General features: G+C 73.8%; 58 protein-coding genes, 1 tRNA gene and 1 pseudogene (1 of these 60 cut by a window edge). 28 read left to right on the forward strand and 32 right to left on the reverse strand.

The features are described from left to right. From BN344_RS20710 to argS, 10 genes are all read right to left on the reverse strand, one after another. Window positions 1-875, reverse strand: an 875-nt coding sequence (locus BN344_RS20710; RefSeq protein WP_040338316.1) for a protein kinase domain-containing protein, incomplete at its 3' end; no start/stop codon positions are given. Further along, window positions 872-1,756: a peptide chain release factor N(5)-glutamine methyltransferase gene (gene prmC / locus BN344_RS09400; protein WP_040338317.1), complete on the reverse strand. Its 885-nt coding sequence runs from the start codon at window positions 1,754-1,756 to the stop codon at window positions 872-874. The genes BN344_RS20710 and prmC, both read right to left, overlap by 4 nt. Window positions 1,757-1,770: 14 nt before the next feature. Next, window positions 1,771-2,835 carry a peptide chain release factor 1 gene (gene prfA / locus BN344_RS09405; RefSeq protein ID WP_040338318.1) on the reverse strand — a complete coding sequence of 355 codons (1,065 nt, stop codon included), beginning with the start codon at window positions 2,833-2,835 and terminating at the stop codon, window positions 1,771-1,773. Between the two features lie 83 nt (window positions 2,836-2,918). After that, on the reverse strand, window positions 2,919-3,158 hold the full coding sequence (gene rpmE, locus BN344_RS09410; protein WP_040338319.1) for a 50S ribosomal protein L31: 240 nt from the start codon (window positions 3,156-3,158) through the stop codon (window positions 2,919-2,921). A gap of 137 nt (window positions 3,159-3,295) precedes the next feature. Beyond that, on the reverse strand, window positions 3,296-5,377 hold the full coding sequence (rho, locus tag BN344_RS09415; protein ID WP_040338320.1) for a transcription termination factor Rho: 2,082 nt from the start codon (window positions 5,375-5,377) through the stop codon (window positions 3,296-3,298). Window positions 5,378-5,619: 242 nt separating this feature from the next. Next, window positions 5,620-6,555 carry a homoserine kinase gene (gene thrB, locus BN344_RS09420; RefSeq protein ID WP_040338321.1) on the reverse strand — a complete coding sequence of 312 codons (936 nt, stop codon included), beginning with the start codon at window positions 6,553-6,555 and terminating at the stop codon, window positions 5,620-5,622. Further along, the gene (gene thrC / locus BN344_RS09425; protein ID WP_155858826.1) at window positions 6,552-7,628 is read right to left on the reverse strand and encodes a threonine synthase; all 1,077 of its coding nucleotides are present in this window, start codon (window positions 7,626-7,628) and stop codon (window positions 6,552-6,554) included. The genes thrB and thrC overlap by 4 nt, the downstream gene beginning before the upstream one ends. Next, on the reverse strand, window positions 7,625-8,917 hold the full coding sequence (locus BN344_RS09430) for a homoserine dehydrogenase (protein ID WP_040338322.1): 1,293 nt from the start codon (window positions 8,915-8,917) through the stop codon (window positions 7,625-7,627). The genes thrC and BN344_RS09430 overlap by 4 nt, the downstream gene beginning before the upstream one ends. Next, a complete protein-coding gene (gene lysA, locus BN344_RS09435) occupies window positions 8,914-10,419 on the reverse strand; it encodes a diaminopimelate decarboxylase (protein ID WP_040338323.1) in 1,506 nt (501 codons plus the stop codon). Before lysA ends, BN344_RS09430 begins: the two co-directional genes overlap by 4 nt. Beyond that, window positions 10,416-12,077, reverse strand: coding sequence for an arginine--tRNA ligase (gene argS / locus BN344_RS09440; RefSeq protein WP_040338324.1), 1,662 nt, complete (start codon window positions 12,075-12,077; stop codon window positions 10,416-10,418). The genes lysA and argS overlap by 4 nt, the downstream gene beginning before the upstream one ends. 121 nt (window positions 12,078-12,198) lie before the next feature. Here argS and BN344_RS09445 point away from each other — a divergent pair, with 121 nt between their 5' ends. From BN344_RS09445 to BN344_RS09460, 4 genes are all read left to right on the forward strand, one after another. Continuing rightward, window positions 12,199-12,975 (forward strand): DUF3105 domain-containing protein, encoded by a 777-nt coding sequence (locus BN344_RS09445; protein WP_040338325.1) that lies wholly within the window; start codon window positions 12,199-12,201, stop codon window positions 12,973-12,975. A gap of 28 nt (window positions 12,976-13,003) precedes the next feature. Next, the gene (locus BN344_RS09450; protein WP_040338326.1) at window positions 13,004-13,672 is read left to right on the forward strand and encodes a DUF305 domain-containing protein; all 669 of its coding nucleotides are present in this window, start codon (window positions 13,004-13,006) and stop codon (window positions 13,670-13,672) included. 55 nt (window positions 13,673-13,727) lie between these two features. Then, window positions 13,728-13,799, forward strand: a tRNA-Arg gene (locus BN344_RS09455). Window positions 13,800-13,876: 77 nt separating this feature from the next. Then, complete coding sequence (locus BN344_RS09460) at window positions 13,877-14,773, forward strand: alpha/beta fold hydrolase (RefSeq protein ID WP_051515757.1); 897 nt, start codon at window positions 13,877-13,879, stop codon at window positions 14,771-14,773. A 12-nt stretch (window positions 14,774-14,785) separates the two neighbouring features. Here the strand turns inward: BN344_RS09460 and BN344_RS09465 are convergent, their stop codons facing one another. Genes BN344_RS09465 through BN344_RS09480 form a run of 4 tightly spaced genes read right to left on the reverse strand, consistent with a single transcriptional unit; the run spans window position 14,786 to window position 18,791 of the window. Continuing rightward, window positions 14,786-15,556: an SDR family NAD(P)-dependent oxidoreductase gene (locus BN344_RS09465; RefSeq protein WP_197022295.1), complete on the reverse strand. Its 771-nt coding sequence runs from the start codon at window positions 15,554-15,556 to the stop codon at window positions 14,786-14,788. Between the two features lie 21 nt (window positions 15,557-15,577). After that, on the reverse strand, window positions 15,578-17,215 hold the full coding sequence (locus tag BN344_RS09470; RefSeq protein ID WP_040338327.1) for an ABC-F family ATP-binding cassette domain-containing protein: 1,638 nt from the start codon (window positions 17,213-17,215) through the stop codon (window positions 15,578-15,580). Window positions 17,216-17,250: 35 nt separating this feature from the next. Then, on the reverse strand, window positions 17,251-18,309 hold the full coding sequence (locus BN344_RS09475; RefSeq protein ID WP_040338328.1) for an adenylate/guanylate cyclase domain-containing protein: 1,059 nt from the start codon (window positions 18,307-18,309) through the stop codon (window positions 17,251-17,253). An 11-nt stretch (window positions 18,310-18,320) separates the two neighbouring features. Next, a complete protein-coding gene (locus BN344_RS09480) occupies window positions 18,321-18,791 on the reverse strand; it encodes a universal stress protein (protein WP_040339021.1) in 471 nt (156 codons plus the stop codon). Between the two features lie 289 nt (window positions 18,792-19,080). Between BN344_RS09480 and BN344_RS09485 the strand changes: the two genes are divergently transcribed. The 5 genes from BN344_RS09485 to BN344_RS09505 all read left to right on the forward strand — a co-directional run bounded on the left by BN344_RS09485 (window position 19,081) and on the right by BN344_RS09505 (window position 25,753). Beyond that, the gene (locus tag BN344_RS09485; protein ID WP_231486690.1) at window positions 19,081-19,974 is read left to right on the forward strand and encodes an ATP-binding cassette domain-containing protein; all 894 of its coding nucleotides are present in this window, start codon (window positions 19,081-19,083) and stop codon (window positions 19,972-19,974) included. Further along, window positions 19,971-20,726 (forward strand): ABC transporter permease, encoded by a 756-nt coding sequence (locus BN344_RS09490; RefSeq protein WP_040338330.1) that lies wholly within the window; start codon window positions 19,971-19,973, stop codon window positions 20,724-20,726. Before BN344_RS09485 ends, BN344_RS09490 begins: the two co-directional genes overlap by 4 nt. Before the next feature lie 194 nt (window positions 20,727-20,920). Then, window positions 20,921-24,703, forward strand: coding sequence for a multifunctional oxoglutarate decarboxylase/oxoglutarate dehydrogenase thiamine pyrophosphate-binding subunit/dihydrolipoyllysine-residue succinyltransferase subunit (locus BN344_RS09495; RefSeq protein WP_040338331.1), 3,783 nt, complete (start codon window positions 20,921-20,923; stop codon window positions 24,701-24,703). Between the two features lie 3 nt (window positions 24,704-24,706). After that, window positions 24,707-24,892: a DUF6104 family protein gene (locus tag BN344_RS09500; protein WP_040338332.1), complete on the forward strand. Its 186-nt coding sequence runs from the start codon at window positions 24,707-24,709 to the stop codon at window positions 24,890-24,892. Window positions 24,893-25,024: 132 nt separating this feature from the next. Next, window positions 25,025-25,753: a metal-dependent hydrolase gene (locus BN344_RS09505; protein WP_040338333.1), complete on the forward strand. Its 729-nt coding sequence runs from the start codon at window positions 25,025-25,027 to the stop codon at window positions 25,751-25,753. Between the two features lie 16 nt (window positions 25,754-25,769). Here BN344_RS09505 and BN344_RS09510 read toward each other — a convergent pair whose 3' ends face one another. Next, the gene (locus BN344_RS09510) at window positions 25,770-26,960 is read right to left on the reverse strand and encodes an NAD(P)-dependent malic enzyme (RefSeq protein ID WP_040338334.1); all 1,191 of its coding nucleotides are present in this window, start codon (window positions 26,958-26,960) and stop codon (window positions 25,770-25,772) included. A 59-nt stretch (window positions 26,961-27,019) separates the two neighbouring features. Between BN344_RS09510 and BN344_RS09515 the strand changes: the two genes are divergently transcribed. Then, window positions 27,020-27,613 (forward strand): dTDP-4-dehydrorhamnose 3,5-epimerase family protein, encoded by a 594-nt coding sequence (locus BN344_RS09515; RefSeq protein ID WP_231486835.1) that lies wholly within the window; start codon window positions 27,020-27,022, stop codon window positions 27,611-27,613. 4 nt (window positions 27,614-27,617) lie between these two features. Here the strand turns inward: BN344_RS09515 and sodX are convergent, their stop codons facing one another. Then, on the reverse strand, window positions 27,618-27,986 hold the full coding sequence (sodX, locus tag BN344_RS09520) for a nickel-type superoxide dismutase maturation protease (RefSeq protein WP_040338336.1): 369 nt from the start codon (window positions 27,984-27,986) through the stop codon (window positions 27,618-27,620). 50 nt (window positions 27,987-28,036) lie between these two features. Between sodX and sodN the strand changes: the two genes are divergently transcribed. From sodN to BN344_RS09545, 5 genes are all read left to right on the forward strand, one after another. After that, window positions 28,037-28,441, forward strand: coding sequence for a superoxide dismutase, Ni (gene sodN, locus BN344_RS09525; RefSeq protein ID WP_040338337.1), 405 nt, complete (start codon window positions 28,037-28,039; stop codon window positions 28,439-28,441). Window positions 28,442-28,599: 158 nt separating this feature from the next. Continuing rightward, window positions 28,600-29,850 (forward strand): PP2C family protein-serine/threonine phosphatase, encoded by a 1,251-nt coding sequence (locus BN344_RS09530; protein ID WP_051515758.1) that lies wholly within the window; start codon window positions 28,600-28,602, stop codon window positions 29,848-29,850. A gap of 50 nt (window positions 29,851-29,900) precedes the next feature. Continuing rightward, window positions 29,901-30,566: a phosphatidylserine decarboxylase gene (locus BN344_RS09535; RefSeq protein ID WP_040338338.1), complete on the forward strand. Its 666-nt coding sequence runs from the start codon at window positions 29,901-29,903 to the stop codon at window positions 30,564-30,566. 14 nt (window positions 30,567-30,580) lie between these two features. Continuing rightward, complete coding sequence (gene pssA / locus BN344_RS09540) at window positions 30,581-31,381, forward strand: CDP-diacylglycerol--serine O-phosphatidyltransferase (protein ID WP_040338339.1); 801 nt, start codon at window positions 30,581-30,583, stop codon at window positions 31,379-31,381. Then, window positions 31,378-31,857, forward strand: a complete 480-nt coding sequence (locus tag BN344_RS09545) for a GNAT family N-acetyltransferase (protein ID WP_040338340.1) — start codon at window positions 31,378-31,380, stop codon at window positions 31,855-31,857. The genes pssA and BN344_RS09545 overlap by 4 nt, the downstream gene beginning before the upstream one ends. Window positions 31,858-31,869: 12 nt before the next feature. Here the strand turns inward: BN344_RS09545 and BN344_RS09550 are convergent, their stop codons facing one another. Further along, entirely contained in the window at window positions 31,870-32,340 is a 471-nt protein-coding gene (locus BN344_RS09550; protein WP_040338341.1) for a hypothetical protein, read from the reverse strand. 94 nt (window positions 32,341-32,434) lie between these two features. Between BN344_RS09550 and BN344_RS09555 the strand changes: the two genes are divergently transcribed. Beyond that, window positions 32,435-33,460: a diacylglycerol/lipid kinase family protein gene (locus tag BN344_RS09555; protein ID WP_040338342.1), complete on the forward strand. Its 1,026-nt coding sequence runs from the start codon at window positions 32,435-32,437 to the stop codon at window positions 33,458-33,460. A 304-nt stretch (window positions 33,461-33,764) separates the two neighbouring features. Then, entirely contained in the window at window positions 33,765-34,016 is a 252-nt protein-coding gene (locus BN344_RS09560) for a WhiB family transcriptional regulator (RefSeq protein WP_040338343.1), read from the forward strand. A 127-nt stretch (window positions 34,017-34,143) separates the two neighbouring features. Here the strand turns inward: BN344_RS09560 and BN344_RS09565 are convergent, their stop codons facing one another. Further along, a complete protein-coding gene (locus tag BN344_RS09565) occupies window positions 34,144-35,625 on the reverse strand; it encodes a sensor histidine kinase (protein WP_040338344.1) in 1,482 nt (493 codons plus the stop codon). An 83-nt stretch (window positions 35,626-35,708) separates the two neighbouring features. On the opposite strand from BN344_RS09565, the gene BN344_RS09570 reads away from it, so the two are divergent. Further along, window positions 35,709-36,215 carry a GNAT family N-acetyltransferase gene (locus BN344_RS09570; protein WP_197022296.1) on the forward strand — a complete coding sequence of 169 codons (507 nt, stop codon included), beginning with the start codon at window positions 35,709-35,711 and terminating at the stop codon, window positions 36,213-36,215. Window positions 36,216-36,219: 4 nt separating this feature from the next. On the opposite strand, the gene BN344_RS09575 is transcribed toward BN344_RS09570, so the two are convergent. The 4 genes from BN344_RS09575 to BN344_RS09590 form a co-directional block, all read right to left on the reverse strand. Next, the gene (locus BN344_RS09575) at window positions 36,220-36,777 is read right to left on the reverse strand and encodes a hypothetical protein (protein ID WP_040338345.1); all 558 of its coding nucleotides are present in this window, start codon (window positions 36,775-36,777) and stop codon (window positions 36,220-36,222) included. After that, complete coding sequence (locus BN344_RS09580; RefSeq protein WP_040338346.1) at window positions 36,774-37,181, reverse strand: hypothetical protein; 408 nt, start codon at window positions 37,179-37,181, stop codon at window positions 36,774-36,776. Before BN344_RS09580 ends, BN344_RS09575 begins: the two co-directional genes overlap by 4 nt. 92 nt (window positions 37,182-37,273) lie before the next feature. Beyond that, on the reverse strand, window positions 37,274-37,498 hold the full coding sequence (locus BN344_RS09585) for a biotin/lipoyl-binding carrier protein (RefSeq protein ID WP_081788518.1): 225 nt from the start codon (window positions 37,496-37,498) through the stop codon (window positions 37,274-37,276). 85 nt (window positions 37,499-37,583) lie between these two features. After that, a complete protein-coding gene (locus tag BN344_RS09590) occupies window positions 37,584-38,633 on the reverse strand; it encodes a biotin carboxylase N-terminal domain-containing protein (protein WP_155858827.1) in 1,050 nt (349 codons plus the stop codon). Between the two features lie 167 nt (window positions 38,634-38,800). On the opposite strand from BN344_RS09590, the gene BN344_RS21180 reads away from it, so the two are divergent. Next, complete coding sequence (locus tag BN344_RS21180; protein WP_155858885.1) at window positions 38,801-38,875, forward strand: 50S ribosomal protein bL37; 75 nt, start codon at window positions 38,801-38,803, stop codon at window positions 38,873-38,875. Between the two features lie 119 nt (window positions 38,876-38,994). On the opposite strand, the gene rsrA is transcribed toward BN344_RS21180, so the two are convergent. Both rsrA and BN344_RS09600 read right to left on the reverse strand, forming a co-directional pair. Next, on the reverse strand, window positions 38,995-39,324 hold the full coding sequence (gene rsrA / locus BN344_RS09595; protein WP_040338347.1) for a mycothiol system anti-sigma-R factor: 330 nt from the start codon (window positions 39,322-39,324) through the stop codon (window positions 38,995-38,997). Continuing rightward, window positions 39,324-40,010 carry a sigma-70 family RNA polymerase sigma factor gene (locus BN344_RS09600; protein WP_081788519.1) on the reverse strand — a complete coding sequence of 229 codons (687 nt, stop codon included), beginning with the start codon at window positions 40,008-40,010 and terminating at the stop codon, window positions 39,324-39,326. The genes rsrA and BN344_RS09600 overlap by 1 nt, the downstream gene beginning before the upstream one ends. Window positions 40,011-40,215: 205 nt before the next feature. Between BN344_RS09600 and ybaK the strand changes: the two genes are divergently transcribed. After that, window positions 40,216-40,689: a Cys-tRNA(Pro) deacylase gene (gene ybaK, locus BN344_RS09605; RefSeq protein ID WP_040338348.1), complete on the forward strand. Its 474-nt coding sequence runs from the start codon at window positions 40,216-40,218 to the stop codon at window positions 40,687-40,689. Here the strand turns inward: ybaK and BN344_RS09610 are convergent. Then, complete coding sequence (locus BN344_RS09610) at window positions 40,655-41,077, reverse strand: hypothetical protein (RefSeq protein WP_051515759.1); 423 nt, start codon at window positions 41,075-41,077, stop codon at window positions 40,655-40,657. The two genes, ybaK and BN344_RS09610, sit on opposite strands and share 35 nt — an antisense overlap. A gap of 86 nt (window positions 41,078-41,163) precedes the next feature. Between BN344_RS09610 and BN344_RS09615 the strand changes: the two genes are divergently transcribed. Further along, entirely contained in the window at window positions 41,164-41,937 is a 774-nt protein-coding gene (locus BN344_RS09615; protein WP_040338349.1) for a helix-turn-helix transcriptional regulator, read from the forward strand. An 8-nt stretch (window positions 41,938-41,945) separates the two neighbouring features. On the opposite strand, the gene BN344_RS09620 is transcribed toward BN344_RS09615, so the two are convergent. Beyond that, entirely contained in the window at window positions 41,946-43,472 is a 1,527-nt protein-coding gene (locus BN344_RS09620; protein WP_231486691.1) for a fused MFS/spermidine synthase, read from the reverse strand. A gap of 2 nt (window positions 43,473-43,474) precedes the next feature. Further along, a complete protein-coding gene (locus BN344_RS09625; RefSeq protein ID WP_040338350.1) occupies window positions 43,475-44,221 on the reverse strand; it encodes an SOS response-associated peptidase in 747 nt (248 codons plus the stop codon). Window positions 44,222-44,358: 137 nt separating this feature from the next. Between BN344_RS09625 and BN344_RS09630 the strand changes: the two genes are divergently transcribed. The 3 genes from BN344_RS09630 to rsgA are packed head-to-tail and all read left to right on the forward strand — an operon-like array spanning window position 44,359 to window position 48,153. Then, complete coding sequence (locus BN344_RS09630; protein ID WP_040338351.1) at window positions 44,359-45,810, forward strand: NAD-dependent succinate-semialdehyde dehydrogenase; 1,452 nt, start codon at window positions 44,359-44,361, stop codon at window positions 45,808-45,810. Window positions 45,811-45,853: 43 nt separating this feature from the next. Next, window positions 45,854-47,137 (forward strand): 3-phosphoshikimate 1-carboxyvinyltransferase, encoded by a 1,284-nt coding sequence (aroA, locus tag BN344_RS09635; RefSeq protein ID WP_040338352.1) that lies wholly within the window; start codon window positions 45,854-45,856, stop codon window positions 47,135-47,137. Window positions 47,138-47,163: 26 nt separating this feature from the next. Then, on the forward strand, window positions 47,164-48,153 hold the full coding sequence (rsgA, locus tag BN344_RS09640; protein ID WP_040338353.1) for a ribosome small subunit-dependent GTPase A: 990 nt from the start codon (window positions 47,164-47,166) through the stop codon (window positions 48,151-48,153). A 13-nt stretch (window positions 48,154-48,166) separates the two neighbouring features. On the opposite strand, the gene BN344_RS09645 is transcribed toward rsgA, so the two are convergent. After that, entirely contained in the window at window positions 48,167-48,703 is a 537-nt protein-coding gene (locus BN344_RS09645; RefSeq protein WP_040338354.1) for a DUF2087 domain-containing protein, read from the reverse strand. Window positions 48,704-48,781: 78 nt separating this feature from the next. On the opposite strand from BN344_RS09645, the gene hisN reads away from it, so the two are divergent. Next, on the forward strand, window positions 48,782-49,582 hold the full coding sequence (gene hisN / locus BN344_RS09650; protein WP_040338355.1) for a histidinol-phosphatase: 801 nt from the start codon (window positions 48,782-48,784) through the stop codon (window positions 49,580-49,582). A gap of 5 nt (window positions 49,583-49,587) precedes the next feature. Here hisN and BN344_RS20250 read toward each other — a convergent pair whose 3' ends face one another. The 4 genes and pseudogenes from BN344_RS20250 to BN344_RS09665 form a co-directional block, all read right to left on the reverse strand. Next, the gene (locus BN344_RS20250; RefSeq protein WP_051515760.1) at window positions 49,588-49,794 is read right to left on the reverse strand and encodes an FGGY-family carbohydrate kinase; all 207 of its coding nucleotides are present in this window, start codon (window positions 49,792-49,794) and stop codon (window positions 49,588-49,590) included. 487 nt (window positions 49,795-50,281) lie between these two features. Then, window positions 50,282-50,944: pseudogene (locus BN344_RS21185) on the reverse strand (FGGY family carbohydrate kinase); the annotation flags it as partial. After that, the gene (locus tag BN344_RS09660; protein WP_081788620.1) at window positions 50,941-51,744 is read right to left on the reverse strand and encodes an alpha/beta fold hydrolase; all 804 of its coding nucleotides are present in this window, start codon (window positions 51,742-51,744) and stop codon (window positions 50,941-50,943) included. The gene BN344_RS09660 and the pseudogene BN344_RS21185, both read right to left, overlap by 4 nt. After that, entirely contained in the window at window positions 51,741-52,751 is a 1,011-nt protein-coding gene (locus BN344_RS09665; RefSeq protein ID WP_040338356.1) for an aldo/keto reductase, read from the reverse strand. The genes BN344_RS09660 and BN344_RS09665 overlap by 4 nt, the downstream gene beginning before the upstream one ends. 59 nt (window positions 52,752-52,810) lie before the next feature. Between BN344_RS09665 and BN344_RS09670 the strand changes: the two genes are divergently transcribed. From BN344_RS09670 to BN344_RS09680, 3 genes are all read left to right on the forward strand, one after another. Further along, the gene (locus tag BN344_RS09670) at window positions 52,811-54,016 is read left to right on the forward strand and encodes a GNAT family N-acetyltransferase (protein WP_040338357.1); all 1,206 of its coding nucleotides are present in this window, start codon (window positions 52,811-52,813) and stop codon (window positions 54,014-54,016) included. Window positions 54,017-54,085: 69 nt separating this feature from the next. Further along, window positions 54,086-55,468 (forward strand): cystathionine beta-synthase, encoded by a 1,383-nt coding sequence (locus BN344_RS09675; protein WP_040338358.1) that lies wholly within the window; start codon window positions 54,086-54,088, stop codon window positions 55,466-55,468. Continuing rightward, window positions 55,465-56,004, forward strand: partial view of a cystathionine gamma-synthase gene (locus BN344_RS09680; protein ID WP_040338359.1) — the beginning only. It continues 597 nt past the right edge of the window; the window shows 540 of its 1,137 coding nt (coding positions 1-540); it begins with the start codon at window positions 55,465-55,467; its stop codon lies beyond the right edge, outside the window. Before BN344_RS09675 ends, BN344_RS09680 begins: the two co-directional genes overlap by 4 nt.

The following is a 56,004-nucleotide window of genomic DNA, read 5'->3' on the forward strand; positions in this document are numbered from 1 at the left end:
AGAACGGCGGTGGGTGCCGGGCCCAGCCGCGTGGTCACCGCGCCGGCGAGCACCCCGTCGACCGCCTCGCGCAGGGCGGCCCCGTCGGGGAAGCGGACCGCCGGGTCCTTGGCCATGGCGCGTTCCACCAGCGCGCGGATGCCGGGCGGGACGTCGGCCGGAAGGGGGTCCGGGTCCTCCCGGATGTGCATGACGGCGACCTGGACGGCGCTCTCCCCCTCGAACGCCCGGCGGCCGGCCAGGCACTCGTAGGCCACCGCGCCGAGGGAGTAGACATCGCTGGCGGGGCTCGCGGGCTGGCCGGACGCCTGCTCCGGTGACAGGTAGTGCGCGGTCCCGATGACCTGGCCGGTGCCGGTGAGGGCGACGCTGGAAGCGGACCGGGAGATGCCGAAGTCGGTGAGCTTCACCCGGCCGTCACGGCCGACCAGCAGGTTGCCCGGCTTGACGTCGCGGTGCACCACCCCCGCGGCGTGCGCGGCGGCGAGCCCGTCGGCGGCCTGCCGCAGGACGTCCAGCGTGCGCGGGACGCCCGGCCGCGGCTCGCGGCGGAGCAGTTCGGCGAGGGACTCCCCCTCGACGAGTTCCATCACCAGGTAGGCCATGGGTGGCGCCCCGCGGTGCCCGGCGATCTCGCCGTAGTCGAACACCGCGGCGATGTGCGGGTGGGTGAGGAGCGCCGCGTGCTGCGCCTCGGCGCGGAACCGGGAGAGGAAGGTCGGGTCGCCGGCGAACTGGTCGCGGAGCACCTTCACCGCCACGGGCCGGTCGAGGAGGGTGTCCCGCCCCCGGAACACCTGACCCATGGCGCCCCCGGCGATCAGCGACGTGAGCTCGTACCGGTTCGCCAGCAGCTCGGACCTCGGTCCCGTCACGGCGCCTCCCCTCCGACCCGGTCCTCTCCCCCGCGCCGTGCGGTGGTGAAACGCGGACGGCCCGCGAGATCGAGGTGATCCTCCACCTGGGTGAACCCACCGTGCGCCCGCACGACCGCCGGCAGCGCCGTCCCCTGCTGGTCGGCGTGCTCGATGCCGAGCCAGCCTCCCGGACGCAGCAGCCGGGCCGCGACGGCCAGCATGCCGCGGACGACGTCCAGGCCGTCGGACCCGCCCCACAGCGCCAGGGGCGGGTCGTGGTCGGCGACCTCGCGCGGGACGCGGGCGCCGTCGGGCACGTACGGCGGGTTGGAGACGACGACGTCGACCCGCCCGTCGAGCTCGGACAGCAGCGCCGGATCGGTCATGTCGCCCGCCACGACCCCCACGGGCGTGTCCCCCGCACCGACCCGTACCAGCGCGTTGTGCCGGGTCCACTCGAGGGCGCCGGGGTCCCGCTCGACGGCGGTGACCCGCGCGCCGGGGTGCTCGTGCGCGACGGACAGCGCGATGGCACCGGACCCGCTCCCCAGGTCCACCACGATCGGGCCGTCCAGCCCGGCGAGGCGGACGAGTGCCCACTCGACGAGCAGCTCGGTCTCCGGCCGCGGCACGAAGACACCCGGGCCGACCGCGAGCTCCAGCCGGCGGAACGCCGCCCGCCCGGTCAGGTGCTGGAGGGGCACGCGGTCGGCCCGCTGTCCGAGCAGGGCCGCGAACCGCGCGGCGTCGTCGTCCCCGACGTCCGCGAGGGTCAGCAGGCCGGCGCGCGTGCAGCCCACCACGTGCGCCAGCAGCAGCTCGGCGTCCACGCGCGGGGACTCGACACCCGCCTGGGCGAGCGTCCGGGCGGCGTCCGCGAGCAGCGTTCCAGGTTTCATGAAGACACTCGGTCCTAGGACCCGGCCGCCAGCAGCTCGGCGGTGTGCGCGCTGCTCAGTGCGTCGATCACCGCGTCCAGGTCGCCGTCCAGCACCGCGTCGAGGTTGTGCGACTTGTAGCCGACCCGGTGGTCGGAGATCCGGTTCTCCGGGAAGTTGTACGTGCGGACCCGTTCGCTGCGGTCGACGGTGCGGACCTGGCTGCGCCGCTGGTCGCTGGCCGTGGCGGCTGCCTCCTCCCGGGCGGCGGCCAGCAGCCGGGAGCGCAGCACCCGCAGCGCCGACTCCCGGTTCTGCAGCTGGCTCTTCTCGTTCTGCGAGCTCACCACGATCCCGCTGGGCAGGTGGGTGATGCGCACGGCCGAGTCGGTGGTGTTCACGCTCTGCCCCCCGGGCCCCGACGAGCGGAAGACGTCGATGCGCAGGTCGTTCGGGTCCACGGTCACGTCGACCTCCTCGGCCTCGGGCAGCACGAGCACGCCGGCCGCGGAGGTGTGGATGCGGCCCTGGCTCTCGGTGGCCGGCACCCGCTGCACGCGGTGCACGCCGCCCTCGAACTTCAGCCGCGACCAGATCCCCTCGTCGGTCCGCGACTTGATGGCGACCGCCACGTCCTTGTAGCCGCCGAGCTCGGCCTCGACGGCGTCCAGGACCTCGGTGGACCAGCCTCGGCGCTCGGCGTAGCGGAGGTACATGCGCAGCAGGTCCCCGGCGAACAGCGCGGACTCCGCGCCGCCCTCCCCCGCCTTGATCTCGAGGATGACGTCCTTGTCGTCGTCGGGGTCCTTGGGCAGCAACTGCTCGCGCAGCCTGCCGGTGAGCTCCTCGATGCGGCTCTCGAGGCCGGTGGCCTCCGCGGCGAACGACGGGTCCTCGGCGGCCAGTTCCCGGGCGGTGCCGAGGTCCCCCCGGGCCTCGTCCAGGGCGCGGGCGGTCTCCACGAGCGGGGCGAGCTGGGCGTACCGGCGGCCCAGCCGGCGGGCGCGCGTCTGGTCGGCGTGCACCGCCGGGTCGGCGAGCTCGGCCTCGAGCGACGCGTGCTCGGCGAGCAGGCTCGCCAGCCGGTCGGGGCTGCTCACGGGTCGCTCCTCACTCGGGGTGGGTCCGGACACGACGACGGCGCCCGCCCCACCGCGTGGTGGGACGGGCGCCGTCGAAGGTGCTACTTGTCGTCTGCGCCGGCGCTCGCGCCGGTGGTGCGCTTGCCGAAGCGCTTCTCGAAGCGGGCCACGCGGCCACCGGTGTCGAGGATGCGCTGCTTGCCGGTGTAGAAGGGGTGGCAGGCGGAGCAGGTCTCGACCGTGAGCGTGCCGGTCGGCGAGGTGCTGCGGGTGGTGAAGGTGTTGCCGCAGCCGCAGGTCACGGTGGTGACGTTGTAGGCCGGGTGGATGTCGGGCTTCATGGCTGCGCCTCTTCTGCGGAGTCTGTGTCGTTCGGTGCTGTGAACGCCGGTGGCCGGACGGCTATTTCCGGCCGAGTCGGCGGGGCTCGGTCGTCCAGTCTCCCAGACGCTCGGGCCCCGCCGGTCGCTGGGCCTGATCAGTCGTTCGGCCCGAGGGTCGTCTTCTGGATCTGCATGAGGAACTCGACGTTGTTGCGCGTCTTCTTCAGCTTGTCGAGCAGCAGCTCCAGCGCCTGCTGCGGCTCGAGCGCGGCGAGCACCCGGCGCAGCTTGATGACGATGGCCAGCTCGTCGGGCGACATGAGGATCTCCTCCTTGCGCGTGCCCGACGCGTTGACGTCGACGGCCGGGAAGACCCGCTTGTCCGCCAGCCGGCGGTCGAGCTTGATCTCCGCGTTACCGGTGCCCTTGAACTCCTCGAAGATGACCGTGTCCATCGTGGAGCCGGTCTCGACCAGCGCCGAGGCGATGATCGTGAGCGAGCCACCGTTCTCGATGTTGCGGGCAGCACCCAGGAAGCGCTTGGGCGGGTAGAGCGCCGTGGAGTCGACACCACCGGAGAGGATGCGCCCGCTGGCGGGAGCCGCCAGGTTGTAGGCGCGACCCAGGCGGGTGATCGAGTCCAGCAGGACGACGACGTCGTGGCCCATCTCGACCAGGCGCTTGGCCCGCTCGATGGAGAGCTCGGCGACCGTGGTGTGGTCCGACGGCGGGCGGTCGAAGGTCGAGGCGATGACCTCGCCCTTCACCGAGCGCTGCATGTCGGTGACCTCTTCGGGACGCTCGTCGACGAGCACGACCATGAGGTGGCACTCGGGGTTGTTCGTCGTGATGGCGTTGGCCAGCGACTGCAGCACCATCGTCTTGCCGGCCTTGGGAGGCGACACGATCAGCGCGCGCTGCCCCTTGCCGATCGGCATGACCAGGTCGATGACCCGGGTGGTGAGCAGGTGCGGCTCGGTCTCCAGCCGCAGGCGGTCCTGCGGGTAGAGCGGGGTCAGCTTGGTGAACTCCGGCCGGTTCTTGGCCTGCTCGGGGTCCAGACCGTTGACCGAGTCGAGGCGGACGAGCGCGTTGTACTTGTCCTTGCGCTCGCCCTCACGGGGCTGGCGGACGGCGCCGGTGATCGCGTCACCGCGACGCAGGCCGTAGCGGCGCACCTGCGACAACGAGACGTAGACGTCGTTGGGGCCGGTCAGGTAGCCCGACGTCCGCACGAACGCGTAGTTGTCCAGCACGTCGAGGATGCCGGCGACGGGCAGCAGGACGTCGTCCTCGCTGATGGTCGGCTCACCCTGGTCGAAGCGGTCCCGGCCACCGACGGCGCCACCGCGCTTGTTCCGGTCGCGGTAGCGGCGACCGCGACGGCCGCGGCCGCCCTCGAAGTCGTCGTCGTCCTCGTCGGCCGAGGGGCGACCGTCGGCGCGGTTGTCGTTGCGGTTGTCCGGACGCCCGCCGCGGTCGTTGCGCTCGCGATCGGGACCGCGGTTGCCGTCCCGGTTGTCGCCGCGGTTGCTGTCGCGGTTGTTGTCCCGGTTGCTGTCGCGGTTGCGGTCGTTGCCGTCGCCGCCGTCGCGGTTGCGCTCGGTGCGGTCACCGCCGTCCCGCTTGCCGTCGCGCTCGCCGCGGTTGCGGTTGCGGTTGCGCTGCGGCCGGTCGCCGTCCCGCTGCTCGTCGTCGGGCTGACCGGTCTCGGCCGGGGCGTCCGCCGGGGCGGTGTCGGCGGTGGGCCGTCCGTCGCCCGCCTCGGCGGCCGGGGCGTCGGACGACGCGGCCGACGGGGAGCCGGCCGGACGGCTGGCGCCGCGGCGGGTCCGTGCGGGCGCAGTCTCGCCGGTGCCGGTCAGCGGGCCACCGTTCGCGCCACCACTGATCGGCGCCTCCAGCGGAGCCGCCGTGGCGGCCACGCCACGGGAGCTGTCGGCGGCGTCGCCACGGTTCTCGGTGCGGCCGTCCTCGGCGCTCGGCGCCGCGGCGGCCTCGCTCCCACCGCCGACCTGGCGGGCGGAGATCGCGGCGACGAGGTCGCCCTTGCGCATCCGGCCGGTGCCGGCGATGCCGAGTTCGGCCGCCAGGCGCTGCAGTTCGGGCAGCAGCATCCCGGACAGTCCGGTGCCGCGGCGGCGGGCACGGCCCGCCGGCTCCGATGCGGCAGGTGCCTCGTTCGTGCCGGCTGCGTCGGGCGCGCCGGTCATGACGAGGTCGGTGCTTTCGCTCACGTACAGGTCCTTCCCTGCGGTGAACCTGCGCGTTCCAGCGCAGGGGGTGCCCCGCTCCCCGTGGGCCCGGGCAGGAGGCGGGGGCGCAGAAGGGAGCAGGTCGAGAAATGCGGAGCGGATCAGCGGCGAAGAATTCGTCGGCTTCGGCCCCGCGCGAGGCTCGCCCGAGTGGGCGGCTACGCCGTGAGCCTAGACGCAGCCCACGGCAGGGACAACACCGGTGCTCACCGGCGTGTTCCTCGTTACCGAGACGATACCTCGGGGCGCTCGTCCAGCACTCGCGTCCCGCTGGTGTCCACCTCCAGGGCCAGCACCTCCCACCCGGCAGGAACCAGGGCGGTGAGCTCCTCCACCCCGCCCGACCAGCCTCCGGGCGCCTCGCCCCGGCGGGCCAGCACCAGCAGGCTCGGGCCGGCTCCGGACACGACGGCCGGGAACCCCGCCGCACGCAGCCGGTCCATCAGCGCCAGCGACTCCGGCATGGCCGCGGCGCGCTGCCGCTGGTGCAACCGGTCGTCGGTGGCCTCGAGCAGCAGCGCCGGTTCCCGGGTGAGCGCGTGCACGAGCATCGCGGCCCGGCCGGCGTTGTAGGCGGCGTCGGCGTGCGGGACGACCTCGGGGAGGAGCCCGCGCGCCACGTGGGTGGACAGCGTCGTCCCGGGCACGAGGACCACGGGGACGACGGCGGGATCGACCGGCAGCGTGTCCGCGATCGGGCCCCGCCCGGTCCCCCAGCTGAGGGTCACGCTGCCGAACAGGCACGCCGCCACGTTGTCGGGGTGGCCCTCGATCTCGGTCACCAGCCGCAGGACGGCGTCGGTGTCGATGGTGTCGACGTCGGGACACAGGGCCCAGGCGCCCACGACCCCGGCGACGACGGCGGCGGCCGACGAGCCCATCCCCCGGCCCTGGGGGATCGCGTTCCGCGCGACCACGCGCAGCCCGGGCGGCGACCAGTCCAGTTCGGCGCACGCGGCCCGGAAGGCGCGCACGACCAGGTGCGACTCGTCGATGGGCAGCTCCCCCGCACCGATGCCGGAGATCTCCACCGTCAGCCCGGCGGGCGCGACGGAGAACTCCAGGACGTCGTGGCAGGTCAGCGCCAGACCGGCGCAGTCGAAGGCCGGACCCAGGTTGGCGCTGGTCGCGGGCACGCGGACCCGCACCGGCGCGCTCACAGGCCGAGCTGGGCGGCGGCCACCGCGGCGTCGACCGGGACCGTCACCGGCGCCGGGGCGCCGGAGATGGCCCACTCCGGGTCCTTGAGGCCGTTGCCGGTCACGGTGCACACGATCCGCTGCCCGGGCTCGAGCTCCCCGGCGGCCGCCACCTGCAGCAGCCCGGCGACCGAGGCCGCCGACGCGGGCTCGACGAAGACGGCCTCGCTGCGGGCGAGCAGCCGGTACGCGGCCAGGATCGCCCGGTCGGTGACGGCGTCGATGCGGCCGCCCGACTCGTCGCGGGCGGACAGCGCCTTGGTCCAGGAGGCCGGGTTCCCGATCCGGATCGCCGTGGCGATGGTCTCCGGGTGCTCGACCACCTGCCCGCTCACGATCGGCGCGGAGCCGGCGGCCTGGAAGCCCCACATCCGCGGGGTCCGGGAGGCCGTGCCGTCGGCCGCATACTCCCGGTACCCCTGCCAGTAGGCGGTGATGTTGCCGGCGTTGCCGACCGGCAGGCAGTGGATGTCGGGGGCGTCGCCGAGCACGTCGACGATCTCGAACGACGCGGTCTTCTGCCCCTCGATGCGGTACTGGTTGACGCTGTTGACCAGGCTCACCGGGTAGTCGATGGCGAGCTTGCTGGCCAGCGCCAGGCAGTCGTCGAAGTTGCCGTCGACCTGCAGCAGCGTGGCCCCGTGCACCAGGGCCTGCGCGAGCTTGCCCATCGCGATCTTGCCCTGCGGCACGAGCACGGCGCAGGTGATCCCGGCCCGCGCGGCGTACGCGGCGGCGCTGGCGCTGGTGTTGCCGGTCGAGGCGCAGATGACCGCCTTCGCGCCCTCCTCGACGGCCTTGGTGATGGCCATCGTCATGCCGCGGTCCTTGAACGAGCCCGTCGGGTTCGCGCCCTCGACCTTGAGGTACACCTCGCAGCCGGTGCGGCTCGACAGCTCGCGGGCGGGCACCAAGGGGGTGGCGCCCTCGTGCAGGGTGACGACGGGCGTCGATTCGGTGACCGGCAGCCGCGACCGGTAGGCCTCGATGAGCCCGGGCCAGCCCGGGGACACTCTCGTCGGCACGACGCTCATGACAGACCCTCCACGCGCAGGACGCTGGTGACTCCCCGGACCGCGGGCATGTCGCGCAGCGCGGAGATGGTGGCGGACAGCGCGGCGTCGGGGGCGCTGTGCGTGACGATGACGAGCGTCGCGGCATCGCCGCGGCCGGTCTGCCGGACGGTGGAGATGCTCACCTCGTGCCGGGCGAACTCCTGGGCGACCGCCGCGAGGACACCCGGCTTGTCGGCCACGTCGAGGCTGACGTGGTACCGGGTGGGGGTCTCGGCCATCGGGCGCACGGCCAGGTCGGCGTAGCCGGTCGGGCCCTGGCCGGAGGCACCCGCGACGCGGTTGCGGGCCACTGCGACCAGGTCGCCGAGGACGGCGCTCGCCGTGGGCTCGCCGCCGGCGCCCTGGCCGTAGAACATCAGCTGGCCCGCGGCCTCCGCCTCGACGAACACCGCGTTGAACGCGCCGCCGACCGAGGCGAGCGGGTGGCTGGTCGGGATCATCGCCGGGTGCACGCGGACGGCGACCGAATCAGCGTCCCCGTTCGGGACGCGCTCGCAGATCGCGAGCAGCTTGACGGTGCAGCCGATCTCGGCCGCCCGGGCGACGTCGGTGGCCGAGACCGCGGAGATGCCCTCACGGTGCACGTCGGCCGACGACACCGGCGTGTGGAACGCCAGCGAGGCGAGGATGGCGGCCTTCGCAGCGGCGTCGAAGCCGTCGACGTCGGCCGTGGGGTCGGCCTCGGCGTAGCCGAGCTCGGTCGCCTCGGCCAGCGCCTCGGCGAAGCCCGCGCCGGTCTCGGCCATGCGGGACAGGATGTAGTTGGTCGTCCCGTTGACGATGCCGACGACGCGGCGGAGCTGGTCACCGGCCAGGGACTCGCGGAGCGGGCGCAGCAGCGGGATGGCGCCGGCGACCGCGGCCTCGTAGTAGAGGTCGACCCCTGCTTTCGCGGCAGCGGCGTGCAGGCCGGGCCCGTCCTCGGCCAGCAGCGCCTTGTTCGCGCTGACGACCGACTTCCCCGCCTCGAACGCCGCGTACAGCAGGCTGCGCGCCGGCTCGATGCCGCCGATGACCTCGACGACGAGGTCGACGTCGTCGCGCCGGACCAGCGCGGCGGAGTCGGTGGTCAGCAGGTGCTGGGGGACGTCGGGGTGGTGCGCCGGACGGCGGACCGCGATGCCGACGACCTCGATCGACCGGCCGATGCGGGCCGCCAGGTCACCGGACTGCTCCTCGATCAGCCGCAGGACGGCGCTGCCGACGGTGCCGCAGCCGAGCAGCGCCACGCGCAGCGGCGCGGTCACGAGCGGGCTCCCGCGGCGTGCTCGGGGGCCGGCTGGTCGGGCGCCGGCGAGGGCGCAGGGGCGTCGGCGAGGACGGCGTCGAGGGCGAACACGTCGGACAGTGTCTGACGCCGGACGATCTCGGTGGCCACCCCGTCCCGCACGGCGACCACGGGGGGCTTGAGCAGGTAGTTGTAGTTGCTCGCCATCGACCAGCAGTAGGCGCCGGTGGCGGCCACCGCGAGCAGGTCCCCGGGCGCGACGTCGGAGGGCAGCCAGAGGTCGCGGACCAGGACGTCTCCGCTCTCGCAGTGCTTGCCCACGACCCGGCACAGCGCCGGCGGGGCGTCCGAGACGCGGTTGGCGAGCACGCAGGTGTAGTCGGCGTCGTAGAGCGCGGTACGGATGTTGTCGCTCATCCCGCCGTCCACCGAGACGTAGTTGCGCACCGCCGGGGTGCCCGGACCGCCACCGGCGCCCAGGCGCACGGGCTTGATGGTGCCGATCTCGTAGAGCGTGACCGTCCCGGGGCCGGCGATGGCCCGGCCAGGCTCGACCGCCAGCCTCGGCACCGGCAGTCCGAGGGCCGCGCACTCCGCGGCGACGACGGTCCGGAGCCTGGTGGCGACGTCGGTGGGGCTGACCGGGTCGTCGTCGGCGAGGTAGGCGATGCCGAAGCCGCCGCCGAGGTTCAGCTCTCCGAGCAGCTCGCCGGTGGCCTGGTGGATCTGGCCGAGCAGGCCGACGACGCGGTGGGCGGCGGCCTCGAAGCCCGCGGTGTCGAAGATCTGCGAGCCGATGTGGCTGTGCAGCCCGGCCAGGTGCAGCGCCGGCTCGCGGATGACCCGGACCGCGGCGGTGAGGGCGTCGCCGGTGGCCAGCGAGAAGCCGAACTTCTGGTCCTCGTGCGCGGTGGCGATGAACTCGTGGGTGTGCGCCTCGATGCCCACGGTGGCGCGGATGAGGACCGATACGGGGTCGCCGCCGGCGGCGACCCGCGCGGCGGCCAGCGGGGCCAGCCGGTCGATCTCGTCGAACGAGTCGAGCACGACGTGCCCGATCCCCGAGTCGACCGCCAGCTGCAGTTCGACCAGGGACTTGTTGTTGCCGTGCAGGGCGATCCGCTCCGCCGGGAAGCCGGCGGCCAGGGCCAGCGCCAGCTCGTTGCCGCTGCAGGCGTCGAGGTGCAGCCCGTCCTCGGCGATCCACCGGGCCACCTGGCCGCAGAGGAACGCCTTGGAGGCGTAGTGCACGTCGGCGCCCAGCTCCGGGTCCGCGAAGGCCGTCGCGAAGTCGGCGGCCCGGCCCCGGAAGTCGGCCTCGTCCAGCACGAACAACGGGGTGCCGTGCGCACGGACGAGGTCGGTGACGGCGCGGCCGGCCAGGTGCAGCTCGCCGTCGACCCGGGTGGCCGAGCGCGGCCAGACGTGGGGGTCGAGGACGCCCAGCTCCGCAGGAGGCGCGCCGGCTGCCGTGGGAGGGGTGATGCTCCCGTGCAGCGGACCCGCGGGGTGCGCTCTCACATCCGCTCCGGGGCGGTCACGCCGAGCACGTCCAGGCCGTTGCGCAACACCGTCGCGGTGGCCGCGCAGAGCCACAGCCGGGCAGTGGTCAGCGACGTGGCCTCCTCGTCACCCCGCGGCAGCACGCGGCAGGTGTCGTAGAAGCGGTGGTAGGTGCCGGCCAGCTCCTCGAGGTAGCGGGCCACCCGGTGCGGGGCGCGCAGCTCGGCGGCAGCGGTCAGGACCCGCGGGAACTCGCCGATGGCCCGCAGCAGGTCGCCCTCCCGCGGGTGCTCCAGCGCGGTGACGTCGACGTCGCCGGCCTCACCGAGCACCAGCCCGAGGTCGGCGGCGTTGCGGAGCACCGAGGAGATGCGGGCGTGCGCGTACTGGACGTAGAAGACCGGGTTGTCGTTGCTCTTCCTGCTCCACAGGTCGAGGTCCAGGTCGATCATCTGGTCGACCGAGGCCCGGGCCAGGGCGTACCGGGCGGCGTCGGCCCCCACCGCCCCGACCAGGTCCTCGAGCAGGACGACGGTGCCGGCCCGCTTGCTCATCCGCACCGGCTCCCCGTCGCGGACGAGGTTGACCAGCTGGCCGAGCAGGATCTCCAAGTTGACGTCGGGGTCGTCGCCGACCGCGGCCGCCAGCGCCTTGTACCGGCCCACGTAGCCGGCGTGGTCGGCGCCCAGCATGATCACGACCTTGTCGAACCCCCGGTCGCGCTTGTCCAGGTAGTAGGCGCAGTCGGCGGCGAAGTACGTCGGGGCCCCGTCGCTCTTGATCAGCGGCCGGTCCTTGTCGTCACCGAAGTCGGTGGTGCGCAGCCAGACCGCGCCGTCGGCCTCGTAGACGTGGCCGTTCTCCCGCAGCCGGGCGATCGCCTTCTCCAGGGCCCCGCTCTCGTGCAGCGTGCGCTCGCTGAAGTACACGTCGAAGACGACGCCGAAGTCCGCGAGGGTGCGCTTGATCTCGGCGAACATGAGCTCGACGCCGCGCACGCGGAAGCGCTCCTGCTGCTCGGCCTCGGGCCGCTCGAGCAGGCCCGGCTCCGCCGCGAGCACCTGCTGGGCGATCTCGCCGATGTAGTCGCCGGCGTAACCGTCCTCCGGCACCGGCCGGCCGTGCGCCGCGGCCATGAGGCTGAGCGCGAACCGGTCGATCTGCGCCCCGGCGTCGTTGAAGTAGTACTCGCGGGTGACCGAGGCGCCGCTGGCCTCCAGCAGCCGGCCGAGCGCGTCACCGACCGCCGCCCAGCGGGTGCCACCGATGTGCACCGGGCCGGTCGGGTTGGCCGAGACGAACTCCAGGTTGAGCCGCTCCCCCGCCAGCGCGTCGGTGCGGCCGTAGGCCGCGCCCGCGGTCACCGCGCGCACCGCGATCGTGCCCAGCGCGCCCTTGGCCAGGGTGATGTTGAGGAAGCCGGGGCCGGCGACGTCGACCGACGCGATGCCCTCGTGCCCCCGCAGCTCCTCGGCGAGCACCTCGGCGACCTCGCGGGGCGGCCGGCCGGCGGGCTTGGCCAGCCGGAGGGCGACGTTGGTGGCGTAGTCGCCGTGCTCGGGGTTCCTCGGCCGCTCGATGACGACCTCGGCGGGCACCTCGACGGGCAGCGCGCCGCGACCGGCGACCGCGCCCACGGCGGTACGGACGACGTCCTGCAGCTGCTCGGGTGTCACCGCACGAGCGTACTGACCGGCGCCTCCGGGTCGACGCCCCTGCCCGCGGCGTGCAGGGAACACCCAGGATCTCGACCTAGACTCGCGGCCGCACCGTGCACCCCGCATCCGAGGAGTGGCCTTGGCCAAGGACCGTAAGCCCGACGACGCGCGCCCCAGCGGCGGCGCGACCCGGTCCGGAGGCGGCAACCCGAAGCGCGCGAAAGCGGGCGGCAAGGGGAGCCGGACGCGCCCGCCCACGCAGGTGGTGGCCAACGCGCAGAAGCGGCCCTGGGGGCTGATCGCCGGCGCGCTCGCCGTCGTCGTGTTCGCCGCGGCGGTCATCACCTACGCGGTGGTGCAGGTCAACGAGGCGAACGCCGGCAAGGCGAACTCCGTCGACGACATCGCCGGCGTCGAGTCCTGGGAGGACCTGTCCCAGGAGCACGTGCAGACGACGGTCGACTACGAGCAGTCGCCCCCCGTGGGTGGTCCCCACGACTTCGAGTGGGCCGACTGCACCGGCACCGTCTACGACGTGGACATCCGGCCCGAGAACGCGGTGCACAGCCTCGAGCACGGCGCGGTCTGGATCACCTACGACCCGGAGGTCGCGTCGGACGAGGACATCGAGACGCTGGCCGACCTGGCCGACGAGCCGGGCCGGATGCTCTCGCCCTACGAGGGGCTGGACAGCCCGATCAGCATCCAGGCCTGGGGCCACCAGCTGAAGGTGGACAGTGCCGTAGACGAGCGGTTGAAGCAGTTCGCCGACCTGCTCACCTTCGCGGCCAACCTGGAGCCGGGTGCCACCTGCGAGAACCCCTCCTTCCTCGAGAACCCGCGGGTCGCCGGTGAGACCGGTCCCGCCACCAGCGCTCCGGACGACATGGGCGCTCCCCCGTCGGACGGCTCCTGACCGCCCTCCCCGAGACCGAGGTGGATCCGTGGACTCCCCCGCACCGCGCTCGGCCGCCCGCGCGGCGCTGCTGGCGGTCATCGCCCTCGCCCTGGTCCTGATCGGCGGCGGGCTCGCCGTCGCCCTGGGCATCGGGCGCGGCGAGCCGGCGCCGGACGCCGACTCGGTCGACGCCGGGTTCTCCCGGGACATGGCGCGCCACCACCTGCAGGGGGTGCAGATGGCCAATCTCGTCCCCGACCGGAGCGAGGACCGGGAGGTGGAGATGCTGGCCTTCGACATCTCCGCCACGCAGACCAACCAGGCCGGCCGGATGCAGGGCTGGCTGGACCTGTGGGACGTGTCGCCGTCCGGCGGCGAGATCATGGCCTGGATGGGCGACGGGCACGCCCACGGCGCGGGGGGCCACGACTCGTCGGACACCGGCCGGGGTGCGCTCATGCCGGGCATGGCGACCGACGAGGAGCTGGCGAACCTCCGCAGCCTCACCGGGACGGCGTTCGACGTCGAGTTCCTGCGGCTGATGATCCGGCACCACCAGGGCGGGTTCGACATGGCCGAGTACGCCGTCGAGCACGCCGACGTGACGGCGGTGCGCAACCTGGCCCGGGCGATCGCGCAGAGCCAGGGTGCGGAGACCCGGACCATGACCGACATGCTCACGGCTCGGGGCGGAACACCCCTCCCCGAGCCGTGAGGCCCTCCAGCCAGGGGCCGCTCCCGGGCTGATACGTTCTTCCCGAACGACACGAGCCCCCGTAGCTCAGGGGATAGAGCACTGCCCTCCGGAGGCAGGGGCGCAGGTTCGAATCCTGCCGGGGGCACTCGCGTTCGACGGTTCAGGCCACAGCCTCGAGGGCAGTGACGGGCGTCTCACCGGCCTCCGCTAGCGTCCGCTGCCATGGAGAGCAGCGGCATCGCGACGGCCACCGTCGGCGACATCGAACTGGCCTACGAGACCTTCGGCGACCCGGCGGGCATTCCGGTGCTGCTGGTCAGCGGCCTCGGTTCGCAGATGATCAGCTATGCCGACGAGCTCTGCGCAGGCCTCGCCGAGCGCGGCCTGTTCGTCATCCGGTTCGACAACCGCGACGTCGGCCTGTCCACCCACCTGCACTCCGCCGGCACGCCCCGCCTCGGCGACGTCCGCCGCGGGGACCGGTCGAGCGTCCACTACGAGCTCGCCGACATGGCCGCCGACGCCGCCGGCCTGATCCAGGTCCTGGGCCTGGACTCCGTGCACCTGGTCGGGGTGTCCATGGGCGGGATGATCGCGCAGCGGGTCGCCATCACGTACCCGGAGCGGGTCCGCAGCCTCACCTCGATCATGTCCACGACCGGGGACCGGTCGGTGGGCGGCGCGTCGGAGGCCGCCCAGGCCGTGCTCTACGCACCGCCGGCCACCGACCGCGAGGGCGCGATCCAGCGCCAGCTCGAGACCTCACGGGTCATCGGCTCCCCCGGCTTCCCGTTCGACGAGGAGGCGGTCCGCGCACGGGCCGGCCTGGCCTTCGACCGGGCGCACGACCCCGCGGGGGTGGCCCGTCAGATGGCCGCCATCGTCACCAGCCCCGACCGGACCGCGGACCTCGGGCGGGTCGCGGCGCCCACCCTGGTCATCCACGGCTCGGACGACGCCCTGGTGAACGTGTCGGGCGGTCGTGCCACCGCGGCCGCCGTCCCCAGCGCCGAGCTGGTCGTCATCGACGGCATGGGCCACGACCTGCCCCGCCCGTTGTGGCCGGAGCTCATCGAGCGCATCGGCGGCCTCGTCAGCCGGGTCGAGGGCCGGGTCTGACCGACCCGGGGCTCAGCTGGTGAGCATCCCGCCCTCGACCGGGATGGTCGTCCCGGTCACGTAGCCGCCGGCGTCGCTGACCAGGAAGATCAGCGCGGCGGCCAGCTCCTCGGGGTGGCCCTTGCGGCCCACCAGGATGCGGGGCAGCTGCGAGTCGAGGTACTCCTCGGGGTACTGCTCGGTCATCTCGGAGGCGAAGAAGCCCGGGGCCAGGGCGTTCACCCGGATGCCCTTGCGCCCGGTCCACTGCTGGGCGAGGTCGCGGGTCAGGCCGATCAGGCCCGCCTTGCTCGCGGCGTAGGCCGCCTGCGGCAGCCCCGCCGTGGTCAGGCCGAGCATGCTGGAGATGTTGACGATGGAGCTGCCCGGCTGCATGACCCGCCCGCAGGCCTGCGCCATCCAGTAGCAGCCGTTGAGGTTGACGTCGATCACCTGCCGGAACTGGTCCGGGGTCTCGCGCGTGGCCGGCACGGCGGTGCCGATGCCGGCGTTGTTCACCAGGACGTCGACCCGGCCGAACTCGGCCATCGCTGCCTCGACCAGCGCCGTGCAGTCCTCCGGGCTGGCCACGTCGGTCCGGACGGCGAGGGCGCGCCGGCCGGCGGCCTCCACCGCCCGCTGGGTGTCGGCCAGCCGGTCCACCCGCCGCGCACCCAGGACGACGTCGGCCCCGGCCTCGGCCAGCGCCCGGGCGAACACCACCCCGAGTCCGGAGGAGGCCCCCGTGACGACGGCGACCTTGCCGTCGAGGCGGAACATGTCCAGGATGCTGCGCTCGCTCACCGCCCGAACCTAGCCCAGCCCTCAGGCCTCCACGACCTGCCCGGCGGTGACCCGGAGACGCCGGGTGGTGTGCACCGCGTCGAGCATCCGGCGGTCGTGGGTGACCAGCAGCAGCGTGCCCTCGTAGCCGGCCAGCGCCTGCTCGAGCTGCTCGATCGCCGGCAGGTCGAGGTGGTTGGTCGGCTCGTCGAGCACGAGCACGTTCACGCCGCGGGCCTGGAGCAGCGCGAGCGCGGCGCGGGTCCGCTCGCCCGGCGAGAGCGTCTCGGCGGGGCGCAGCACGTGCTCGGCGGTGAGGCCGAACTTCGCCAGCAGGGTGCGCACCTCCGCCGTCGGCCAGTCGGGCACCTCCGCGCCGAACGCGTCCAGCAGCTGGTCGGTCCCGAAGAAGAGCCCGCGGGCCTGGTCGATCTCGCCGATGCGCACCGCCGGTCCCAGCGCCGCCGTCCCCTCGTCCGGCGCCACCCGCCCGAGCAGCGCCGCCAGCAGGGTCGACTTGCCCGACCCGTTGGCCCCGGTGATGGCCACCCGGTCGCCCCAGTCGATCTGCAGGTCCAGCGGACCGAGGGTGAAGCCGCCCCGACGGACGACGGCGCCGCGCAGCGTGGCCACGACCGCCCCGGCTCGGGGAGCCGCGGCGATCTCCATCCGCAGCTCCCACTCCTTGCGGGGCTCCTCCACGACGTCGAGCCGCTCGATCATCCGCTGGGTCTGCTTGGCCTTGGCCGCCTGCTTCTCGGACGAGGCGCGGTTGGCCGCCTTGATGTGCTTGTCGCCGTCCTTGGACTTCTTGATCGAGTCGCGGACCCCCTTGGCCATCCAGTTGCGCTGCATCCGCGACCGGGCCTCCAGCGACGCCTTCGTGTCGGCGAACTCCTCGTACTCCTCGCGCGCGTGCCGCCGGGCCACCTCGCGCTCGGCGAGGTAGGCCTCGTAGCCGCCGTCGACCACCCGCACCAGCTGCTGGGCGAGGTCGAGCTCGACGACGCGGGTGACCGTGCGGGAGAGGAACTCCCGGTCGTGGCTGACGACGACGATGCCGGCGCGGGAACCGGCGACGAACCGCTCGAGCTGGTCCAGCCCGGCCAGGTCGAGGTCGTTGGTGGGCTCGTCGAGCAGCAGCAGGTCGTAGCGCGAGAGCAGCAGCGAGGCGAGGCCGACGCGGGCGGCCTGCCCGCCCGACAGCCCGGTCATCGGGGCGTCCAGCTGCACGCCCGGCGCCACGTCGGCGACGACCTCGGCCGCGCGCTCCTCGAGGTCGGCCCCGCCCAGGGCGAGCCAGTGCTCCAGCGCGTCGCCGTAGGTCTCGTCGGCGCCGTCCTCCCCCGCGGTGAGCCGCTCGGTGGCGTCGTCCAGCGCGGCCTGGGCGGCCGCGACGCCGGTGCGGCGGGCGAGCGCGCCCAGCACGTCCTCGCCCGGGTGCCGTTCGTGCTCCTGCGGCAGGTAGCCCAGCGTCGCCGACGGCGGGCTGACGACGATGCTGCCCGCTTCCGCGGGCAGCTCGCCCGCCAGCGTGCGCAGCAGGGTGGACTTGCCGGCGCCGTTCACGCCCACCAGCCCGACGACGTCGCCGGGGGCCACGACGAGGTCGAGGTCCGCGAACAGGACGCGCGCACCGTGGCCGGCGGCCAGTCCGCGCGCGACGAGGGTGGCACTCACGGGCGTCAGCCTCCCACCCGCTCACTCCCACCCGTTCACTCGTGGTCGAAGGCGTCCTCGTCGTACCCGTCGGCGTGCGGCTCGTCGTCGGTGCGGCGCCGGCGCACCAGCCAGGGCTGCAGGTGGTCGTAGCCGCGCACCGACACCCGCCGCAGCGGCCGCACCTTCAGGTCGGGCAGCTCGCGGATCCGGTCGGCGAGGTCGCGGTCGACGAGCAGGGTTCCCGGCCGCGCGAGGGACGTCAGCCGGGCGGCCAGGTTGACCACCGGCGAGTAGATGTCGCCCAGCCGCGTGAGCACCCGCCCGTAGGCCGCCCCGACCCGGAGCGGGGGCCGCTCCTCGGTGTCCCAGACCAGGGGCAGCCGGAGCCCGATCTCCACCGCGTCGACGGCGGTCGCCGCGGTGAACAGGACGCCGTCGCCGACGGTCTTCACGACCCGGCCGTGGTGCCGCGCGATGACTTCGGCAGCGGTGCCCTCGAAGTCCTCCACCATCTCGCCGAGCTCCTGCCCGCCCATGCCGCGGCTGCGCGAGGTGTAGCCGACCAGGTCGACGAAGCCCACGGCCAGCTCGCGCCGGTCACCAGGCCCGCTGACGGCGAACAGCCGCTCGGCGTTGGCGGCGAGGTGCCGGCGCCACACGTAGTCCTGCACCTCCCGCAGCCGCGGCAGGAGCTCCTTCGCCGCCGCGATCGCCTCGTCCGCCGAGGCGGAAACGAGCTCGTCCCGGTCGGCGTCCGTCCGGGCTCCGCGGGCCAGCGCGTCGGCGAGCATGTCGGTCTGCCAGTCGGCCAGCCGGGACAGCGACTGGCCCATCGCGCGAGCGATCGAGGCCTCCGTCTCCGGGTCGACGAAGCCGGAGTCGATCAGCGTGGAGAGCACTCCGAGGGCCTCGACGTCGGCGTCGGTGAACGCCGGGTCGTCGTCGGCGGCGTCGGGGAAGCCCAGCGCCCGCCAGAGTCGCTGCGTGCGCTCCGGGGGCATCCCGGACATCTCCGCCACCTGCAGCCGGGTGTAGCGGCGCGGGCCGTCGAGCAGCAACCGCTCCAGCGCGTCCCGGGCCTCGGCGCCCGGCGGGGGGCCCGGGTCGTCCATGCGGGCCGGGCTCAGCCGGTCGTGTGCACGACGAGGACGTCGCACGTGGACCGGCGGGTGGCATCGGCGGGCACCGAGCCGAGCAGCCGGCCCTTGATGCCCGCCAGCCCGCGGTTGCCGACGACGAGCAGATCGGCGTCCTCGCGGCGGACGACGTCCAGGAGCGCCTCGACCGGCGAGCCCTGGACGGCGAGGGTGCGCACCGTCGTCGCCCCCGCCTTCTGGGCCCGCTCGGCGGCCGTGCGGACGGTGTCCTCGGCCGGGTGGGAGCCCACGATCTGGTACGCCTCGTCCCGCAGCACGTCCTGCGCCCGGGAGAGCTCCCGGTCGTCGGCCTCGGTGGGCAGGTAGGCGCAGGCGATGACCAGGGTGGCCCCGCTCGCGCCGGCGATCATGCCCGCCCGGGCGACCGCCCGCAGAGAGGACTCCGACCCGTCGGTGCCGACGACGACCGTGCGGTAGGCGTTCGCGCTGTCGCTCACGGCGCGCACTCTATGTGACCGTGTGCCGCCGGTCACCTCCAGCCGCAGGCGCCCGACCAGCACCGTCGTCCGATCACCCGGCTGGACCGGTCCCGCCCGGGCGTCCACCGCCGTCCGGCACGCCGAGGAGAAAACCGCTCCCGGGATCGCGGGACCGGTGCGCTTGGATGGGTGGACCCCCGGCCGACGACACAGGAGACACGCCATTTCCAGCGGAACCACCGCGGCGACCGGCCCCGTGCGGGTCGACGTACGCGGACTGACGAAGTCCTTCGGGGCCGTCCGGGCGGTGAGCGACCTGGATTTCACGGTGGAACCCGGGCAGGTCACCGGCTTCCTCGGGCCCAACGGCGCCGGCAAGACCACGACCCTGCGCATGGTGCTGGGGCTCATCCGCCCCGACACGGGGACGGCGACCTTCGACGGCACCCCCTACACCGAGCTGCGCGACCCGGTCCGCACCGTCGGCGCCGTGCTCGAGACGGCGTTCCACCCGGCGCGGTCAGCGCGCAACCACCTGCGGGTGTACTGCCGGGCCGCCGGGCTGCCGCTCGAGCGTGCCGACGAGGTGCTGCGCCAGGTCGGGCTGAGCGACGCGGCCGGGCGCCGGGCGGGGAGCTACTCCCTGGGCATGCGGCAGCGACTCGCGCTGGCCGCCGCCCTGCTCGGCGACCCCGGCGTCCTCGTGCTCGACGAGCCGGCCAACGGCCTGGACCCCGAGGGCATCCAGTGGCTGCGCGGCTTCCTCCGGCACCTCGCCCACGACCAGGGGCGCACCGTGCTGGTGTCCAGCCACCTGCTGTCGGAGGTCGAGCAGACCGTCGACCGCGTCGTGATCGTCGGGGGCGGACGGCTGGTGCGCGAGGGCTCCATGGCCGACCTGCGCGCCGGCGCGGCCGGGGCCGGGACGGTCCTCGTGCGCAGCCCCGAGGCGCAGCGGCTGGCCGAGACCCTGCGCGTCGACGGGACCCAGGTGTCGCTGGACGGCGACGGCGCGCTGACCGTCTCGGGCCGCTCGGCCGCCGAGATCGGCCACCGCGCCTTCACCGCCGGCATCGAGCTGCACGAACTGCGTCCGCACACCAGCGGGCTGGAGGAGATCTACTTCCAGCTCACCAGCGGTCAGGAGCAGTTCGCCGCCCCGTCCCCCGGCTCTTCGATCCCCCAGGGAGCGGCCCGATGATCGCCCTCGTCCGCGCCGAGTGGACCAAGCTGTTCACCACGAAGGTGTGGCTCGGCCTGCTCGTCGGTTCCGCGGTGATGGTGGCCGCGTTCGCGGTGTTCTTCACCGCCTTCGCCGGGGAGCCCGAGAGCGGGCTGCCCGCGGTCGGCACGCCGCTGTACGAGGACCTCATCCTCTCCACGGCCGCCAACGCGAACATCCTCTTCCTCATCCTCGGCATCATCGGGATGACTCAGGAGTACCGGCACCGGACGGCGACGCCCACGTTCCTCACCACGCCGCACCGCGGCCAGGTGGTCATCGGCAAGCTCATCGCCTACGCACTGGCCGCCGCTGCCTTCGGCCTGGTCGTCGTGGTGGTCAACTACGTCGTGGTGCTGATCCACGCCGGAGCCCGGGGTGCGGCGCCCTCCCTCGACGGCGACAACCTGGCGACGCTGGCCAGTTCCCTGCTCGCGCTGGTCATCTACGCGGTGATCGGGGTGGGCCTCGGCGCGCTGCTGCGCAACCAGGTCGGCGCCATCGTCGGCGGGCTGATCTACCTGTTCGTCGTCGAGCCGATCATCCGGTCGGTGCCGGCGACCGCCGGGGCCTACAAGTGGATGCCCGGTGGCGGGCTCGAGGCCCTCACCGCGACGTTCGAGGGCCCCGACCTGCTCGAGGCCTGGCAGGGCGGCCTGCTGCTGCTCGGCTACGGCCTGCTGGCGGCCCTGCTCGGCACCCTGCTGGCGGTCCGGCGCGACGTGGTCTGACCACCGGCACGACGTCCTCACCAGCCTGCCGGTGGTGCACCGCGCCACCGGCAGGCTCCCGCCCGGGTGGCCCCGCCGTGCTCCGACGCGGCGTCCGTCGCACCCGGTCGGCTGCCGGGGACGGGCGTAGACTCCTTCCCTGGACCTGCGCATCCACCAGACGCCGCCCATAGACGAAGAAGGCACTCCACCCCGTGTCAACCGAGAGCTCCTCCCGGCCGTCCGCCCAGTCCCCGGTGACCGGCTTCGGCACCAACGAATGGCTGGTCGAGGAGATGTACCAGCAGTACCAATCCGACCCCGCCAGCGTGGACCAGGCGTGGCACGACTTCTTCGCCGACTACCGGCCGGGGAGCCCGCTCGACGGGGGCGTCCGAGACAAGGACGCCGACGGCCGCGCCGAGACGACGTCGCAGCCGCCGACCGCCCCGTCCGCGGAGAAGGCCGCGCCCGCGAAGGACGCAGCCGCGCCCGCGGCTCCGTCCGCCCCGTCGCGCGTCGAGCCGCAGTCCGAGGGGACCGTGGTGCACCGCGCCGCCGAGCGGGCCAGCAAGCAGCAGCCGGCCGCCCCGGCGCCCAAGCCGGCCGCGAAGGCGCCCGCCTCCGTCGCGGGGGGCTCGCAGTCCCCGCTGCGCGGCGCGGCCGCGGCGGTCGTGAAGAACATGAACGCCTCGCTCACCGTGCCCACGGCCACGAGCATCCGCGCGGTCCCGGCGAAGCTGCTGGTCGACAACCGCATCGTGATCAACAACCACCTGGCGCGGGCGCGGGGCGGGAAGGTCTCCTTCACCCACCTCATCGGCTACGCCGTCGTCCGGGCGCTCGACGCGTTCCCGAACATGAACAGCGCGTTCGCCGAGGTCGACGGGAAGCCGGTGCTCATCGAGCCCGAGCACGTCAACTTCGGGCTGGCCATCGACCTGCCGAAGCCCGACGGCTCCCGGTCGCTGGTGGTGGCGTCGATCAAGGCCGCCGAGGGCATGGACTTCGCCCAGTTCTGGGCCGCCTACGAGGACATCATCCGGCGGGCGCGGAACAACAAGCTGACGATGGACGACTTCACCGGCACCACGATCAGCCTCACCAACCCCGGCACGATCGGCACCAACCACTCGGTGCCACGGCTGACCGCCGGGCAGGGCGCGATCATCGGCGTCGGTGCCATGGAGTACCCCGCCGAGTTCCAGGGGATGAGCCCCGAGGCGCTCACCGAGATGGGCATCTCGAAGATCATCACGCTCGGGTCGACCTACGACCACCGGATCATCCAGGGCGCCGAGTCCGGCGATTTCCTGCGCCGTGTGCACCAGCTGCTGCTGGGCGAGGACGGCTTCTACGACGAGGTCTTCCGCGCGCTGCGCATCCCGTACGAGCCGGTGCGCTGGATGCCGGACGTCCGGGTCAGCCGCGAGGGGCAGATCGACAAGGAAGCCCGGGTCATCGAGGTCATCGAGGCCTACCGGCGCAACGGCCACCTCATGGCCGACACCGACCCGCTGGAGTTCAAGGTCCGCAGCCACCCCGACCTGGACATCCTCCAGCACGGGCTGACCCTCTGGGACCTCGACCGCGGCTTCCCCGTGGGCGGCTTCGCCGGCGAGCAGGTCATGCCGCTGCGCGACATCCTCGGCGTGCTGCGCAACTCCTACTGCCGCACGGTCGGCGTGGAGTACATGCACATCACCGACCCCGAGGAGCGCGAGTGGCTCCAGAAGCGGGTCGAGGTCAAGGCGGAGCAGCCCGACCGCGAGAAGCAGAAGCACATCCTGGGCCGGCTGAACGCGGCCGAGGCCTTCGAGACCTTCCTGCAGACCAAGTACGTCGGCCAGAAGCGGTTCTCCCTCGAGGGCGGCGAGTCGGTCATCCCGATCCTCGACGAGGTGCTGATCGCCGGTACCGACCACGGCCTCGACGAGGTCGCCATCGGCATGGCGCACCGGGGCCGGCTCAACGTGCTCGCGAACGTGCTCGGCAAGAGCTACTCGAAGATCTTCGGCGAGTTCGAGGGCAACATCGACCCCGGCACCGTGCAGGGGTCCGGTGACGTCAAGTACCACCTGGGTGCCGAGGGCACCTTCGAGAACCCGTTCAAGGCCGGCGCCGAGATCGCGGTCACCCTGGCGAGCAACCCCTCGCACCTGGAGACCGTCAACCCCGTCCTCGAGGGCATCACGCGGGCCAAGCAGGACATGATCGACAAGGGCGAGGGCGGCTTCACCGTGCTCCCGGTCCTGCTGCACGGCGACGCCGCGTTCGCCGGCCAGGGCGTGGTGCAGGAGACGCTGAACCTCTCCCAGCTGCGCGGGTACCGCACTGGCGGCACCGTGCACGTCGTCGTCAACAACCAGGTCGGCTTCACCACCAGCCCCGCGCAGTCGCGGTCGAGCCTCTACTCGACCGACGTGGCGCGGATGATCGGCGCGCCGGTCTTCCACGTGAACGGTGACGACCCCGAGGCCTGCGTGCGCGTGGCGCGGCTGGCGGTGGAGTACCGGCAGGAGTTCAAGAAGGACGTCGTCATCGACCTGGTGTGCTACCGCCGTCGCGGGCACAACGAGGGCGACGACCCGTCGATGACCCAGCCGCTGATGTACGACATCATCGACCGGAAGCGCTCGGTCCGGAAGCTGTACACCGAGGCCCTGGTCGGCCGCGGCGACATCACGCTCGCCGACGCCGAGGAGGCGCTGAAGGACTACCGCGACCAGCTGGAGCGGGCCTTCGCCGAGACCCACGACGTGAAGGACACCGCCAAGCCGGAACCGGTCATGGACCCGCGCACGTCGCAGGAGTCCACGGTGCAGACGGCGATCACCCGCGAGGTGCTCAAGGCCGTCGGGGACGCGCACGTGTCCTTCCCGCAGGACTTCACGCCGCACCCGAAGCTGCAGAAGATGCTCGAGCGCCGGGCCGCGATGGCCAGCGAGGGCGGCATCGACTGGGCGATGGGCGAGCTGCTGGCCTTCGGGTCGCTGCTCATGGAGGGCGTGCCGGTGCGGCTCGCCGGTCAGGACTCGCGGCGCGGCACCTTCGTGCAGCGGCACTCGGTCCTCGTCGACCGCCACACGGCGGCGGAGTACACCCCGCTGGCCAGCCTGACCGACGACCAGGCGAAGTTCTTCGTCTACGACTCCCTGCTCAGCGAGTACGCCGCCCTCGGGTTCGAGTACGGCTACTCGGTGGCCAACCCCCAGGCGCTGGTGCTCTGGGAGGCGCAGTTCGGCGACTTCATCAACGGCGCCCAGATGATCATCGACGAGTTCCTCAGCTCCGGCGAGGCCAAGTGGGGTCAGCGCTCCGGCGTCGTCCTGCTGCTGCCGCACGGGCTCGAGGGCCAGGGCCCGGACCACTCCAGCGGCCGGATCGAGCGGTTCCTGCAGCTGTGCGCCGAGAACAACATGACCATCGCCAACTGCACCACGCCGGCGAACTACTTCCACCTGCTGCGCCGCCAGGCGCTGTCGGACGTGCACCGGCCCCTGGTCGTGTTCACGCCGAAGTCGCTGCTGCGGGCCAAGGTGGCGGTCAGCGCGGTCGAGGACTTCACCGAGCAGACCTTCCGTCCGGTGCTGCCCGACCCGGGTGTGGGCGGCAAGGAGCTGGACGGTTCGGCGGTCCGCCGGGTGCTGCTGTGCAGCGGCAAGGTCGGCTACGACCTGATGGCCCAGCGGGAGTCCGAGGGCATCTCCGACGTCGCCGTCGTGCGGGTCGAGCAGCTGTACCCGCTGCCCGTGGACCAGATCCGCGAGGCGCTGGAGCTCTACCCGAACGCCACCGACGTGGTCTGGGTGCAGGAGGAGCCGGCCAACATGGGCGCCTGGCAGTTCATGGCCGTCAACCTGCCCGAGCACCTGCCGGAGGGCCGTACGTTCCGGCGGGTCAGCCGGCGCTCGTCGGCCAGCCCGGCGGTGGGTTCGGCGAAGGTGCACGACGTCGAGCAGCGCCAGCTGGTCGCCGAGGCCTACGCGGACCGGTAAGCGATGTACTTCACCGACCGGGGTCTGGAGGAGCTGGCCGAGCGGCGGGGCGACGAGCAGGTCACGCTGGCCTGGCTCGCCGACCAGCTGCGGGCCTTCGTCGACCTGAACCCGGACTTCGAGGTGCCCGTCGAGCGGCTGGCCACCTGGCTGGCCCGTGGCGGCACGGACGACGACGTCGAGGACTGAGCTCGCCATCTGTCTGCCTGGTGCGGCGAAGTAGGGGTCTGGACGGCGTTCCGGACCCCTACTTCCCCGCACGTGGGCTCCCGGCCCGCGCGCCTCGTCGACCGGCCGCCGGTGGGACGGCACCCTCGGTAGGTGCTCGGTCACTCGCATGCGCTCTCCGGCCTCGCCGCCGGGGCTGCGACCCTCCCCTGGGCGCCCGTCCACGGCACCGTGGCCCAGATGTCGTGGATCGCCGCGGCCGGCGGCTTCGCCATGCTGCCCGACCTCGACCACCGTGGATCGACGGTCTCCGACATGTGGGGGCCGGTGACCGACGTCCCCTCGGGGCTCGTGGGCAAGGTGACCGGCGGCCACCGCTGGGGCACCCACGACGCCGTCCTGGCGCCGCTGGCCCTCGGCGGCCTGGCGATGCTCGCCGCCGACGCCTACTGGTCGAGCCTGCTGCTCATGGCCCTGGCCATCGGGCTGGCCCTGCACGCCCTGCACTTCGTCATCCCGGGCAACACCGAGACGACGATCGTCGGCAACATGGCCCTGTCGTGGGCCGGCGCGTGGTGGCTGCTGGGGCACAGCCCCCCACCGTCCTGGTTGCCGTGGGCCGTCGCGCTCGGCGTGCTGACGCACATCGCCGGTGACGCGATCACCACGGCCGGGGTGCCGCTACCGGTGCTGTGGGTGTTCCGGCGTACCCGGATCGCCTTCTCCCCCCTGCGGACGGGCACGGTCTTCGAGAAGGCCGTGCTGGTGCCCGCTTTCATGGTGGCGATCGCGGTCTTCCTCTACCTCAACACCGACGCGCTCGACGCGTTCGACCCCCTGGTGCAACGGCTGACCGCCCTGGGCGGCGGCACGGCCGGCTGACAGGGCCGTCGGGGGCTCAGGCTCCGCTGCGGTGCCACTCGGCGGCGACAGCCTCGGCGACCGCGGTGGCCACGCGACGGTCCAGCGGGCTGGGCACCACGTAGTCCGGACGCAGGTCGTCCCCCACGACGTCGGCGATGGCGCCGGCGGCGGCCACCTTCATCTCCTCGGTGATGCTGGTCGCGCCGGCGTCGATCGCCCCGCGGAAGACACCCGGGAACGCGAGCACGTTGTTGATCTGGTTGGGCAGGTCGCTGCGCCCGGTGGCCACGACGGCGGCGTAGCGGGCGGCCATCTCCGGGTCGACCTCCGGGATCGGGTTGGCCAGCGAGAAGACGATGCAGTCGTCGGCCATCGAGGCGATCGCCGCTTCGGGCACCGAGCCGCCGGACAGGCCGAGGTAGACGTCGGCACCCGCCAGCGCGTCGGCCATCGTGCCCGCGTGGCCCGACCGGTTGGTGTTGTCGACCAGCCACTGCTTGGCCGAGGTGAGGTCGCCACGTCCGGCGTGCAGGACGCCGCGGGAGTCGGCGACCGACAGCTCGCCGATGCCCGCCTCCAGCAGGATCTTGGCGCAGGCCACCCCGGCGGCGCCGGCGCCGGAGACGACCACCCGCAGGTCGCCGAGCGTGCGTCCGGTGATCCGGGCGGCGTTGCGCAGCGCAGCCAGCACGACGATCGCCGTCCCGTGCTGGTCGTCGTGCATGACCGGGATGTCCAGCCGCTCGCGGAGCCGGTCCTCGATCTCGAAGCACCGCGGAGCGCTGATGTCCTCGAGGTTGATGCCACCGAACGACGGCGCCATGGCCACGACGGTGTCCACGATCTCGTCGACGTCCGTCGTCGCCAGCACGATCGGCACCGCGTTGAGGCCGGCGAACTCGGAGAACAGGCAGGCCTTGCCCTCCATGACCGGCAGGGCGGCCGCCGGGCCGATGTCGCCGAGCCCCAGGACCGCCGTGCCGTCGGAGACGACGGCGACCACCCGCGAGGCCCAGGTGAACCGCCGGGCCAGCCAGGGCTCGGCGGCGATGGCGCTGGAGACGCGGGCGACGCCGGGCGTGTAGGTCAGTGCGAGGTCGGCGATCGACTCGATCGACCGGGTGGGCACGACCGAGAGCTTCCCGCCCTCGTGGACGCCGAACGCGGGGTCGTCGGCGAAGCGGTCGGCCCCGTCGTGGTCCTCGGAACCCGGATTGCCGCTCATGGGTGCCAGAGCGTAACCGGGGCCCGGATGCCTTCTCTCGCTACGGTGCCCCCGTGGAGATGCGCGAACTGGCCGTGCCCGACAGCTACGTCGTCGACCTCGTGCCGCACGGTGACCCCAGGGGGCGTTTCACCGAGTGGTACCGGGCGGACGTGATGTCCCAGGCAGTGGGACACCCGCTGACGCTGGCCCAGGCCAACCACAGCGTGTCCGCGCGCGGGGTGCTCCGGGGCGTGCACTTCGCCCTCGTCCCGCCCGGGCAGGCCAAGTACGTCTACTGCCCCGCCGGCCGGGTGCTCGACGTCGTCGTCGACGTGCGGGTCGGCTCGCCCACGTTCGGGGTGCACGACACCGTCGTCCTCGACAGCGACGAGCCGCGTGCCGTCTACCTCGCCGAGGGGCTGGGGCACGCCTTCCTCTCCCTCGCCGACGGCAGCTCGGTCACCTACCTGGTCTCCAGCGGGTACGACCCGACGCGCGAGTTCGGCGTCCACCCCATGGACACCGACCTGGCGCTGCCCTGGCCCGACGACGTCGAGTTCGAGCTCTCCGGCCGGGACCGGGTCGCGCCCACGCTGGCCGAGGCCCGTGACCAGGGCCTGCTGCCGACCTACGCGGAGAGCACCGCCCGGTACGCCGAGCTGCGCGGCTGACCGGTCAGAGCCCCGGGTCGGCGGGCAGCCGCCCCGGGCGCGGCCACAGGCGGCCCACGACCCGTCCCACGACGACCGCCGGTCCGTAGGCGCGGCTGTCGTCGGTGACGAACGGGTTGTCCCCCTGCACCCAGTGACCGCCGTCGACGGCGCGGTGCACCCGCTTCACCACGAGCAGGTCCGGCCGCACGGGGAACCTGGCCAGGACGACCTCTCCCGGGCGTACCGCGTCCGTGTCGCGGACCCGCCGGACCAGCAGGCGGTCGCCCGACGCGACCGTCGGCGACATCGAGGGCCCACGCACCCGGGCCACCGCCCACGGCCCGTCCAGCGGGGGTACGCCCTGTTCACCCGCCCTGTCACCAGTCCTCACCGCGAGTAGGGTCGCAGAGGAACCCACCCACGACATCGGGAGGAACCCCCATGCGTCTCATCCGCATGTTCTCCGCCGTGGAGGCCACCGCTCACTGCGACCTCCCCTGCGGCGTCTACGACCCGGCACAGGCCCGCATCGAGGCCGAGTCCGTCAAGGCCATCCAGGAGAAGTACCAGGGCAGCGACGACGAGGTCTTCAAGATGCGCGCCGTCCTCATCAAGGAGGCGCGGGCGGACCTGGTCAAGCACCACCTGTGGGTGCTCTGGACCGACTACTTCAAGCCCCCGCACTTCGAGAAGTACCCGCAGCTGCACGAGCTGTTCAACAAGGCCACCAAGCAGGCCGGTGCCGCGGGCGGCAAGGGCAGCATGGACCCCGCCGAGGGCCAGAAGCTGCTCGACTACATCGCCGAGATCGACAAGATCTTCTGGGAGACCAAGGCCGCGGCCTGATCCCCCGGCACCACGTAGGACCCGACGGCCCGGCGAGCCCCTGGACTCGCCGGGCCGTCGCGTCTGCGGCGCCCGCCCCCACCGTGGTGAACAGCACGTTTCCCACTCGGCGGCTCGCGGGCACGCAGGGATGACGCCCAGCGCCTAGGGTCGTCCGGATGCCGACGTCAGGAGATCATGTGCTCGACGTCGGCCTGCTGCTCCACAAGGTCGAGGCCGCCCCGCCGATCGACGCCGTCCAGGCGGTGGCCGCCACCCTCGGCGAGATGATCGACGCTCGCGCGGCCAGCCTGCTGATCACCGACTTCACCGGACGCGCCGTCGTCCGGCTCACCTCCGAGGACCGCGTCGACGGAGCACGCAGCCACGGCATCGAGCAGGCCGAGACCGTGCCGCTGCCGGGAACCCTGTACGAGCGGGTGCTCCGCACCCAGACCGCGGCCGTCGAGCGGCTGGACGACGGCGGGGCCCGGATGACCGTCCCGGTCACCGACCGCGGTGATGCCATCGGCCTGCTCGAGCTTGACCTGCCCCGGTACCCGACGGCGGACGAGGTGGCCGACGTCGTGAGCGCCGCGCACGCCCTCGCCTACGTGGTCATCTCCGCGCGCCGGCACACGGACGTCTTCGAGTGGGGGCAGCGCTCCACGCCGTTCGCCCTCGCCGCTGAGATCCAGCGCCGCCTGCTGCCTGCCTCGTACACCTGCGAGGCGGGCCAGTTCACCCTCGCCGGGTGGCTGGAGCCGGCCAGCCAGGTCGGTGGTGACACCTTCGACTACACCCTCGACCGGGGCACCCTGCACGTCTCGATCACCGACGCCGTGGGCCACCAGGTGGCCGCGGCGCTGGTCGCGACCCTCCTGGTCGGCGCGCTGCGCAACGCGCGCCGGAGGGGCATGGACCTCGCCGAGCAGGCGCGGTACGCCAACGACGCCCTGGCCGAGCACGCCGCACCGGGTCAGTTCGTCACCGGCCAGCTCATGCGGGTCGACCTGGCCAGCGGCACGGCGGTCGTCGTCAACGCCGGGCAGACCCTCCCCCTGCGGCTCCGGCACGGTCGTGTCGAGGAGGTGCCGCTGCAGGTCGAGGCGCCCTTCGGAGTGGTGCCGGGCAAGGAGTTCGTCGTCCAGGAGTTCCCGCTCGAGCCGGGCGACCGGATCGTGTTCCTCACCGACGGCATGCTCGAGCGCAACGCCGCCTCGCTCGACGTCGCCGCCGCCCTCGCCGCCAGCGCCGACCTGCACCCCCGGGAGGTGGTCCACGAGCTCGGCGGCGCCGTCCTGCACGCCACCGGGGGCGACCTCCGCGACGACGCGACGATGGTCTGCCTGGACTGGTACGGCGGGCCCGCGCGCGGCCGGACGACCGAGCAGGGCGCCGACCCCGAGCTCGCCTCGGCACCCGCCTGACGCCGCTCGCGCCGACCGGCTCAGGGGCGGGCCGGTACCGTTCAGCCACGATGCGCATCGACCGGGCCGGGTGGCCGTTCCTCGCCGGACCCCTGGTCCCCGCGGCCGTCCTGGCCTGGGTCGGCCGGGTCACCGGACGCCGCGGCCTCCGCCGGGCCGGCTGGCCGTTCCTCGCCCTCTCCGCCTACATGGCGCTGTTCTTCCGGGACCCGGACCGGCGCTGCGACCGGGTGCCGCCCGGGCCCGACGAGGTCCTCTCCCCCGCCGACGGCGTGGTGATGGTCGCCGGGGAGCCGCAGGAGGGTGTCGCGCCCGAGGGTGACTGGCAGCAGGTCAGCGTCTTCCTCTCCGTCGTCGACGTGCACGTCAACCGCTCCCCCTACCGCGGCGAGGTCGTGGAGAGCTCCTACCGCCGCGGCAGCTTCCTGGCCGCCTACCGGAAGGAGTCCGCGCACCGCAACGAGCGCAGGGAGCTGTGGGTGCGCGAGGGTGACCGCACGGTCGTCTTCCGGCAGATCGTCGGCGTCCTCGCGCGACGGATCGTCACCCGCACCGGCGTCGGCCAGCGGCTGGCGACCGGGGAGCGCATGGGACTGATGAAGTTCGGCTCGCGCATGGACGTCTTCGTGCCGCCGGAGTGCACTCTCACCGTGGTCGCCGGACAGCGCGTGCGTGGCGGCGAGACCGTCATCGCCCGCTGGCCGGACGCCGGCTGAGGGCGCCGCAGCCGATGCCTCCCACCCGGCGCACGGCCACCGTCGAGTTCGTGCGCGGCTCCGTGCGCGGCACCCGCCGGCGGGCCCTGGCGACCCTGCCCAGCCTGTTCACCCTCGGCAACATGATGTGCGGCTTCGGCGCGATCCTCGTGTCGATCCGCGGCGACCACACCGTGGCGGCAGCCCTGATCGGGCTGTCGGTGCTCTTCGACATCATCGACGGCGCCGTCGCGCGGCTGGTGGGCGCGGTGACCCCGTTCGGCCTGCAGTTCGACTCCCTCGCCGACCTGATCTCCTTCGGGCTGGCACCGGCGCTGCTCGCCTTCACGCTGTTCTCCGAAGGCCGCGACGAGTGGGATCCGGTCGGGTGGGTGGTGTGCTTCCTGTGGGTGGCGTGCGCGGCCATCCGGCTGGCCCGCTTCAACGTCAGCATCGACCCGACGGCCGACAAGCGGTACTTCATCGGCATGCCGAGCCCCGGCGCCGCCGGGGTGGTGCTGGCCTCGGTCTTCGCGTTCGGCGACCAGATGCAGGGCCGCGACCGGCTGTGGGTGCTGCTCGTCATGGCGGTGCCGGCCGTCCTGATGGTCAGCAACATCCGCTACCGCTCGTTCCGCTCGCTGGTCAGCCCGCGCAGCGGCAAGCCGTACGGTCCCGCCGCCGTCGCCGTCGTGCTCGTCGTCGCGTTCGCGCTGACCCCCGTGGCCACCGGGATCGTCCTGGCCTACGGCTACCTGTTCGCGCCGGTCCTGGTGCCGGCGCTCGCGCCACTGGCGCGCTGGGTGCCCGACCCGGTGAAGGAGGCCCTGTCATGACGGTGCGGCCGATCCGCCCCGGCGACGTCCCGGCGGTGGTGGGTCTGGTGCGCGAGCTCGCCGACTACGAGCGCGCCCTGGACCAGGTCCGGCTCACCGAGGAGCAGCTGACCGCGTGCCTGTTCGGCGACTCGCCGGCGCTGTTCGGCCACGTCGCCGAGCACGACGGGCAGGTCGTGGGGGCGGCGCTGTGGTTCCTGAACTTCTCCACCTGGCGCGGCACCCACGGCATCTACCTCGAGGACCTCTACGTGCAGCCCGGGCACCGCGGCCGCGGGCTGGGCCGGGAGCTCCTCCGCACTCTCGCCGCGCTCTGCGTGGAGCGGGGCTACTCGCGGCTGGAGTGGTCCGTGCTGGACTGGAACACGCCGTCGATCGGCTTCTACCGGGCGGTCGGCGCCGTCCCCATGGACGACTGGACCGTCTTCCGGCTCACCGACGACGCGCTGTCCAGCTTCGCCGCGCCCCAGCACTGAGCGCCCGGCCGCTCAGCGGTCCAGGTATGCCAGCCGCGCCTCGGGCGTCATGAGCAGGTAGAGGACCCCGGCCACCAGCGCCAGGATCGGCAGCCCGATCTCGGGCCGGCCGGCCTGGAACGCCGCGACGAATCCGGACAGGCCCAGGAAGATCTGCACCGCGACCACCGGGCCCCGCGCCCACCCGGCGAGACGCCACAGCCCGGCCGCCCCGGCACCGAGCACGGCCGCGACGAGCCCCGCCAGCACGACCTCGGCGAGCGCGCGGGGAACGCTGTCGGGCTCCCCGGCGAACGTGAGCCACAGGAGCAGCAGCGCCAGGGCGACGAACCCGGCACCCTCGACGGCGACGAGGACGGCGGCACGACGGACCGACGGCGGCGCCTCGGGGCCGGGGACCACCGGGCGGGGTGCCGGAGCGGGGGTGACCGCACCGAAGAGGCGGTCGGCCAGCCGGCGCGGCTGCGGGCTCTGCTCGCTCACGACCGCGAGATTACGCGGGAGGCCGCGGGTACCCGGCCGTTTCGCGGGCCGCACCTCCGCCGCCTGTCCGTCGCCCGCGGTTAGCCTGCAGTCCATGCGCGCGCTCGTGGTGGTCAACCCGGCGGCGACGACCACCACGGCGAACATGCGCAACGTGCTCGTCGGCGCCCTCTCCAACGAGCTCAAGGTGGACGTCGCCGAGACCGCGCACCGGGGCCACGGCCGCGAGCTCGGTGCCCGCGCCGCCGCGGACGGGCTGGACCTCGTGGTCACGCTCGGCGGCGACGGAACCGTGAACGAGGTGGTCAACGGGCTGCTCGAGCACGGCCCGGGCCCGCACCTGCCGATGCTCGCCGTCGTGCCCGGCGGATCGACCAACGTCTTCTCCCGCGCCCTCGGCCGGTCCCGCGACCCGGTGGAGGCCACCGCCGAGATCATCACCTCGCTGCGCGCGGGGCGGACCCGGATGGTGTCCCTGGGCGCGGCCAGTGCCACCGGGACCAGCACGGCGCCGCTCGACGAGGCCGACCCTGGAACCGCGGCCCGCGACGCCGCGGCCGATGCCGCCGCGCACGAGCCGGACTGGACGCCGCTGCGCTGGTTCGTCTTCGCCGCCGGCATGGGGTTCGACGCCGACGTCATCGCCCGCGTGGAGGCGCACCGGGCCCGTGGCCGGCGCTCCACCGGGGGGCTCTACGTCCGGGAGGCGACGAGCGCCTTCCTGCTGGGCCGCGAGCGGCGCCGGCCCGCGATGACGCTGCTCGCGCCCGGGGAGGCGCCCGTCGAGGACCTGTTCCTCTGCCTGGTCTCCAACGTCAGCCCGTGGACCTACCTGGGCGCGCGACCGGTCAACCCCTCACCCGAGGCCTCGTTCGACACCGGCCTCGACGTCTTCGCCATGGGCCGGATGAACGCCGTGGGCATGCTGCGCGCGCTGCGGCAGACGCTGTCCGAGCGGCCGCAGCCGCGCGGTCGCGGCCTGCACCGCCGCCACGACCTGACCGAGCTCACGCTGACCGCAGACCGCCCTCAGGGGTGGCAGGTGGACGGGGACCATCTCGGCACCGCGACCGCGCTGCGGATCCGGTCCGTCCCGCACGCCCTGCGCGTCATCGCCTGACACGTCCGCGGCGGAACCTCAAGGCCCCACGCGGGGCAGTCGCCCTGCCGAGTGGCAGGCCTAGCACGGCCGTGGTGAGGTTGCTCACGCGGGGGTCGGCGCAAGGCTGGTTTCGCTTGACAGTCGGCGCACCCGTGGAAGCATCTCGAAGGAACGCAACCTGCCGGTAACAAAGCAGGCAGTCGCTGCCGTCAAGGCGCTGGGTACCCCGGTGTCGGCCCGGCGGTGGCGGTCCGGCCGCAGGCCGGGCCGGAGCACAGCGACTGACATTGCGACCGTAGACGACACCGAGGAGTACACCGCCATGGACTGGCGCCACCGCGCGCTCTGCCGGGACGAGGATCCCGAGCTGTTCTTCCCGATCGGGACAGCCGGCCCGGCGATCGTCCAGATCGAGCAGGCCAAGGCCGTGTGCCGGCGGTGCCCGGTCACGGAGTCGTGCCTGGACTGGGCACTCCGGTCGGGCCAGGACTCCGGCGTCTGGGGCGGGCTCTCCGAGGACGAGCGGCGTGCCCTCAAGCGGCGCCAGGCCCGCACTCGGGTCCGCACCGCCTGAGCACCGCGCTACCCGAGTACACAGCACCACCGGCCGCCCTGCGGCCAGAACGATCGCCACGAGGCCGGTCCGGGACGTCCCGGGCCGGCCTCGGCGCATCCGGGGCGGATCGGGTCGGCCGCCGGCCTCAGCGGCGCGGCAGTCCGGCCCTGGGCAGGGTCAGCACGGCCTCCGTGCCCCGCTCCCCCGGCGGCACCCGCATGGCCAGACTGCCGCCGAGCTCGCTGACCACGAGCGTCCGCACGATCTGCAGTCCGAGTCCCTCGGCGGCGACGGGGTCGAAGCCCTCCGGCAATCCGCAGCCGTCGTCGCGCACCCGGACCACCAGGTCGTCCCCCGCCCTGTCGGCGAGCAGTTCGATGACGCCGGGCTCCCCTTCCGGGAACGCGTGCTCGGCGGCGTTGTGCAGCAACTCGGTGACCGCCAGCACCAGCGGCGTCGCCGCGGCCGCCGGCAGCTCCCCGAACGAGCCCGTGCGCCGCGTCCGGGCCGCCGGGCCCACCGACGTGAGGTCGCCCAGCATCGGCAGTACCTGGTCGATGACCTGGTCGACGTCCACGACGTCCTCCCGGCTGCCGGCGAGCGTCTCGTGCACGACCGCGATGGACGCCACCCGGCGCACCGACTCCTCCAGGGCCGCCCGCGCCGCAGGTTCGGACATGCGGCGTGCCTGCAGCCGGAGCAGTGCCGCCACCGTCTGCAGGTTGTTCTTCACGCGGTGGTGGATCTCGCGGATCGTCGCGTCCTTGGTGAGCAGGGCACGGTCGCGGCGGCGGACGTCGGTCACGTCGCGCACGAGGACCAGGGCCCCCGCCTCGGCGCCGGGGGGCCGCAGGGGCAGCGCCCGCACGAGCATCGTGGCCGACGACGCCTCGACGTCCATCGGATCGGGGAAGCGACCGGCGACGGCAGCCGCGATGCCGGCCGCGACCGCCTCGCCGGCCACCCGGTCGGTCGCGGCGGCCCGGGTCACCTCGCCCAGGTCCCGTCCGACGACGTCGCCGGCGACGCCCACCCGGCGGTAGGCCGACAGCGCGTTGGGGCTCGCGTAGACCGCGCGTCCCTGCCCGTCCAGGCGCAGCAGCCCGTCGCCCACCCGCGGGCTCATCTCGGCGTCCTGGACCTTCTCGGGTGGGAAGGTGCCCGCGGAGACCATGAGGCACAGGTCGGCGGCGATGTCGAGGTAGGTCAGCTCGAGCGTCGACGGCGACCGGGTGACCGCCAGGTTGGTGTCCTTGGCCAGGACGGCGACGACGACCCCGTCGTGCCGCACGGGGATGACCTCGCGCCGCCGCGGGATCCCTCCGGACCAGTCGGGCTCTCCCTCCGTGACCGGCCGGCCCTCCCGGTAGGCCACCTGGAACGGCTCGCCGGCCGCGCCCGCCGCCTCGATCCCCACGAGGTCCTCGGGGCGGCTGGTCGGCGCGGTCAGCGGCCGCACCTGGGCGACGCACCACCAGTCGCCGGTGGGCAGCGGCACCCAGAGCGTCAGGTCGGCGAAGGCGAGGTCGGCCAGCAGCTGCCAGTCGGCGACCAGCCGGCGGGAGTGGTCGATCTGCGCCGGGCTGGAGGCCGATCCACGGGTGAGGCGTTCGGAGAGGCTGCTCATGGTGCGGCCGAGCCTAGAAGGAACCCGTCCTCCCCAGCCCTCGTTCGGGCCGGGGCCCGGACCGGGGCGCATAAGCTCGAGGCGTGGTCGACGTCCCCTCCGTGTCTGCTGTCCGCATCGCGACCGCGGCACCCGAGGACCACCCCCGCATCGCCGAGCTGACCGTCTCGGTCTACGTCGACGGCGGCCTGGCCGACCAGGAGTACGCCGTGGAGCTGGCCGACGTGCCCGGTCGGGCCGAGCGGGCCGAGCTGCTCGTCGTCCGCGACGGGACCGACCGGCTCGTGGGCAGCGTGGCCCTGGTGCTCGACGGTGACTTCGGCGAGGTGACCGAGTCCGAGGAGGAAGCCGCTGTCCGCATGCTGGTCGTCGATCCCACCGCACAGGGGCGGGGTATCGGCGAACTGCTCATGACCGAGTGCCTGCGGCGTGCGCGAGCGGCCGGCAAGCGGCGGATGGTGCTCTCCACCAGCACGGCGATGACCTCGGCTCACCGGCTCTACGAGCGGCTGGGTTTCAGCCGGCTGCCCGAGCGCGACTGGACGCCGGCGCCCGGCGTCGACCTGATCGTCTACGCCCTCGACCTCTGACCGCTCAGCGGTCCAGCCAGGCGAATCCCAGGCCGTACCCGCCGCCGCTGCGGAGAACGGTCGAGCACATCCAGTCCTGCACGGTGACCGCACGGCGGGTGCCGGTCCGGTCCTCGACGACGGCCGTGTAGGTGGGCTCGGGGGTGCCCTCGCAGTCGACCATGCCGCCCGGGATCGCGTGCAGCCCGATGCGCACCCGCTCGGCCTCCCCGGGAGTCAGCTCCCGGACGGCGGGCTCGTCCGCCTCGGCCCCGAACGGCCAGGTGCAGAGGATCCCGCGCTCCGCGGTCAGGGGCATGACCATCGGGGCGTGTTCGCCGAGGAGGTAGCCGGTGTCGAGGGAGGCCGACGGACCGTCGACGTCGACGCTGCCCGGCTCACCCGGATCGTCCGGGCAGACGAGCGGTGCCTCCCTCGGGGAGTCCTCGAACCCGTCGGCGTACTGGCGCCCGAACGCGGTCATCACCAGGCCGTAGACCCCGAGGCCGTCGGGACCGCCGACCCCCGCGCCGCCTGCCAGGCGCCCGGTGCACTCCGGATCGGTGGAACCGGCGATCGTCACGACCTCGCCGTCGGCGTACCCGATCTGGACCTCGTAGGTGCGCCCCCCGACAGCTCACTGCAGGGCCACCCCGCGGGAGGGGACTCGACCCCCCGCTCCTCGAGGCCGGCGAGCAGGTCCAGGTGCGTGGTCAGCGCGTCCGACGGCACCTCGGCGGGCAGCGTGTGCCGTTCGGGTCCGGGGCAGAACCTCGCCCACACCGGCGTCCCGTCGACGCTGTTCCGGGTCGCTGCGGCGGTGTCGACGCAGGCCTCCGGAGCCGCGAGCGCCTCCTCGTCCGCCCCTTCGGCAGCGGCGCACGCCGTCAGCGCCAGGCTCGCGAGCACCAGCGGGACGACGGCGAACCGCAGCCGTCCGGTCGTGCGCCCGTGCCCCAGCTCGGTCCTGCTCCGCTCGAACGTCACGTCCCGCTCCCGTCAGCCGTCGTCACCCGGTAAGACGCATCGGGCACGCCGGGACGCTGCACCCGCCCTCGGGGGTGGCGAGGCGGAAGCGGTCAGCCGGTCGCGACGGTGGCGATGAGGTCGCCCTCCTGGAGGACCTCCCCCTCGACGACGTGCAGCTCCTGGACGGTGCCGGAGAGCTCGGTGAGGACGGGGATCTCCATCTTCATCGACTCGAGGATCACCAGGGTGTCACCGGCCGCGACCTGCGCTCCCGGGGTCACGAGGACCTTCCAGACGCTGGAGACCATCTCGGCATGGATCTCCTCGACCGCCACCGGGCCTCCTTCTCGCCTGGGCCCCGCCGACCGTGCTCAGCGGGCCGACTCCATCCAAGCACGGCCCGCGACTCGGACGGCCGTCTCAGGCGCCCGGCACGGCGTGGCCGGCGGCAAGACGTCCCAGCACAGCGCACACGTCCGGCCCGTCGTGCGGCACCCCGGCGTCCGGCAGGTCCGACAGCGTCCGGCTCGCGGCGCGGGCGGCGGTGGCCGTGTCGGCCGCGGCTGCGCTGACCGTCGCGAGGAGGGCGTCGTACCAGCCGTCGAGGCGGTCACCGGGCTCGTAGCCGCCCACGGAGACGAGGTCCACGCCGGGCTCGGGTTCGGTGGCCGGGCGCCCGGTGCCGGGCAGGCGACCGGTGACCCGCCCCGCCTGGCCGGGTGGCAGGGTCGCGCGCAGTTGCACGGCGACGGCGGCCCGCGGGGGTTCCGAACCGGGGGTGGACCGCCCGCCGCCGGGGTGGGCGGCGCTGAGCAGGGCGAGCTCGACGGCGTCGACCCCGTGGGCCCGCTCCAGGACGGCGACGTCCAGGGAGAACCCGGCGGCCACCTCGGCCAGCTCCCCGTCGGGTGCGACCCCCACCGTCACCAGGCCGCGCCAGCCGACCTCGGCCAGCCGGTGGGCGGCGGCCGGCACCGGCGCGTGCTCGTCGGTGGTCCACGAGACCCGGGCGATCCCGGCGGCGCGGTCACGGGACACCGGCGTCGGGAACACGAGCCCCTCGGCGGTCACCCAGGCCAGGAGCCCGCGCTCGCTGGCCGGCTCCACGCCGTCGCCCCCGAGCCGCTCGAGCACGTCCGGATCGGGACCCACCCACAGCAGCCCGGCGTCCCGCACGGCGGCGGCCAGCCGGGCGTTCCCGGCGAGCGCCGGGGGAACCGGCAGGACCGCGGCGACGCCGCTGCGGCGGGCGGCCTCGACGATGCGGTCGACGGCCAGGTAGGACTCCGCGGCCGGCGCCGGGCCCAGGAGCACCGCCTCGTCGGCCATGCGCACGTGCCGTGCGGCGCGCTCGGGCTCGGAGTGCACCGCGACGGACTTGATGCCCAGGCGGGCGCAGGCGGCGATGACGCCGCAGGCCGCCGGTCCGCGCCCGGCCACCAGGACGCTCTCCATGCCGAGGTCTGCCACGGCCCCTCCCCTGCTGCCCCGCCCGGCGGATGGTTCCCGCCGCCCCGTGAGAGGCTGGAGCCGTCAGCTTGGCGGCTCCGGCCTCGTCGCGCACCCTACGTGCGCCGCGGTCCGGGGTCGCGATCCACCGGGTCCCCGCGGCCCACCGGCATGGAAGGAGGGCAGCGATGTCCAAGCGTGGACGCAAGCGTCGTGCCCGCAAGGGGAGCAAGGCCAACCACGGCAAGCGCCCCAACGCCTGAGCCAGGCGTCGAGACGACGAAGGCCCCGTCCCGCATCAGCGGTGACGGGGCCTTCGTCGTCCGGCCCCCTCCCGGGTCCCGCCTGAGCCTGCGAAGGGTGGGAAGGAGGGGGTCCTTCCTCAGTCGCCGGTGCGCTCGACGCTGATGCGCTCGACCGACACCTGCGTGCCGTCCTCCTCGAAGGAGACGCTGGTCAGCTGCATCTTGATCCGCTCGCGCAGGGACGGCGGCGGGGCGTCGCCACCGCAGCGACGCCGGACCAGCGCCTTGAACTCCTGCTCGATGCCGAACTCACGGAGACAGGAGGAGCAGTCCTCCAGGTGTTCCGCGATGACGGCACGACGGGCGTCGTTCGTCTCCTGGTCGAGGAACTCGAAGACGTGGGTGAGCACGTCGTCGCAGGAGTTGATCTCGATCGGCTCGCCGGCCTGAGGAGCGTCGTCGGTCATCAGGAGCTCGCCTCCTCACCGGCTCCGGCGCGGACGAAACCGCGCTCTCGGGCGTAGTCGGCCAGCAGCTTCTGCAGCCCGCGGCGACCGCGGTGCAGCCTGGACATCACCGTGCCGATGGGCGTGCCCATGATCTCGGCGATCTCCTTGTAGGCGAACCCCTCGACATCGGCCAGGTACACGGCCAGGCGGAAGTCCTCCGGCAGCTGCTGCAGGGCCTCCTTGATGTCGGAGTCGGGGAGGTGGTCCAGCGCCTCGATCTCGGCCGACCGCAGACCGCTGGAGGTGTGCTCCTCGGCCGCGTAGAGCTGCCAGTCCTGCACCTGGTCGGTGGGGTACTGCTGCGGCTGGCGCTGCTTCTTGCGGTAGCTGTTGATGTAGGTGTTGGTCAGGATCCGGTACAGCCACGCCTTGAGGTTGGTGCCCTCGGCGAACTGGTGGAAGGCCGAGTAGGCCTTGACGAACGTCTCCTGGACCAGGTCCTCGGCGTCGGCCGGGTTGCGGGTCATCCGCAGCGCGGCCGGGTAGAGCTGGTCGAGGAAGGGCAGCGCGTCGCGCTCGAAGCGCGCGTCCCGCTCGGCACGGGTCTCGGCGACCTCGGTGCGGCTGCCGCCCTCACGGGCGTCGGGCACATCCACCGGGCCGGACGTCTGACCCGGGTTCTCGATCGCGGACTCCTCAGGCACCGACCGTCCTCTCCGGCGCCCCGGGACGCGGGGCACCACGTCGGTCGATCCTAGCCGCGCGCCATCGGGGCGGCCCGGCGGCCGCCGGTGCGGGGTCCGCGGGCGGGGTTGGGAGACGGTGCTGCTCACGGCCGGTGCAACCGGCTCCCCCCGGCGTCGATTCCCGCCGCAGTGGGAAAGCCCGGACGCGTCCTAGGCTCCCGCCGTGGCGTCGACCCCGGCCGTGCGGTCGCTGGAGAAGGCCGCCGTGCCGCACACCCTGCACCCCTACGACCCCGAGCACCCCGCCGGGCAGGGTCATGGCGAGGCGGCGGTGGCTGCTCTGGGTGCCGATCCGCGGCAGGTCTTCAAGACGCTGGTCGCGCGGGTCGACGGCGCGCTGACGGTCGCCGTCGTCCCGGTGGCCACCACCCTGGACCTCAAGGCGCTGGCGGCCGCTGCGGGTGGCCGCAGGGCAGCGATGGCCGAGCCCGCCGACGCCGAGCGGGCCACGGGTTACGTGCTCGGCGGCATCAGCCCGCTCGGGCAGAAGAAGTCGCTCCCGACCGTGGTCGACGAGTCGGCCCTCGGCTTCGGCACGGTGCTGGTCAGTGCCGGCCGGCGGGGCCTTCAGGTGGAGATCCCGCCGGCCGACCTCGTCCGGCTCACGCGCGCCCGGACGGCGCCCATCGGTCGCTGAGGTCCGGCGAGCGCCGCAGCCCCGCGAACTGCAGGACGGCGAAGGCCGCGACCACGACGGCCTGGAGGACCACCCAGACGGCGCCGGTCGTGGTCGGGGTGCCCACGTCGGCCGCCACGACGACGAGGCTCCCGGCGACCCAGAGGAGGTTGCCCACGATCACCGCGCCGACCGCGGGGCGCAGCGGCCGCTCCGCCACGAGCCAGACGCCCGCGGCGTAGACGAGCAGGAAGATCCCGAGTCCGCGGAGGTGGCCGGACGGGAGACCGAGCAGGTCGGAGAGCGGTCCGGTGAGCAGGAGGTAGGCCGCCCCGTTCAGCCCGGAGACGACGGCATCGGTCCGGAGCGCGAGACGGAGCAGGGACGGGGCGGTGGCGGTGGTTGTCATGCCGCCACCGTGGAGCTCCCGGTGAGGCAGGTCGATTACCTCGCAGGTAAGCGACGGGGAGCCGCTTCCTCGCTACGTTCGCCGCCGTGAGCGTCGTCGAGACCGCCCCCGTGGGTGCGCTGCTGCGCGACTGGCGGCTGCGCCGCCGGCTCAGCCAGCTGGACCTGTCCAGCGAGGCCGGGGTGTCCGCCCGGCACCTGAGCTTCGTCGAGACCGGCCGCTCGCGGCCCAGCCGCGAGATGGTGCTGCACCTGGCCGAGGAACTCGGGATCCCCCTGCGCGAGCGGAACGAACTGCTGCTCGCCGCGGGGTACGCCCCGGTCTACGGACGGCGGGACCTGACCCACCCGGACATGGGCGCCGTCCGCGAGGCCATCGACCTGGTCCTGGCCGCCTACGAGCCGTATCCGGCCGTCGTCGTCGACCGGGAGTGGAACCTGGTCGCCGGCAACCGGAGCGTCGCCCTGCTCACCGACGGCGCAGCCCCGGGGCTCCTCCAGCCGCCGGCCAACGCCCTGCGGCTGGCCCTGGACCCGCGAGGCCTGGCTCCCCGCATCCTCAACCTGCCGCAGTGGCGCACCCACCTGCTGACCCGGCTGGCACGGGAGGCCCACCTGAGCGCGGACGGCGAGCTGAGCTCGCTGCACCGCGAGCTGAAGGCTCTCCCTGGCGGGTGGGACCCCCGGCCGCCCAACGGCATCATGGTGCCGCTGCGGCTGCGGCACGACGCCGGTCCGCTGTCGTTCCTCAGCACGGTCACCACGTTCGGCACCGCCGTCGACCTCACCGCCGCCGAGCTGAGCATCGAGGCGTTCCTCCCCGGCGACGCGCACACCGCCGACGTCCTGCGACGTGCGTGAGGGCGAGCTCAGCCGTACGGCGTGAGCAGCTGGTCGACCGGGGCGTGGTCGTCGGTGAGGACGTCCGCGTCGCCGATGAACCGGTCGAGGTCCGTACCCTGCGCCACCCGCCAGATCAGGTCGTGGTCGGTGAGCCGCTCGGCGAGCGCGTCCGCGGGGATCGGTGACCGCGAGGCGACGGCGACCAGGTTGCCGCCGTCCTCACCGGCCAGGACCGGGATCCGCGCCAGCAGCGCGACGTGCGGGAAGACCGCCCGCAGGGTGGCCAGCTCGGCGCGGACGAACCCCAGCGGCGGGTGGTCGATGAGGTTGATCGCGTAGACGCCGTCGTCGGCCAGGGCACGGTCGACCAGCTCCACCGCTTCGCGGGTGGTGAGCTGCCACGGCACCGCCAGGCCGCCGAAGGCGTCGCCGACGACGAGGTCGCGCTCGCCGGCCGGCTCCTCGCCCAGTCCGACGCGGCCGTCGGCGACGGTGACCTGCAGCCGGTCGGAGGTCTCCAGACCCAGCTGCTCGCGGTCGATCCGGACGACGCCCGGGTCGACCTCGATCACCCGGCTGCGGGTGCCGGGCCGCACTTCCGCCAGGTACCGCGGCAGGGTCAGCCCTCCCCCGCCGAGGTGCAGCGCCGAGAGGGGCTCGCCCTCGGGCCGGAGCACGTCGCTCACCGCTGCGATGGCGCGGACGTACTCGAACTCCAGGTGCGTGGGGTCGGCGAGGTCGACGTAGGAGTGCCGCAGCGTGTCCAGCCGCAGCACCCGCCCGCTGTCCCGTTCGGGATCGGCCTCGACCCGCGCGCAGTGGTAGGCCGTCTCCTCCTCGCACGGCGTGGGCGCGAGGGCGGCGAGCAGGGACCCGGCCACCGCGAGGACGACGAGGGCCGCCGGCGCCCGCCCGTGCCCGCTCACCCGCTGCAGCATCACCCCCAGGGCCACCCCCACGGCGACCGTGACCACGCCGGTGCCGACCAGGATCACGCTGCTCGGCAGGACCGCGATCAGCAGGAACCCGGTGACGAACGTGGCGGCGATCGCGCCGAGGGTGCCGATGCCGGACAGCCGGCCCACCACCGCGCCGGTCTCGTCCAGGTTCGACAGCTGCAGCTTCACCACCATCGGCGGCACCGCGGAGAGCAGGGCCGCCGGCACCACGACCGCGACAGCGGCCAGCAACAGCACCGCCCCCGCGTCGGCCCCGCTCACCAGCGAGCCGGTGAAGCGCACGAGCGGAAGGACGGCGATGACCAGGGCTCCGCCGGCCACCATCAGAGGGGCGATGAGGCGGCGCGGATCGACCCGGTCGGCCACGGCGCCGCCGGTCCAGGCACCGAGCGCGATGGCGGCCAGGGCGAACCCGATGACGGCGGTGCTCGTCTGCAGGGTGACGCCGACGTAGGGGGCGATCAGCCGCAGGCCGACGATCTCCATGACCAGCACGGCGCCGGAGCTCAGGAACGTGACGGTGGCGGCCACCCAGCCGGGAAGCGGTGGACTGGCCTGCGGTGCGTCGGGAACCTCGTCGGAGGTGCTCGTCACGGTCAGAACAGCGCGGGCTGGTCGGCGGGCTCGGCCACCGACTCGACCCGGGCCACCAGGTCCCGCCCGTTGTTGGCGACGTTGTTCACGGCGGTGCTCACCGGCCGCAGCTCCAGCGCCTCCACGACCTCCGGCGGCGTCGGCGCGGCGAGCTCCTCGACGTCCTCCCGGGCGGGGTCCAGCCACTCCGACCACCGCTCGGGCGGCAGGACGAGGGGCATGCGCTCGTGGATCTCGGTCAGCGAGCCGACGGCCGGGGCGGTGACCACGGTGCAGGTGTACAGCCGGTCCTCACCGCGCCCCCACACCTCCCACAGCCCGGCGAACGCGAGCCCCGAGCCGTCCTGCGGCGTGATGAAGTAGGGCTGCTTCGTGGGCGAGTCCAGCCGCTTGGCCCACTCGTACCAGCCGTCGGCCGGGACCAGGCAGCGCCGCGACCGGGCCGCCGTCCGGAACGCCGGCTTGTCGGCGAGCGACTCGACCCGCGCGTTGAGCATCCGGTTGCCCACCGACGCGTCCTTGGCCCAGGAGGGCACGAGCCCCCAGCGCACCGCCCGCAGCTCCCGGTGCCCGCCGCCGGTCAGCGCGCCCTCGGGATCGCGCTCCTTCTTCCAGCGGACGACGTGCACGTCCTTGGTCGGCGCCACGTTGTAGTCCGCCGGGAGCGGGGACTGCCCCTCGGCCGGGATCGCCTCGAACTCGAGGGCGAGATCCTCCGGCTTGCGACTGGCGGCGTACCGACCGCACACGGGCGCCTCCTCGACCAGGTTCGGCTGTCCGTTCGCACTGTAGGCGCGCCCCCCGACAGGGACCCGCCCGTGACAAGTCGGAAGCCTTTGGGGTAGGCCTCTGTCGGAACAGTCGACGAGAGACGAGGATCACCCGCGTGACCGCAACGCAGAACGCTCCCACGACCGCCAGCGACAGCGCCGAACGGCGCTACGCCACCGTCAACCCGTTCACCGGGGAGACGGAGAAGGAATTCCCGTTCACCGAGACGTCGGAGATCGACGGCATCATCGGCACGGCGCACTCCGCCTACCAGGAGTGGCGCGAGCGCTCGGTCGAGGAGCGCGCGGCCGTCGTCCAGCGCGCCGCCGAGCTGATCGACGAGCGGATCATGGACTACGCCGCCCTCGTCACCAAGGAGATGGGCAAGCGCCGCGACGAGGCCTTCGGCGAGCTCTTCATCTGCTCGATGATCCTCAAGTACTACGCCGCCAACGGCGCCAAGTTCCTGGAGCCCACGCCCATCGAGCCGATGATGGGCGGCGGCGAGGCGCTGATCGAGACCAAGCCCGTCGGCGTCCTGTTCGCCATCGAGCCCTGGAACTTCCCCTTCTACCAGGTGGTCCGCGTGGCCGGCCCCAACCTGGTCCTGGGCAACACGGTGATCCTCAAGCACTCGGAGATCACGCCGCAGTGCGCGGTCGCCATCGAGCAGCTGTTCATCGACGCCGGTGCTCCTGCCGGCGTGCTCACCAACACCTTCCTGCGCATCGCCGACGTCGAGCAGGTCATCGCCGACCCCCGCATCCAGGGCGTCACGCTGACCGGCAGCGAGCGGGCCGGCTCCTCGGTCGCCGCGCTCGCCGGCAAGCACCTCAAGAAGTCGGTGCTCGAGCTCGGCGGCAGCGACCCGTTCATCGTGCTCGACGCGGACGACATGGAGGCCACCGTCAAGGCGGCCACCGCGGGACGCATGCAGAACACCGGGCAGGCCTGCACGGCGTCCAAGCGGCTGATCGTGACCGAGCAGCACTTCGACTCCTTCGTCGAGGGCCTGAAGCAGGCGTTCACGACCTTCGCCCCCGGTGACCCGGCCGACCCGGAGACCTCGCTGGCCCCGATGTCGAGCGAGCGGGCGGCCGCGGACCTGCAGGCGCAGATCCAGGACGCCATCGACAAGGGCGCCACCGTGGTCGCCGGCGGCAAGCGCCCCGAGCACGCCGGCGCGTTCGTGGAGGCCACGATCCTCACCGACGTCACCCCGGACATGCGGGCCTACCGCGAGGAGCTGTTCGGTCCCGCGGCCGTCGTCTACAAGGTGAAGGACGCCGACGAGGCGGTCGCCCTGGCCAACGACAGCGACTTCGGCCTGGGCGCCACCGTCATGAGCAGTGACCTCGACCGCGCGCGGTCGGTGGCCGAGAAGCTCGAGGCGGGCATGGTCTGGATCAACCAGCCCACCGGCTCCTCCCCCGAGCTGCCCTTCGGTGGCATCAAGCGGTCCGGCTACGGCCGCGAGCTCTCCGAGCTGGCGATGTTCGAGTTCGCCAACCGGCGGCTGCTCCGCACCATCCCGGTGAAGAAGGCCGAGAAGCCGCAGGCAGGCTGAGCGGGTGCACGGAGGTGCGGCGCGGACCGGGCAGACTGAGCACGTGAGTGACGTCTGGTCCGCGCCGCACCACCCGTCCCCCGTCGACGCCGTCGTCCCGCTGCCCGGGTCCAAGTCGCTGACCGCCCGGGCCCTGGTCCTGGCGGCGCTGGCCGACGGGCCGAGCCGGCTGGTGCGTCCGCTGCGGGCGCGCGACACGGAACTGATGGCCGGCGCGCTGCGCGCGATCGGCGTCGTCATCGAGGACGCCGGCGACGGCGACTGGCTGGTCACCCCCGGAGAGCTGCGGGGTCCGGCCACGGTCGACGCCGGCCTGGCCGGCACCGTCCTGCGATTCCTCCCGCCGGTGGCCGCGCTCGCCGAGGGCCCGGTCACCGTGGACGGCGACCCCCGGCTGCACGACCGGCCGAACGCCGGTCTGATCGCGGGGCTGCGCGCCCTGGGCGTGCAGGTCGACGACGGCGGCAGGGGCAAGGCGCCGTTCACCGTGCACGGCACCGGCCGGGTGCGCGGCGGCGCCGTGGAGGTCGATGCCAGCGAGTCCTCGCAGATGGTGTCCGGCCTGCTGCTGGCGGCCGCCCGGTTCGACCAGGGCGTCGACCTGACGGTGGCCGGCGGGCTGCCGTCGCTGCCGCACGTGGACATGACCGTCGTGACCCTGCGCGAGCACGGCGTGGACGTCGTCGCCACCGACCGCGGCTGGCGGGTGGCGCCCGGGCCGATCGCGGCGCTCGACCGCGTGCTGGAACCGGACCTCTCCAACGCCGCCCCCTTCCTGGCCGCCGCGTTGGTGACCGGCGGGCGGGTGACCGTGCCCGACTGGCCCGAGGTCACCACCCAGCCCGGAGCGCAGCTGGACCGGCTGCTCGTCCTCATGGGCGGGGAGGTCGAGCGCACGCCGGAGGGCCTGCAGGTCACCGGCACGGGCGCGATCCGGCCGCTGGTCGCCGACCTCGGGGAGGTCAGCGAGCTGGTGCCGGTGCTGGCCGCTCTCGCCGCCCTCGCGGACGGCCCCTCGCGGTTCACCGGCGTCGCGCACATGCGCGGGCACGAGACCGACCGGCTGCAGGCGCTCGACGAGGTGCTCACCGCCGTCGGCGCCTCCGTGCGGCAGCTGCCCGACGGGCTGGAGATCGAGCCCGGTCCGCGCCGACCCGCGCTGCTGGACTCCTACGCCGACCACCGCATGGTCATGGCCGCCGCGGTCCTCGGGCTGGCGATCGACGGCGTCGAGGTGGCCGACCCCGGGGCGGTCACCAAGACGCTGCCCGACTTCCGCGAGCGCTGGGCGCGGCTGCTGAGCGAGCCGATCGGGGCCTCCCGCTGAGCGGCCACCAGCGCGACGCCCGGCGGATGGACGAGGACGACGTCCGCGTGCGACCCAGCCGGCGCGGGTCCCGTCCGCGCACCCGCATCCGCCCTGCCCACGCCGACGCCGTCGACGGGCTGGTGGTGGCCGTCGACCGGGGCCGCATGACCGTCCGGGTCGAGGGTCCCGACGGCGCCGTCGACGTCACGGCCATGCGCGCCCGGGAGCTCGGCAAGCACGGCGTCGTCGTGGGCGACCGGGTCCGCCTGGTGGGCGACACCAGCGGCCGCACCGACAGCCTGGCGCGGATCGTCACCATCCAGGAGCGGACGACGTCGCTGCGCCGCACCGCCGACGACACCGATCCCACCGAGCGGGTCGTCGTCGCCAACGCCGACCTCCTGGTCATCGTCACCTCGGTCACCGACCCCGAACCCGCACTGGGCTTCCTCGACCGCTGCCTCGTCGCCGCCTACGCCGGAGGGCTGCAGCCGCTGCTCTGCCTGACCAAGACCGACCTCGCCTCGGCCGAGCCGCTGCTCGAGCGGTACGCGGGGCTGCGGCTGGACGCCGTGCCGATGTCGCGCGAGCAGCCGCTGGACGAGCTGCTCGGGTGGATCCACGACCGGACCAGCGTCTTCGTGGGACAGTCCGGCGTCGGCAAGTCGACGTTGGTGAACCGGCTCGTCCCGGACGCGCTGCGGGCCGTCGGCGACGTGAGCAAGATCGGCAAGGGGCGGCACACGTCGTCGTCAGCGGTGCTGTTCGACCTGCCGGGCGGTGGCACCGTGATCGACACCCCGGGGATCCGGTCGTTCGGCCTGGCCCACGTGACCGCGGCCGACGTGCTCTCCGCGTTCGAGGAGATGTCCGACGTCGCCGCTGACTGCCCGCCCGGGTGCGGGCACACCGCCGAGGACCCCGATTGCGCGCTGGACCCGTGGGCGGCCGCCGGGCCCCCGGAGCGGCAGGAGCAACTGGACGCCCTCCGCGTCCTGCTCGCCGCCGTCGGCCAGGTCGGCCCCGGCTACTGAGCAGCGTCGGGCCTCAGACGTCCACGTAGCCGCCGCTGCGCCAGTAGACGCCGGCCTCGCGGGTGAGCAGCCCTTCGTCGACCAGGTACCGCCGCAGCGCCGCGACGTCGGGGTACCAGACCGCCAGCAGCCCGTTGACCTCCCGCTCGGGATAGCGGACGCCGGGTTCGAACACCCGCACCAGGTGGCCGAGCACGACCAGTCGTTTGCCGCGGTGCGCCGGGATGGACGCCAGCCGCCCGTCGCGCACGAACGCGGACAGGACGGCGTCCTCGGCGGGGTCGTCCGACAGCGGCTCGGGAGGGGGTGCGGCCTCGGCGGCCGCCCGGGCGGCCGCACCGAACCGCTCGCTGTGCAGGGCGAGCAGGTGCCCGTCGCGGTGCACGAGCCCGGCCCGGGACAGCCGGCGGGCTGCCAGGGCGACCTCCTTGAGCGGAAGCCCCGACGCCTCCGCGGCCTCCTCGATGCTGCCCGCTCCCAGCGCCAGCGCGGCCACGACCTTGAGCCGGGCCGGGTCGGCCAGCAGGCCGGCGATCGTCGCGGCGTCCACGCCCCGACGGTAGCCAGGCCGGGCCGAACGGGGCCGGTTCAGCGGTCTTCGGCGCAGTCCCGACTAGGTTGGGTGCCCATGACGTCGGTCCGGGGCTTCGCAGAGGACATGCGGCTGGCACACGTGCTGGCCGACCAGGCCGACTCGATCAGCATGGAGCGCTTCAAGGCGCAGGACCTGACGGTCGACACCAAGCCCGATCTGACCCCGGTGACCGACGCCGACCGCGCGATCGAGGAACAGCTGCGGATCTCCCTCAGCCGGGCCCGCACGCGCGACGCGGTGATGGGCGAGGAGTTCGGGACGACCGGTCACGGCTCCCGCAAGTGGGTCCTCGACCCCATCGACGGCACCAAGAACTTCGTCCGGGGCGTGCCGGTCTGGGCCACGCTCATCGCCCTGATGGACGGCGACGAGGCGGTCGTCGGCCTGGTGTCGGCCCCCGCGCTGAACCGGCGCTGGTGGGCGGCGAAGGACGTCGGCGCGTGGACCGGCCGCCGACTGGAGAACGCCGTCCGCTGCACCGTCTCCGGCGTCCAGGCGCTCGACGACGCCAGCCTGTCCTACTCGAGCCTGTCTGGCTGGGAGGAGCGGAACGCCCTCGACGGCTTCCTCGACCTGACCCGCTCGGTGTGGCGCACCCGTGCCTACGGGGACTTCTGGAGCTACGTGCTGCTGGCCGAGGGCGCCGTGGACATCGCCTGCGAGCCCGAGGTCTCGCTCTGGGACCTCGCCGCGGTCGACGTCATCGTGCGGGAGGCCGGTGGCCGGTTCACCGACCTGACCGGTGCGCCCGGGCCGGCGGGCGGCAGTGCGCTGGCCACCAACGGCGCCCTCCACGACGCCGCCCTGCGGCACCTGCGCCCCGCGACTCCCTGAGCGGCTCAGCCTCCGCCCGCCGCCCAGCGCCGCTGGGCCTCGTCGAGCCGGGCGTCGGCTCGGGGCTCGACCAGCGGGCCCGGCCGGCGCGGCGGCACCACGTCGACGCCGACACCGCGGGCGGCCAGCACGGCGGCACCCACGGCCGAGGCGCTGCGTAGCCGTAGGTGCCGCACCGGGCGGCCGAGGACGTCGGCGAGGGTCTGCTGCACCAGCGGCGAGCGCGCGCCGCCTCCGGTGAGGACGACGGGGGGTGCCGTCGTCGCGGTCGCCGAGCGAGCGTGCCGCCGCGCCGATCGCGAAGGCCACCCCCTCGACCGCGGCGCGGGCCAGCTCGGCACGGCTCGTCCCCGCCCGCCGGTCGGTCCAGCTCGCCTCCGAGGGCCGGAACAGCACGCCCCCGGGCTCCGCGCTCGCGGCCACGTCGAAGAACTCGGACCAGCTCAGCCCGAGCTCCGCCCGCGCCTCGGCCCACGCCGACCCGCCCTCGCGCAGGGCCGCCATCTCGTACCAGCCGTCGAGGGCGTCGGCGTACGCGCGCGTCCGCGGGTCGTCGACCGGGCCGGGCCTCCGGCCGGGCCGCAGCACCTGCGCGCCGGTCCCGACGTTCACCTGCAGGCCCGAGGTGGTCCCCGCTGCCAGCAGGGCCAGCGGCGTGTCGGCGCCGCCGACGACGACCGGCACCTCGGTACCGGCGAGGACCGTCGTCCCGACCACCTCAGCGGCCGGCCGCACCACCGGCAGGAGGCGGGGCGGGATCCCCGCGGCCTCGGTCGCGGCCGTCGACCACCCGTCCGCCACGACGTCCCAGAGCAACGTGGCCGAGGCGTCGCTGCGGTCGGTGACGGCGAGGTCGGCGCCGGGGACCAGGGAGGCGCGCAGCGCGTCCTTCGGGAGCAGCACCGTGGACGCCCGGGCGACGACGTCCGGCTCGTGCACGGCCAGCCAGGCGAGCATCGGTCCCGTCATGCCGGGCAGCAGCGGGTTGGCCAGCGCGGCTCGCTCGTCAGCGGGCAGCCTGCGCCAGCGGTCCAGCTCCGAGGCGGCCCGGCCGTCGGGCCACAGGACCGCCGGCCGCAGCGGCGTGCCCGTGGCGTCGACGAGCACGGTGCCGTGCATCTGTCCGGAGATGCCCAGCGCGCGGACCGCTGATCCCTGCAGCCGGACCAGGACGTCGTGCAGCGCCCGGTCGAGGGCATTCCGCCAGACCCGCACGTCGCTCTCCGCCCGGCCCGGCGAAGGCCGTCGGTACCCGTACTCCTCCTCCGCCTCGGCGACGACGGTGCCGGCCGCATCGAGCGCGACCAGCTTCAGTCCGCTGGTGCCGACGTCGGCGCCGAGGACGACGCCGTCGGCGGTCACGAGCCGCCGTCCTCCCCCAGGAAGCCGACCAGGGCCTCGACGAAGTCGGGGGTCCGCACCGCTCCGAGGTGGTCGCCGGGCACCGACACCAGCCGGGCGCCGGGGACCGCGTCGGCGAGGACCTGCGGGCGGACGGCGAGCGGGTCGGCGTCACCGGCGAGCACGAGCGTCGTCGCGGTGATGTCCCCCAGCGGCAACGGCTCGGCGTGCACCACGCGCGCGTGCGCGGCCAGTGCCAGCCGGTCGGCGCCTGTGAGGTCGGCGAACGCGCGGAAGACTGCCGCCGTCGGGTCGGTGATCGTGGCCGGGTCGTCGGCCTCGAGTGCGGCGACCAGCGCGCTGGTGCGGAGCGTGCGGGTGTCCACACCACCCCGCTCCACCACCCCGGCGCCGATCCCGCCGACCACCAGCCGGCGCACCCGCGGGTCGGTGCCGGCCAGGACCAGCGACACGATCCCGCCCATCGAGTACCCGGCCAGGTCGAAGGTCGGCAGGTCGAGCACGTCGGCGACCGCGGCCAGGTCCCCGGCCATCGCCCGCTCCCCGTAGCGGGCCGGGTCGTGCGGCTTGTCCGAGGCGCCGTGCCCGCGGGCGTCGACGGCGACCACCTCGCGGCCGTCGGCCAGCAGCGCCGCCACGACACCGCTGTCGGCCCAGTTGCGCATGCTGTCGGCGGCGAAGCCGTGCTGCAGCACCACGGGCGGGCTGTTCCCCGGGGCACCCCAGCGGTGCACCGCCACCTCGACGCCGTCCCGGCCGCGCACCCTGCTGGTGACCGGGGCCTCGGTCGCGGCGCTCACGCGGACCACTCCGGGCTCTCGCCGTAGGCGTAGCGGCTGTCGGGGTACCGGGTGCCCTCGGCGGCGCCGGGTGGCGCGATCGCCTCCAGGCGGGTCAGGTCCTCGGCGGTCAGCTCGATCGCGGCCGCTCCCACGTTCTCCTCGAGATAACTGCGCCGCTTCGTCCCCGGGATGGGCACCACGTCGTCGCCCTGCGCCATCACCCAGGCGAGCGCGAGCTGGCCGGCCGTGGCGCCCTTCTCCGCGGCCATGGCGCGCACCGCCTCGACCAGCCGGAGGTTGGCCTGGAACGCCTCGCCCTGGAAGCGCGGCTGGTTCTTGCGGAAGTCGTCGTCCCCGAAGTCGTCCGGGCTGGTGATCGCGCCGGTGAGGAAGCCACGGCCGAGCGGGCTGAACGGCACGATGCCGATCCCGTGCTCCCGCGCGACGCCCAGCACTTCGTCCTCGAGGTCACGCGTCCACAGCGACCACTCGCTCTGCAGCGCCGCGATCGGGTGCACCGCGACCGCCCGGCGGATCGAGGTGGCGCTGGCCTCCGACAGGCCGAGGTGGCGCACCTTGCCCTGCTGGACCAGCTCGGCCATCGCACCGACCGTGTCCTCGATCGGGACCTTCGCGTCGACCCGGTGCTGGTAGTAGAGGTCGATGACGTCGACGCCCAACCTGCGGAGGCTGGCCTCGGCGCAGGCGCGCACGTTCTCCGGCCGGCCGTCGATGCGCATCCGGCCACGGTCGTCGCGCGAGATGGAGAACTTGGTGGCCAGCTGCACCTCGTCGCGACGTCCGGCGATCGCCTCGCCGACGAGCTCCTCGTTGTGCCCGTCGCCGTAGACGTCCGAGGTGTCGAGAAAGGTGACGCCCAGGTCGAGAGCGCGGTGGAGGGTCGCGATCGACTCCGAGCGGTCGGCGGTGCCGTAGCTCTGGCTCATGCCCATGCAGCCGAGGCCGAGGGTGGGGACGGTCAGGCCGCCGAGGGAACGGGTGCCGAGCGGGGCGGTCGAGGTCATGCGCGCATCCTCGCGTCTCGGGTCCGCAATTCGCCAGCGTCCGGCGGGATCATGGCGGGGTGGCCGACCCCCTCCCCCTTCCCGGCGGGCTGCTGCTCCGCGAGTGCCGTCCGGACGACGTCGCGCAGGTGGGGGCGCTGCTCGCCGAACGCGGCGAGCCGGAGGACGCAGAGGACCACCGCCTGGTGGTGACCGACCCGGACGAGGGGCTGAGCAGCTGCGCGGTGGTCGTGGACGGCGACCGCGTCGTCTCGACCGCCACGCTGCTGGCCGAGACCGTGCGGGTCGGGGACGTCGTCCTCCCCGCGGGCCAGGTGGAGCTCGTCGCCACCGACAGGGCCTACGAGGGTCGCGGACTGGTCCGGGCCCTGATGGCGTGGGCCCACGACCGGTCGGCCGCCCGTGGGGACCTGCTGCAGGTCATGGTGGGGATCCCCTACCTCTACCGGCTCTTCGGTTACGAGTACGCGATCGACATCCCCCGGGCGCGGCCGCTGGCCCTCGCGCCGGCCGGGGCAGGAGCCCTGCGCCGCGCCGGACCCGAGGACGCGGGCGTGATCGCCGATCTGCAGGCGGCGGCCCAGGCGGGCGCGGACGTCGCCATGCCGCATCCCGCGGCCCGCCTCCGCTGGCTCCTGACGCACGAGGCGAGCACCACGTGGGTGCTCGGGGACGGCGAGCCCGTCGCCTCCGCCCGGGTCCAGGAGCGCGAGGACGAACTGCTCGTCGCCGAGACGACGGCTCGCGACGAGGCCGACGCGGACCGGCTGCTGCACGGGCTCCTCGGACTGGCCGGCGGGCGCGCCGTGCGCGTCGTCGACCGGCCCTGGGCGGCCACGGGCCGGGCGTGGACCGACCGGCTCGGCGCCGGACCCGAGTCGGCGGAGCAGTACTACGTGCGGGTGGCCGACCCCGTCGTCCTGCTCGACGCGCTGCGCCCGGTGCTCGACCGCCGGCTCGCCACCGCTCCGGCCCTGGAGGTGCCGGAGCTCGTGCTGTCCACCTACGACCGGTCCTACCGCCTGGCCGTGACCGACGACGGTCTGGGACCGGTGCGCACGGCCGGCCGGCTGCCCTGGCCCGGCGCCGAGGGAGGAGCCGCCTTCCCCCCGGACCTCTGGGCCGCCCTGCTGCTCGGGCCCCTGGGCATCACGGGTCTCGACCGCCTGTACGCCGACGTCGTGCCCGGACCGCAGGCCGAGGCCCTCGCGGCGCTGTTCCCACCCCTGACGGCCGACCTGCTCACCTACTACCTGCCCTGGTGACCGTCCGACTCTGATGGGATGGTCGGCGACGGGACCGCCACCGGGTCGTCCCGCTGGAGGAGGACAGCCGTGCAGTACGCCGAGTCCATGGTCGACCTGGTCGGCAACACCCCGCTGGTGAAGCTGTCGTCGGTCACCCGCCACCTCGGGCCCGACGCGCCGCTGGTGCTGGCCAAGGTCGAGTACCTCAACCCCGGCGGTTCGGTGAAGGACCGGATCGCGGTCCGCATGGTCGACGCCGCCGAGGAGGCCGGCCTGCTGAAGCCCGGCGGCACGATCATCGAGCCGACCAGCGGCAACACCGGCATCGGGCTGGCCCTGGTCGCCCAGCAGCGCGGCTACAAGTGCATCTTCATCTGCCCCGACAAGGTCGGCCAGGAGAAGATCAACGTGCTCAAGGCCTACGGCGCGGAGGTCGTCGTCTGCCCCACGGCGGTCGATCCCAGCGACCCGCGCTCGTACTACTCGGTCTCCGACCGGCTGGCCCGCGAGACGCCTGGCGGCTGGAAGCCCGACCAGTACTCGAACCCGAACAACCCGCGCTCGCACTACGAGACGACCGGCCCGGAGATCTGGGCGCAGACCGAGGGCCGGATCACCCACTTCGTCACCGGTGCCGGCACCGGCGGGACGATCAGCGGTGTCGGCCGGTACCTCAAGGAGCAGTCCGGCGGGAAGGTGCAGGTCATCGGCGCCGACCCGGAAGGCTCGGTCTACTCCGGCGGCACCGGCCGTCCCTACCTGGTCGAGGGCGTCGGCGAGGACTTCTGGCCCTCGACCTACGACCAGGAGGTCGCCGACGAGATCGTCGCCGTCTCCGACGGCGACTCCTTCGCCATGACGCGACGGCTGGCCCGCGAGGAGGGCCTGCTCGTCGGCGGCTCCTGCGGCATGGCGGTGGTGGCCGCCCTGCGGGTGGCCGAGCGGCTGACCGAGGACGACGTCCTCGTCGTGCTGCTGCCCGACGGCGGCCGCGGCTACCTGAACAAGATCTTCAACGACACGTGGATGGCCGACTACGGCTTCCTCGAGGCGGCCGGCGGGGAGACCGTCGGCGAGCTGCTCGAGGCCAAGGGCGGGAGCACCCCGACCCTCGTGCACACGCACCCGAACGAGACCGTCCGCGACGCCATCGACATCCTCCGCGAGTACGGCGTCAGCCAGCTTCCGGTCGTCCGGGCCGAGCCTCCGGTCACCGCCGGGGAGGTCGTCGGCTCCATCGACGAGAAGACGCTGCTCGACGCGCTGTTCGCCGGCAAGGCATCGCTGGCCGACCGGGTCGAGAAGCACATGTCCCCGCCGCTGCCGATCGTCGGCTCCGGCGAGGCGGTCAGCGCGGCGGTGGCCCAGCTCGGGTCGGCCGACGCGCTGCTGGTGCACGTCGACGGCAAGCCCGCCGGCGTCGTCACCCGGCAGGACGTGCTGGGCCACCTCGCGGGGGTGACCCGATGACCGGCTTCAACACCCGCGCGATCCACGCGGGCCAGGACCCCGACCCGGCGACCGGTGCGGTCATCCCGCCGCTGCACATGACGACGACGTACAAGCAGGACGGCGTCGGCGGGCTGCGCGGCGGCTACGAGTACAGCCGCAGCGGCAACCCGACCCGGGACACCCTGCACGCCGCGCTGGCCGCGCTCGAGGAGGGGACGACGGCGCTGGCGTTCGCCTCGGGCCTGGCCGCCGAGGACACCCTGCTGCGGACGGTGTGCCGGTCCGGCGACCACGTCGTCCTCGGCGGTGACGCGTACGGCGGCACGTTCCGGCTGATCTCCCGCGTGCTGTCGGAGTGGGGGCTCGAGTACACCCCGGTCGCCCTGGACGACCCCGACGCGCTGCGCGCCGCGATCCGGCCCACGACCCGGGTGGTGTGGTGCGAGACGCCCAGCAACCCGCTGCTGAACATCACCGACATCGAGGCGACGGCCGCGATCGCGCACGAGGCCGGCGCCGTGCTCGTCGTCGACAACACCTTCGCCTCGCCCTAC

It is taken from the genome of Candidatus Blastococcus massiliensis AP3 (assembly GCF_000582785.1).
GTDB lineage: Bacteria > Actinomycetota > Actinomycetes > Mycobacteriales > Geodermatophilaceae > Blastococcus > Blastococcus massiliensis.

Excerpts from the sequence above, each read along its gene's own strand:
- pssA (WP_040338339.1), top strand. The coding sequence starts at position 30,581 with ATGCCTCCCACCCGGCGCACGGCCACCGTCGAGTTCGTGCGCGGCTCC.
- sodN (WP_040338337.1), top strand. The coding sequence starts at position 28,037 with ATGCGTCTCATCCGCATGTTCTCCGCCGTGGAGGCCACCGCTCACTGC.
- BN344_RS09565 (WP_040338344.1), bottom strand. The coding sequence starts at position 35,625 with ATGAGCAGCCTCTCCGAACGCCTCACCCGTGGATCGGCCTCCAGCCCG.
- BN344_RS09535 (WP_040338338.1), top strand. The coding sequence starts at position 29,901 with ATGCGCATCGACCGGGCCGGGTGGCCGTTCCTCGCCGGACCCCTGGTC.
- rpmE (WP_040338319.1), bottom strand. The coding sequence starts at position 3,158 with ATGAAGCCCGACATCCACCCGGCCTACAACGTCACCACCGTGACCTGC.
- BN344_RS09560 (WP_040338343.1), top strand. The coding sequence starts at position 33,765 with ATGGACTGGCGCCACCGCGCGCTCTGCCGGGACGAGGATCCCGAGCTG.
- rsrA (WP_040338347.1), bottom strand. The coding sequence starts at position 39,324 with ATGACCGACGACGCTCCTCAGGCCGGCGAGCCGATCGAGATCAACTCC.
- hisN (WP_040338355.1), top strand. The coding sequence starts at position 48,782 with ATGACGTCGGTCCGGGGCTTCGCAGAGGACATGCGGCTGGCACACGTG.
- BN344_RS09500 (WP_040338332.1), top strand. The coding sequence starts at position 24,707 with ATGTACTTCACCGACCGGGGTCTGGAGGAGCTGGCCGAGCGGCGGGGC.
- BN344_RS09475 (WP_040338328.1), bottom strand. The coding sequence starts at position 18,309 with ATGGACGACCCGGGCCCCCCGCCGGGCGCCGAGGCCCGGGACGCGCTG.
- BN344_RS09665 (WP_040338356.1), bottom strand. The coding sequence starts at position 52,751 with ATGACCTCGACCGCCCCGCTCGGCACCCGTTCCCTCGGCGGCCTGACC.
- prmC (WP_040338317.1), bottom strand. The coding sequence starts at position 1,756 with ATGAAACCTGGAACGCTGCTCGCGGACGCCGCCCGGACGCTCGCCCAG.
- BN344_RS09490 (WP_040338330.1), top strand. The coding sequence starts at position 19,971 with ATGATCGCCCTCGTCCGCGCCGAGTGGACCAAGCTGTTCACCACGAAG.
- rsgA (WP_040338353.1), top strand. The coding sequence starts at position 47,164 with ATGGACGAGGACGACGTCCGCGTGCGACCCAGCCGGCGCGGGTCCCGT.
- BN344_RS09515 (WP_231486835.1), top strand. The coding sequence starts at position 27,020 with ATGCGCGAACTGGCCGTGCCCGACAGCTACGTCGTCGACCTCGTGCCG.
- BN344_RS09545 (WP_040338340.1), top strand. The coding sequence starts at position 31,378 with ATGACGGTGCGGCCGATCCGCCCCGGCGACGTCCCGGCGGTGGTGGGT.
- BN344_RS09610 (WP_051515759.1), bottom strand. The coding sequence starts at position 41,077 with ATGACAACCACCGCCACCGCCCCGTCCCTGCTCCGTCTCGCGCTCCGG.
- BN344_RS09510 (WP_040338334.1), bottom strand. The coding sequence starts at position 26,960 with ATGAGCGGCAATCCGGGTTCCGAGGACCACGACGGGGCCGACCGCTTC.
- thrC (WP_155858826.1), bottom strand. The coding sequence starts at position 7,628 with ATGAGCGTCGTGCCGACGAGAGTGTCCCCGGGCTGGCCCGGGCTCATC.
- BN344_RS09555 (WP_040338342.1), top strand. The coding sequence starts at position 32,435 with ATGCGCGCGCTCGTGGTGGTCAACCCGGCGGCGACGACCACCACGGCG.
- BN344_RS09460 (WP_051515757.1), top strand. The coding sequence starts at position 13,877 with ATGGAGAGCAGCGGCATCGCGACGGCCACCGTCGGCGACATCGAACTG.
- BN344_RS09530 (WP_051515758.1), top strand. The coding sequence starts at position 28,600 with ATGCCGACGTCAGGAGATCATGTGCTCGACGTCGGCCTGCTGCTCCAC.